Raw genomic sequence first — 42,127 nt, forward strand, 5'->3', positions numbered from 1 at the left:
CACTTGGTGGAGGTGAGTTCGGGCAACCCCATCGGTCCGCGGGCGTGCAGCTTCTGGGTGGAGATGCCGATCTCGGCGCCGAACCCGAACTGCTCGCCGTCGGTGAACGCGGTGGACGCGTTGACCATGACCGCGGCGGCGTCGACGCGGGCGGTGAACTCGCGGGCGGCGGCGAGGTCGTCGGTGACGATCGCCTCGGTGTGTCCGGTGCCGTACCGGTCGATGTGCTCGACCGCGGCGTCGAGGTCGGCGACGACCTTCATCGCGACGTCGAGGGTGAGGTACTCCTCCGCCCAGTCGGACTCGGTGGCAGGCACCTGTCCCTCGAGGTCGCCGTGGATGACGACGCCTGCGCTCTGCAGCGCCTGGGTCAGCGCGGGCACCGCGGTGTCCGCGACGGCGGCGTCGATCAGGATCGTCTCGGCGGTGTTGCAGACACTCGGCCGGCGGGTCTTGGCGTTGAGCACGATCTTCTCGGCCCGGGCCAGGTCGGCGGACGCGTGCACGTAGACGTGGCAGTTGCCGACGCCGGTCTCGATGGTCGGCACGGTGGCGTCGCGGACGACGGCGGCGATCAGCCCGGCGCCGCCGCGCGGGATGACGACGTCGACGAGGCCGCGGGCCTGGATCAGGTGGGTGACGCTGGAGCGGTCGGCGCTGGGCAGCAGCTGGACCGCGTCCGCAGGCAGCCCCTGCTCGGTGAGCGCGGCGCGGAGCACCGACACCAGCGCGGCGTTCGACTCGGCGGCGGACGACGAGCCGCGCAGCAGGGCGGCGTTCCCGGACTTGAGGGCGAGACCGAACGCGTCGACGGTGACGTTGGGGCGCGCCTCGTAGACCATCCCGACGACGCCGAGCGGCACCCGCACCTGGCGGATCTCGAGTCCGTTCGGGAGGGTGCTGCCGCGAACCACCTCACCGACCGGGTCGGCGAGCCCGGCCACCTGACGCAGCCCGGAGGCGATGCCGTCGATCCGGTCGGCCGTCAGCCGGAGCCGGTCGATCAGCGATTCCTCGGTGCCTGCGGCGCGGGCGTTCTCGACGTCGACGGCGTTCGCGGCGAGCACCGTCTCGGTGGCCGCGAGGACCGCGTCGGCCGCGGCATGCAGTGCGGCGTCCTTGCGGGCGGTCGTCAGCAGTGCCAGCGCCCGCGATGCGACGCGCGCCCGACGCGCGGCCGCGTGCACATCCTCCCGGACGGAGTCGGTCGCCTGTGCTTGTTCGTTCACCGCGGTCATGGTTACAGCGTAACGATCGCTAAGCACCGAGGCAGTCGGCGGCGTGCCCTAACCTCTGGGTCGTGCCCGCTCACGTGACCGTCCTCGGCAGCGTCAACATGGACCTGATCGCGAGGACGGCGACCCGCCCGGCCGCCGGCGAGACGGTGCTCGGCACCGCGTTCGTCACCGGCCCGGGAGGGAAGGGATCGAACCAGGCGATCGCGGCGGCCCGGGCCGGTGCGGACGTGAGCTTCCTCGGCGCGGTCGGCGACGACGGATTCGCCGAGGTGCTGCGTCGAGCGCTCCACGACGCCGGCGTCGACACCACGCTGCTCCGCACCGCGGCGGGTCCGAGCGGTGTCGCGGTGATCGTCGTCGACGATACCGGCGAGAACTCGATCGTCGTCGTCCCCGGCGCGAATGCGACCGTCGAGGCGCTGACGGCCGCCGAACTCGACCGGATCGCCGGGGCGGACACCGTGCTGTGCCAGCTCGAGCTGCCGATCGCCACGGTCGCCGCCTGCGCCGTCCACGCCCGCGGGTCGGGCACGACGGTGTTCCTGAATCCTTCTCCGGCGCAATCGCTTCCGGACGACCTGGTCGCGGCGGTCGACGTGCTGCTGGTCAACGAGACCGAGGCGCGTCAACTCGGCGCCGCCACGCTGGACCGGGTACCGCACGTGGTCACCACGCTCGGCGGGCGCGGGGCGCGGTGGCGCGGCCCGAACGGTGCCGAGGTCCACGCGAGCGCGCCGAGGGTCGACGTCGTCGACACCACCGGCGCCGGTGACGCGTTCGCCGGAACCCTGGCGGCGAGTTGGCATCTCGGACCCGAGGTCGCGTTGCGACGGGCGGTGGCGGCCGGGGCGCTGGCGACCACCCGAGCCGGCGCGGCCGCCTCCTGCCCGACCGCCGGAGAGGTCGACGACCTGCTCGCGCGACACTCCGGTCCGAAAACACATCCGTAACGCCGCCGACGCCACCCTCTTCCAGGGGGGGTCCGGGCCCTGTTCGGCGGCAACCTCGACCTCGCGGTGACGGGCGCGGCCCCGATCTCCAAGGAGATCCTCGAGTTCTTCTACGGATGCGGCGTCCCGCTGATGGAGGCTTCGGGATGACCGAGACCTCCACGGGCGCCACGATCAACACCACCCGGCACCACAGGTTCGGTACCGTCGGCCGCCCGCTGCCCGGCGTGCAGGCGCGGGTCGCCGAGGACTGCGAGCTGCTGATCAAGGGCGACAACATCTTCCAGGGCTACTACAAGATGGAGGACGCCTCCTTCGGCGCCGTCTCGGACGGCTGGCTGCACACCGGCGACCTCGCGACGATCGACGAGGACGGATACGTCTCGATCATCGGCCGCAAGAAGGACGTCATCGTCACCTCCGGCGGCAAGAACCTGACCCCCGCCAACCTGGAGAACGACCTCGAGAAGTCGCCGTGGATCAGCCAGGCCGTGATGCACGGCGACCGCCGCCCCTACCCCGTCGTGCTGGTCACGCTCGACCCCGAGACGGTGCTGCCGTGGGCGCAGGCCCAGGGGCTGCCGGAGTCGATCGCCGAACTGTCGAAGCACCCGTCGACCTCGTCCAGCAGGCCGTCGACGCCGCGAACGCGAAACTGGCTCGGCCCGAACGGGTCAAGAAGTTCACCATCGCCGAGCGGGACCTGTCGCAGGAGACGGGCGAACTGACACCGACCCTCAAGATCACGCGGAAGGTGGTCGGCGAGAACTTCGCCGACGTGTTCGACGCGATGTACGCGGAGCCCGCGCGTCCGTCAGTCCAGCCACTCCAGCGCGGCCGTCACCAGCGCCGCGACCCCGGTGTCGAGGGTCGGACGGATGACCGGTGCGAACTGCGGGGAGTGGTTGGTCGGCAGGGGGTTTCCGTCACCGACCTCGAATCCGCCGAGGAACCAGTAGGCCAGCGGGACACCGATCTCGGTGGCGAGGTCACCGACGTCCTCGCTGCCGGACACCGGCCCGATCTCGAAGACCTTGTCCGCGCCGAGCAGCCCGCGCAGGACACCGAGCGTCCGCCGGGTGGCGTCGGGGTCGTTGACGGTGAGCGGGAAGCTGTTCAGGTCGGTGATCTCGGGCTGCTTCGGTGCGCCGGACGCCTCGGCCTCGGCGTTCGCGATCCGGGTGATCCCCTCGGCCAGCCGGTCGGCGACGTGGGTCTCGAACGCCCGCGTGTTGATCTTGAGCACCGCCTCGTCCGGGATGACGTTCTCCTTGGTCCCGGCCTGGAACGACCCCACGGTGACGACGGCGGGGTTCGTCGGCGACACCTCGCGGGAGACGAGGGTCTGCAGGCGCATCACGGTCGCCGCGCCCATCACGACCGGGTCGATGCTCTGGTCCGGCATCGACCCGTGGCCGCCGCGGCCGAACATCCGGACCTGGATGCTGCGCGCCGCGGCCATCGCGGTGCCGGGGCTCGCGTACACCGACCCGACCGGGCCCGGCATCACGTGCTGGCCGAGCACCACGGACGGCGCCGGGATCCGGTCGTAGAGGCCGTCGTCGATCATGCGGCGGGCGCCGTCGCCGACCTCCTCCGCCGGCTGGAACAGCGCGATCACCGTGCCGGACCAGTGCTCACGGCCGCGGGCGAGCAGGTCGGCGGTGCCGAGAAGACAGGTGACGTGCATGTCGTGGCCGCACGCGTGCATCACGGGCACCGTCTCCCCCGCCGCGGTCACCGCCGTCGCCGTCGACGCGTAGTCGAGTCCGGTGTCCTCGCGCACCGGCAGCGCGTCCATGTCGGCGCGCAGCAGGACGACCGGACCGTCCCCGTTGCCCAGGACGCCGACCACCCCGGTGCCACCGATGCCCGCGGTCACCTCGAAACCGCTGTCGGAGAGCCGCGCGGCGACGATGCCCGCGGTGCGGAATTCGGCGTGCGACAGCTCGGGGTGCGCGTGCAGGTCCCGGTACAGGTCGACCAGGCTCGCGGCGAGCGCATCGAATCCGGACAGAACGGGGTGCGCGGTGAGGTCCATCGTTCACGCCTACCACGCCTGCAGCACTGCAACCGCCACATCCGCCGCTGCGTCCCGTCGGGTTGTCGTTCCTGTCGGGGCCGTCGGGCACCATGGACGCCATGACCTCAGCGACCACGGATCTACGCGCCGACGCCGAGTCCCTGCTGCGTGAGCTCGCCGGCCCGGACGCCCGGCTGCGGGAGGACCAGTGGACGGCGATCGCGGCGCTCGTCGTGGACCGCCGGCGAGCCCTGGTCGTCCAGCGCACCGGCTGGGGCAAGTCCGCCGTCTACTTCATCTCGGCGAAGCTGCTGCGCGCCCGCGGTCACGGCCCGACCGTGATCGTCTCCCCGCTGCTGGCCCTGATGCGCAACCAGGTCGAGTCGGCCGCCCGCGCGGGAGTGCGTGCGGCCACCATCAACTCCGGCAACGTCACCGAATGGGACGAGATCCACCGGCAGATCGCCGACGGCGTGATCGACGTCCTGCTGGTCAGCCCGGAACGGCTGAACAACCCCGACTTCCGCGACCAGGTGCTGCCGTCGCTCGCCGCCGACGCCGGCCTGGTCGTCGTCGACGAGGCGCACTGCGTCTCGGACTGGGGGCACGACTTCCGGCCGGACTACCGCCGCATCCGCACGCTGGTCGCCGATCTCGGTGACGGCATTCCGGTCCTCGCGACCACCGCGACCGCGAACGATCGCGTCGTCGCGGACGTCTCGGCCCAGCTCGGGGTCGGCGGCGCCGAGACGCTGGTGCTCCGCGGCGGCCTCGAACGGGAGTCTCTGAGCCTGTCGGTGGTCCGCATCGACGAGGCGACGACGCGAGCCGCGTGGCTCGGTCAGCGGCTCGCCTCGCTGCCCGGTTCGGGGATCGTCTACACCCTCACCGTGTCCGCGGCCCGCGACCTCGCGGCGCTGCTGTCGGAGCAGGGCCATGTGGTCGCCGCGTACACCGGGCAGACCGATCCCGCGGAACGTGAACAGCTCGAGGCGGATCTGCTGGCGAACCGGGTCAAGGCGCTGGTCGCGACATCGGCGCTCGGGATGGGCTTCGACAAGCCGGACCTCGGCTTCGTGGTGCATCTGGGCGCACCGTCGTCCCCGATCTCCTACTACCAGCAGGTCGGTCGCGCTGGCCGCTCCACGGACCGCGCGGAGGTGGTGCTGCTGCCGGGCCACGAGGACCGGCAGATCTGGAGTTACTTCGCGTCCGTGGCGTTCCCGCGCGAGCACGTGGTGCGCCGAGTCCTCGAGGTCCTCGATCCGGAACGTCCACAGTCCACGCCCGCCCTGGAGCCGCTGGTCGATCTGAACCGGTCTCGGCTCGAGATGGTGCTCAAGGTCCTCGACGTCGACGGTGCCGTGCGGCGGGTGCGCGGCGGGTGGATCGGCACCGGGCAGCCGTGGGAGTACGACGCGCCGCGGTACGAGCGGCTCGAGCAGGCCCGGGCGGCGGAGCAGCAGGCGATGGTCGACTACGTCTCGACCACGATGTGCCGGATGGAATTCCTCCGCCGCCAGCTCGACGACCCGCTGCTCGGCGACGGCCCGACGCCGTGCGGACGCTGCGACAACTGCACCGGAACCACCGCGGACACCAGTGTCGACCAGGAGTCGATCGCGCGGACGCGGGCCCGCCTCGACCGTCCCGGCGTCGACCTCGCGCCGCGCAAGCAGTGGCCGACCGGACTTGCCAAGCTCGGAGTGTCGTTGTCCGGCAAGCTCACCGACGGTCCGCGCACCGGCCGGGCGATCGGCCGGTTGTCGGACCTCGGGTGGGGTGGGCGGCTGCGACCGCTGTTCGACGGTCCGGACGCGCCGGTGCCGGATGCGATCGTCGACGCCGCCATCCGGGTGCTCGCGGCGTGGGACTGGGAGACGCGCCCGACGGCGGTGATGGGCCTCGAGTCGTCGTCCCGGCCGCGGCTGGTGTCCAGTCTCGCCGCGCGGCTGGCCGAGGTCGGCCGGCTGACCGACCTCGGCACGCTCGGGCGCACGCCCGGTCATCCCCCGGTGTCCGCGGTCAATTCCGCCTATCGGGTCGCCGGGCTGGCGGGCGCGTTCACGGCTCCCGACCTGCGCGGCGTCGACGGGCCGGTTCTGCTCGTAGACGACCTCTGGGACACCGGCTGGACGATGACGATGGCGGCCCGGACGCTCGTCACCGCGGGCGCGCCGGCGGTGCTGCCGTTCGCACTCGCGATTCCGAACTGACCAGGGCGTGTCTTCCAATCCCTCCGGGATGCACCGAAACGGGGATTGGGAGATACGCCCTACCGCTGCGGGTTCTCGAGCCCTCCCGGCTCGATGGTCTCCGAGACCGGCGCGGCCCGGGCGGACACCGGGTCCCACGCCTGGTCGAGTTCTCGGCGGCTCTCCTCCTCCGCCGTCGCGTCCACCCGGGCCATCGTCGCGCGCAGCAACGGCGGCGCGATCACCGAGGTCACCACCGCCACCAGAACGACGACGGTGTAGGACTCGGTGGTCAGGACGCCGAGGCTCAGACCGATCATCGCGATGACGATCTCGACAGCGCCGCGGGCGTTGAGCCCCGCGCCCAGCGCCAGCGCCTCCCACCGCTCGAGGCGCACGAGCCGGGCGCCGACGTACGCGCCGACGAACTTGCCGACGATGGCGAGCACGAGGATCGCCATCGCCGCCCAGAACACGTCGGCCCGGCCGAGGACGGTCAGGTCCACGCGCAGCCCTGCCGTCGCGAGGAAGAGGGGTGCGAGCACGCTGAACACCACTGTGCGCAGCGGGGCGAGGAGCCGGGCGTGCGTGCCGCCCAGCGCGAGTCCCGCCGCGAACGCACCGAGGACCGCCTCGAGATGCATCGCCTGGGTCGCCGCGGCCCCGCCGATGATCAGGATCACCGCGGCCGGGATCACTCCGGCCGCATGCTCACCGTGTGCCAGTCGGTCGAGAACCTTGCCGGCGAGGGGCCGGACGACGAACCACGCCACGGGCACGAGTGCCACGGCCGCCGCGATGGTCACCGCGAGGGTGCCCGCACGAATGCCGGCGGTTGCGGCCGCGGAGAGTCCGGAGAGCACGAGCCATCCGAGTGCGTCGTCGAGCGCTCCGGATGCGAGCGTGAGCTGGCCGACGTTGCGGTGCAGGAGCCCGAGCTCCGACAGCGTCTTCGCGATGACGGGGATCGCGCTCACCGACAGCGCGACACCGAGGAACGCGGCGAACACGCCGGGCGACGCCTCGGGGCCGTGGAACGACTCCGGGACGAGGAGACCGATGCCCACGCCGAGGGCGAGCGGCAGAACGAAGGCCCCGGTCGCGACCCCACCGACGACCTTCGCCTTACGTCGGAGGAAGCCGGTGTCGAGTTGTGCTGCGGAGAGTCCGACGAGCAGCAGGATGCCGATCTGTCCGATGGCGTCGAGCATGTGCTGCTGCGACGCGTCGGGCGGGAAGATGTACTCCTGGACGGCGGGCGCCACCTGCCCGAGCAGGCTGGGGCCGAGGATCACGCCTGCGGTCAGTTCGCCGACGATCGCGGGCAGACCGAACCGCTGCGCGACGCGCCCGAGGACGAGCGCTGCGGCGACGACCACCGCGACCTGCAGGAGCAGCGTCAACAGGGTGTTCCCGCTGAGCAGCGGTACCTGTGTCACGCCGACTATCCCGCGACGGGGACGGCGTCGGGCTCCGCCCATGCCAGGCCGTCGGCGGACGGAACCAGGCCACCCTCGAGCAGCGGCGGCTCGACCTGTGCGGATCCGGCGACTCCGCGGGCCTGGAAGGCGTTCATCTCCTCCATGACCTCGCGCACGACCGGCGTCTTGAACAGGTGGTTCATCCGCTGTCCGGCATCGGTGTCCATACCGCCGGTGCGGGCGGCGGCCTCGGTCAGGGCCTTGGTGGACGCGGTGAACCGCTCGACGACGGCATCCGCGTCGGTGAGTGCTGCTTCCTTCGAGAATCCGCCCGCGACGAGCGAGACGAAGGCCTCGAGGTCCTTGGTCGGCGCGCCGGTCACCTTGCGCGCGCGCCAGAAGTAGGAGTCCTCGCTCTGTTCCATGTCGTAGAAGGAGGACAGGAACTCGTAGAACACGGCGTACTCACGGCGGTAGCGGCCCTCGAACTCGCCGAACGCGCGCTCCTCGTCCATCGCGCCGGACAGGACGCTGTTGATCGAGCGGGCGGCGAGGACACCCGAGTAGGTGGCCAGGTGCACACCGGTGGAGAACACCGGGTCGATGAAGCACGCGGCGTCACCGACGAGGACCATGCCGTTGCCCCAGAACTTCGTGTTGGCGTACGAGTAGTCCTTGCGGGTGCGGATCTCACCGTAGGTGCCCTCGGTGACGCGGGTGGCGTCGGACAGCATGCCCTTGACGATCTCGCACCGGTCGGCGAAGCGCATCAGCGCGGCCTCGGGGTCGCCCTGCACCTTCGCGGCGTGTTCCTTGGCGATGACGGCGCCGACACTGGTCAGCTCGTCGGTCAGCGGGATGTACCACATCCAGCCCTCGTCGAACGCCGCGCACAGGATGTTGCCGGAGCTGGGCTCGGGCAGCCGCTTGCCTCCGGTGAAGTAGCCGAACAGGGCGACGTTCTGGAAGAAGTCGGAGTACACGCGTTCGGAGCCGGCGTGCTTGGTCAGTCGGGTCTTGTTGCCGGATGCGTCGACGACATAGGTCGCGAGGACGCGGTGCGCGGCGCCGGCGGAGTCGGTGTAGTCGACGCCGACGACCCGGCCGCCGTCGTCGGTGACGACGCCGGTGACGGTGGCCTCCTCGCGCACGTCGACGCCGGTCTTCGCGGCGTGGCGGAGCAGGATCTCGTCGAACTTCATGCGCTCGACCTGGTAGGCGTGCGAGGTCGGTCCGGCGAACTCCGGGGAGATCGCGAAGTTGAAGTTCCACGGCACGGGGCTGGTGCCCCACCGGAAGCTGCCGCCCCGCTTCCTCATGAACCCGGCGGACTCGATCTCGTCCTCGACGCCGAGCAGGCGACACACACCGTGGATGGTCGACGGCAGCAGGGACTCACCGATCTGGTACCGCGGGAAGCTCTCCCGCTCCAGCTGGATGACGCGGTGCCCGCTCTTGGCGAGCAGGGTGGCGACGGTGGACCCGCCCGGTCCGCCACCGACGACGACGACGTCGACCTGTTCACTTGCGCTCATGCTGTACCGCTCCTCGCGGTGAATGGAGACGGCTTCGCCTCCGCCCGATAGTGCATGGTTAGGCTAACCTCATAGCCTTACCCTGTCTTCATTCAGGTCCATATTCCGAGACCGATCGGGCGGCACGACGGGCGCGCCAATCGCTCGACGGCGCCCCGACGCTACACAACTGTGTCCCAACTCACACACACGGTCCCACCTGCACCGAACCCGCCATGTAGCAGCGGATTTCGCAGCCGGAGGGTGAAATGGCGGGATCACGGTTGTTACGTTCGGATTGCTTATGAGGCCACTCACGGAGAGAAACACCCCAACCCGAGCAAGCCGACGCGAGTCCGACGCAGCCGAGACAGTGTTCCGCCGACCCGAGGTGTCCGACGGTGTCGAGATGTGGCGGATCGCCCGCGATTCCCGAGTTCTCGATCTCAATTCCGGATACACCTACGCACTGTGGTGCCGCGATTTCGCCGAGACGTCGATCGTCGCGGCCGGCCCCGACAACGCGCTCGTCGGGTTCGTCACCGGGTACCGGCGTCCCGACGACCCCGACACCCTGTTCGTCTGGCAGGTCGCCGTCGACGCGGACCGGCGCGGCCGCGGCATCGCGACCGGGATGCTCGACGGACTGATCAACCGCGTCCACCCGGTCGGCGTGCGACGACTCGAAACCACCGTCAGCCCCGACAACGACGCATCGATCGCCATGTTCACCGCCCTGGCCGCTCGACGCGGCAAACGACTGACCCGCACGCCGCTGTTCGCGCCCAACGATTTTCCCGAATCCCACCTCGCCGAAGACCTCTACACCATCGGCTGGTGACCCGTCGGCGGCCCGCGCGCCGCCGACACCATCGCAAGGAGGACGAGACGAATGACCATCCTGGAACAGTCCGAAATCCCCACCGACGACGCAGTTTTCCGCGACCTCGAATCCGAGGTGCGCAGCTACAGCCGGAACTGGCCCACCGTGTTCGACTCCGCGTCGGGCTCGTGGCTCCGGGACGAATCCGGACGCGACTACCTGGACTTCTTCGCCGGCGCAGGCGCGCTGAACTACGGGCACAACAATCCGGTCCTCAAGACGGCCCTGCTCGAGTACCTCTCCCGGGACGGCATCACCCACGGCCTGGACATGTCGACCGTCGCGAAGCGTCGCTTCCTGGAGACCTTCCAGCAGGTCGTCCTGGCTCCCCGCGGGCTCGACTACAAGGTGCAGTTCCCCGGTCCGACCGGGACGAATGCCGTCGAGGCGGCCCTGAAGCTGGCACGCAAGGTCACCGGACGCGAGTCGATCATCAACTTCACCAACGCTTTTCACGGAATGACCCTGGGATCCCTGTCGGTGACCGGGAACTCGATGAAGCGAGCCGGCGCCGGGGTTCCCCTGGTGCACTCGACGCCGATGCCGTTCGACAACTACTTCGACGGCGAGATGCCCGACTTCCACTGGTTCGAACGGGTTCTCGACGACCAGGGCAGCGGGCTGAACCGTCCCGCCGCGGTGATTGTGGAGACCGTCCAGGGCGAGGGCGGCGTCAACGTCGCGCGCGCCGAGTGGCTGCGTGCCCTCGCGGACCTGTGCAGCAGCCGCGACATCCTGCTCATCGTCGACGACGTCCAGATGGGGTGCGGTCGCACCGGCCCGTTCTTCTCCTTCGAGATCGCGGGCATCACCCCCGACATCGTCACGCTGTCGAAGTCCATCGGCGGCTACGGGATGCCGATGGCCCTGACCCTGTTCAAGCCCGAACTCGACGTCTGGTCGCCCGGCGAGCACAACGGCACCTTCCGCGGCAACAACCCGGCCTTCGTCACCGCGACCGCCGCGCTCGAACACTTCTGGACCGACGACACGCTGCAGCGGTCCACGCTGCGCAAGGGCAAACGGATCCAGGAGATCTTCGCCAATCTCGCCGATTCCTTCGACGGCGTGAGCACCCGCGGTCGCGGCATGGTCCAGGGTCTCGTCTTCGACGAGCCGGGGCACGCCGTCAAGGTGTGCGGCCTCGCGTACGACGAGGGACTGCTCGCCGAGACGTCGGGTCCGTCGGACGAGGTCGTGAAACTGCTTCCGCCGCTGACGATCACCGACGCCGAACTCGACCACGGTCTGAGCATCCTCGCCGAGGCCACCGCCAAGACCTGCGCGTAGGAGGACCGAACACCCATGATCGTGCGTACCACCGACGAGATCACCGGCACCGACCGCGACGTGACGAGCGAAGACGGCAACTGGCGCAGCAAGCGCATCGTCCTCGCCGGCGACGGCGTCGGGTTCTCCTTCCACGAGACCACCATCGCGGCCGGATCGGTCAACGAGTTCCACTACGCCCACCACGTGGAGGCCGTGTGGCTCGTCGAGGGCGACGGCATCCTCACCGACCTCGAGACGGGCGAGGTCCACGAACTGAGGGCGGGCACCATGTACCTGCTCGACGGCCACGAACGGCATCGCGTCGAGCCGGTCACGCAGATGCGGATGCTGTGCGTCTTCAACCCCCCTGTCACGGGCCGCGAGGTCCATGACGAGAATGGCGTCTATCCGCTGATCGAGTCACCCGCCTGACCGCGAGGAGTTCGCCATGACGCCAGTGCCCGTCGCCCTCGGCCCACACGCCGATCCAGCGTTGGAGGACGCCATCGTCCGGGGCGGCGGGCACTGTGCGCCGATCGAGGAGGCCCGGGCTCTGATCTGGAACGCGGGCCCGGATCGGTTCCCCGCGACGCTGCCGGAGTCGGTCCGCTGGGTGCAGCTGTTCTCGGCCGGTGTCGAGGAGTGGTTCTCCGCGGGCATCATCGCCCGCCACCCGGAGGTCGAGTGGACGTCGGCGGCGGGTGCCTTCGCCGCGACCGTCGCCGAGCACTCACTGGCCCTGCTGCTCGCCGGCGTCCGCTCGCTGCCCGACCAGATCACCGCGACCACGTGGCGTCAGCAGGAGTTCTTCGGCCGGGTGGGCACGCTGCGCGGCGCCCGCGTCGGCATCCTCGGCGCCGGGGGCATCGGCCGCGCCCTGGTGCCGATGCTGACCGCGGTCGGCGCGTCCGTGGTCGCGGTGAACCGTTCCGGCACACCGGTTCCCGGGGCCGAGGTCACCCTGCCCGCGGACCGCACCGGCGAGATGTGGGACCGGATCGACCACGTCGTGATCGCCGCGCCCGCCACCGAGGACACCCGGCACCTCGTCGGCGCCACGGAGCTGGACAAGCTCGGTCCGCGGTCGTGGGTGATCAACGTGGCCCGCGGTTCCCTCGTCGACACCGACGCGCTCGTCACGGCGCTGCGCGACGGCACGATCGGCGGGGCGGGTCTCGACGTCACCGACCCGGAGCCGCTCCCCGAGGGGCATCCGCTGTGGTCGCTGCCGAACGCGATCATCACCCCGCACTGCTCGAACCCGCCCGCCGTGCGGCCGCAGGCGTACGCCGACCACGTCGCCACCAACGTCACCCGGTTCGTGGCCGGAGAACCGCTGGTGGCGCGCATCGACGCCGGCGCCGGCTACTGACGGCGGCTCGGGGCCGGACGCTCGGACGGCGGGTTACCCTGGATTGCATGACCGCCGTGCTCCCGTCCTCCGACGTGGCCGATCTGGCGGCTCTGATCCACGGGCACACCGTCGTCGCGCTGACCGGCGCGGGCATGTCCACCGATTCCGGGATCCCCGACTACCGCGGGCCCGATTCGCCGCCGCGCAATCCCATGACGTATCAGCAGTTCATGGGTGATGCCGCGTTCCGGCGGCACTACTGGGCCCGCAACCATCTCGGTTGGCGGCACATGGACTCCACCCGCCCCAATGCGGGACATCGGGCGCTGGCGGCGCTCGAGCGGGCCGGGACGGTGCGCGGCGTGCTCACCCAGAACGTCGACCTGCTGCACACGAAGGCCGGCAGCCGGTCGGTGATCGACCTGCACGGCAGTTACCTCCAGGTGCGCTGCATGGGCTGCGAACGCCGCATCTCCCGGATCGCGCTGGCCGAACGCCTGGACGCCGCGAACCCCGGCTTCGCCGAATCCGTCTCCCCCGCAACCGGTGTCGAGATCGCCCCGGACGCCGACGCGGTCATCGAGAACACCGCGCACTTCCGGATGGTCGACTGCGAGAGCTGCGGTGGCATCCTGAAACCCGACATCGTCTACTTCGGCGAGTCCGTGCCCCGCGACCGCGTCGACGCCGCCTTCGCGATGGTCGAGTCGGCCGACGTCCTGCTGGTGCTCGGCTCGTCGCTGACGGTGATGTCGGGACTGCGTTTCGTCCGCCGCGCAGCCAAACTCGGCATGCCCGTCGCGATCGTCAACCGCGGCGTCACCCGAGGCGACGACCACGCCGCCGTGAAGCTGCACGCCGGCTGTTCGGAAACCCTCACCGCCCTCGTCGCCTGACCCCCCGCCGGCTGAAGGCCACCTTCATACGATCCGACGGGATGAAGGTGCCCTTCACACCCGCGGGACCCCGGCCGGGTGAAGGGGGCCTTCGTGCGGATCAACCGCACGAAGGTGGCCTTCAGCCGGGAAGTTCGGGGCGGTTACAGCCGGACGAGGTCGTCCGCGTGCACGACGGGACGCTGCATGTCCGAGGGCAGTTCCATGGTGCTGCGGCCCAGCATCTCGTCGAGTTCGGCGGCGTCGTAGGCCACGACGCCGCGCGCCACCGCCGCACCGTCGGGACCGACCAGGGACACCACGTCTCCGCCGAGGAACCGACCGCTGGTGGCGGTGATGCCGGCGGGCAGCAGGGAGCGGCGCTTGTCGACGACGGCGTGCACGGCGCCGGTGTCGAGGTGCAGGGCTCCCTGGGTGTCGGCGGCGTGCCGGACCCAGAACTTCCGCGCCGACAACCGGGTCGGCCGCGCGGCGAACGCGGTCCCGACACCGGCATGCGACAGCGCGGCCCCCGCGTCCGAGGCGGCCGCGAGCAGGACGGGCACTCCGGAGTCCGCGGCGAGCCGGGCGGCGGACAGCTTCGACGCCATCCCCCCGGTGCCGAGCGCACCGCCCGATCCGGCCACCACGCCGTCGAGGTCCTCGGGGCTGGTCACCTCGGGGATCAACGTCGCTCCGCCCTTGCGCGGGTCCCCGTCGTAGAGGCCGTCGACGTCGGAGAGCAGGATCAGCGCGTCGGCGCTGACGAGGTGCGCGACCATCGCCGCGAGCCGGTCGTTGTCGCCGAAGCGCAGTTCCGCCGTGGCGACGGTGTCGTTCTCGTTCACGACCGCGACGGCGTGCAGAGCGCGCAGCCGGTCGAGGGTGCGTTGCGCGTTGCGGTACTGGGTGCGGCGGGCGATGTCGTCGGCGGTCAGCAGTACCTGACCGACGGTGCGACCGTACCGGTGGAACGAAGTGCCCCACGCGTGTGCGAGCGCGAGCTGGCCGACGCTGGCCGCGGCCTGCTTGGTGGCGAGGTCCCGCGGCCGCTTCGACAGGCCCAGTGGCGCGATACCCGCCCCGACCGCGCCGGAGGAGACGACCACGACATCGGTGCCCGCCCGCATCCGCGCCTCGATCGCGTCGGCGAGTGCGTCGAGTTTGCCTCGGTCCAAACCGAATTCGAGGCTCGTCAACGCCGAGGACCCGATCTTGACGACGATGCTGCGGGCGGTGGCGATCTCGGTGCGGGTGCCGGATCCGGCGCCGGCACTGCCCTCGACGGCCGTCACTTGTCGTCGGGGTCCGCGGCCTCGAGGCCACGCCGGACCCGGTACGCGTGCTTGCGTTCGGCCGCGCCGATCCGCTCGACCTGGTCGAGTCGCGCGTCGGTGCCGCGTCCGGTCCGGGTGAGGTCGACACCGGCGGGCGTCTGCGGCTCCCACTCGAAGCTGACGTCGCCGATGGTCACCGAGCAGCCCGGCTCGGCACCCATCTTGACGAGCTGATCCTCGACACCGAGCCGCGCGAGGCGGTCGGCGAGGTAGCCGACGGCCTCGTCGTTGTCGAACGCCGTCTGCCGGATCCACCGTTCGGGTCGGGTGCCGCGGACGATGAAGCCGCCGGGGGTGTCGGGGTCGGCGATGATGCTGAAGCCGGTCTCGTCGACGGCGATCGGTCGGATCACCTGACGCTTCGGCGCCGCGGGCGGGTGCGCCACACGGTAGTCCTCGACCATCTTCGCGAGCGCGAAGGTCAAGGGGCGCAGGCCCTCCCGGCTCACCGCCGAGATGGTGAAGACCGGCCAGCCGCGCGCCTCGAATTCGGGTGCCACCATCTCCGCCAGCTCGGCGGCGTCGGGCACGTCGGCCTTGTTGAGGATCACGATGCGGGGACGGTCGGCCAGGTCGCCGAGGCTCGCATCGCCGGACAGCGCGGGCTTGTACGCGGCGAGTTCGGCTTCGAGGGCGTCGACGTCGGAGACCGGGTCCCGACCGGGTTCGAGGGTGGCGCAGTCGACGACGTGCGCGAGGACGGCGCACCGTTCGAGGTGGCGCAGGAAGTCGAGACCGAGGCCGCGGCCGTCACTGGCACCGGGGATCAGGCCGGGCACGTCGGCGACGGTGAAGGTGGTGTCGCCGCTGGAGACGACGCCGAGGTTGGGCTGCAGCGTGGTGAAGGGGTAGTCGGCGATCTTCGGCTTGGCCGCGGACAGCACCGAGACGAGCGACGACTTGCCCGCCGACGGGAATCCGACGAGTCCGACGTCGGCGACGGACTTCAGTTCGAGCACCAGGTCGCGCTCGACGCCTTCCTCGCCGAGGAGCGCGAAGCCTGGGGCCTTGCGCGCCTTCGAGGCGAGCGCTGCGTTGCCGAGGCCACCGCGTCCGCCCTGCGCGGCGACGAAGCGGGTGCCGGTGCCGATGAGGTCGGCGAGGATCCGACCGTCCTTGTCGAGCACGACGGTGCCGTCCGGCACCTTGAGGATCAGGTCGGAACCGTTGGCTCCTTCCCGGTTTCCGCCCTCGCCCTGCCTGCCGTTGGTGGCCTTGGCACGGGGGTGGAAGTGGAAGTCCAGCAGGGTGTGCACGTTGGAGTCGACGACGAGAACCACGTCACCGCCGCGTCCGCCGTTGCCTCCGTCCGGTCCGCCGAGCGGCTTGAACTTCTCGCGGTGCACGGAGGCACAGCCGTTGCCGCCCTTGCCTGCGCTGACGTGCAGCACTACGCGATCGATGAACCGGGACATGACTGCCGGATTCCTTCCTGTCAGTCGGTGAAAAGCAAGAGGGGCGAGCCTGGGTGTGTGACCCTGGCCCGCCCCTCCCGGAAGCGCGCTGCGCAGCAGCAGATCAGGCCTGCGCCGCCGCCGGAACGATGTTCACGGTCTTGCGTCCACGCTTGGTGCCGAACTCGACCGCACCCGCGGCGAGGGCGAACAGCGTGTCGTCGCCGCCACGGCCGACGTTGACGCCGGGGTGGAAGTGCGTGCCGCGCTGACGGACCAGGATCTCGCCGGCGCTGACGGACTGGCCGCCGAAACGCTTCACGCCGAGTCGCTGGGCATTCGAATCGCGACCGTTACGGGAGCTGGATGCACCCTTCTTGTGTGCCATGACAGACCCTCCTCAGGGTTGAAAAGCTCGGTTCTACGAAGCCTCGACGGCTCGATTACTTGATGCCGGTGACCTTGAGGACCGTCAGCTTCTGCCGGTGACCCTGCCGCTTGTGGTAGCCGGTCTTGTTCTTGAACTTGTGGATGCGGATCTTCGGGCCCTTGGTGTGCTCGACGACCTCGCCCGTGACCGTGACCTTGGCCAGCTTGTCGGCGTCGGTGGTCAGCTCGGATCCGTCGACGACGAGGACCGGGGTCAGCGAGACAGCAGCGCCGGGCTCACCCTCGATCTTCTCGACCTTGACGAGGTCACCAACAGCGACCTTGTACTGCTTTCCGCCGGTCTTGACGATCGCGTACGTTGCCATCGGACGGCTACCCCTTGCTAATTCGAACGTGCTCGCGCGGTCCAACCACGCGACTGGTCTGGTGTACTTGCTTCCGGCGGACACCCCGGCTCCCCATCGGGCGCAACAGAGCGGTGTCACCGAGTAGCGACCGGTCAAGATTACGGGATGCTGCCTTGCAGGGTCAAACCGCCCCCTGCGACGTCACACCCCGTGTCCCGACCGGCCGGCCGGTCGGTCAGCCCTCGACCGGCGGTCCCGCCGGGCGCGCGGCCGCCCGCCGACGAGGCCGCCGCTTGGGAGCGGCGGGTTCGGCGGCGGTGCCACCGTCGCCCGGCACGACCGCGGCAGGCGGTTGTGCGAGGACGGGCGGCACGACGACCGGTTCCGTCGGCGCGGTGGCCACCGGTTCGACGGGAAGCACGACGACGGTGTCGCTGCTGCCTTCCGGCGCGGCGGCGGCCCGCGACGCGCGACGTGCCCGTCGACGGCCACGCGGTGCGGCGACCTCGGTGGCCACGGCACCGTCGACAGCGGGCTCGGCGGTCTCGACCGCAGCGGCGACAGCCGGCTCGGCCGCAGCCGCGGACACGGCCTCCTCGATCACCGCATCCGTCACGACCGCCTCGGCCGCGACTTCGGCGACAGCAGGCGTCGCGTCCACCCAGGCTACCTCGTCGGCGGGTGCCGCCTCGACGATCGACACCTCGACGGGTGCGGCCTCGTCATGCGTGGCCTCGACAGGAGCGGTCTCGGCGGTCGGCACCTCTTCGTGCGCTTCCTCGGCAGGCGCCGTCGCAGCAGCGGCGGGCTCGGCGTCGGTCTCCGGGTGCTCCTCGTGCTGGTGCGCCGCCATCGCGAGCGCCACCGGGTGCGCGCGCTTGGCGGGCGCGCCCGACTCGGGCGCCTGACCGTTCTTCTCCGCGGGCTGTTCGGCCGGTGCGGACGACTTGTCGCGGCCGCGCTTGCGCCTGCCACCGGACTCGCCCCGGCCCTGGGCCCGGGCCGCACCGTCGTCGCCGGAGCGCACCTCGACGGGTTCGGCGTGCACGATGATGCCGCGGCCGTGGCAGTGCTCGCAGGTGCTGGAGAAGGCCTCGACGAGGCCGGTTCCCAGCTTCTTGCGGGTCATCTGCACGAGGCCGAGCGAGGTCACCTCGGACACCTGGTGGCGGGTGCGGTCGCGGCCGAGCGACTCGGTGAGCCGCCGCAGCACGAGGTCGCGGTTCGACTCGAGCACCATGTCGATGAAGTCGACGACGATCATGCCGCCGATGTCACGCAGCCGCATCTGGCGGACGATCTCCTCCGCCGCTTCCAGGTTGTTGCGGGTGACGGTCTCCTCGAGGTTGCCGCCCGCCCCGGTGAACTTGCCGGTGTTGACGTCGACGACCGTCATCGCCTCGGTGCGGTCGATGACGAGGGTGCCGCCCGAGGGGAGCCACACCTTGCGGTCGAGCGCCTTCGCGAGCTGTTCGTCGATCCGCTTGACCGCGAACACGTCCGGGCCGCCCTGTTCGGCCTCGTACCGCTCCACGCGCGGCAGCAGGTCGGCCGCGACCGTCCGGATGTAGTTCTCGACCGTCGACCACGACTTCTCGCCCTCGATGACGATCTTGGAGAAGTCCTCGTTGAACAGGTCACGGACGACCTTGACCAGCATGTCGGGCTCTTCGTAGAGCGCCTTGGGCGTACCCGACTTGCCCTTGTCCGCGGCCTGCTGTTCGATCTCCGCCCACTGCGACTGCAGGCGCTGCACGTCGCGCGCGAGCTCCTCCTCGCTGACGCCCTCGGCGGCGGTGCGGATGATGACACCGGCCTCCGGAGGGACGACCTCGCGCAGGATCTCCTTGAGACGCTTGCGCTCGGTGTCGGGAAGCTTGCGGCTGATGCCCGTCGAGGTGCCGCCGGGGACGTACACCAGGAACCGACCGGCCAGCGAGATCTGGGTGGTCAGCCGGGCACCCTTGTGGCCGACGGGGTCCTTGGAGACCTGCACGAGCACCTGGTCGCCGGGCTTGAGCGCCTGCTCGATCTTGCGGCTGTTGCCGCCGAGGCCCGCGGCCTCCCAGTTGACCTCACCGGCGTAGAGGACGCCGTTGCGTCCGCGTCCGATGTCGATGAACGCGGCCTCCATGGAGGGCAGGACGTTCTGCACGCGTCCGAGGTACACGTTGCCGACCATCGACGCGGACGCCGAGCTGGTGACGAAGTGTTCGACGAGAACGTCGTCCTCGAGGACCGCCACCTGGGTCAGTCCCTCGGGGTGCGCGCCGTCGCTCTTCTCGCGGACCACCATCACCCGGTCGACGGCCTCGCGACGTGCGAGGAACTCCGACTCGGTGAGGATCGGGGGCCGGCGCCGCCCGGCGTCGCGGCCGTCGCGGCGGCGCTGACGCTTGGCCTCGAGGCGCGTCGACCCGGAGATGCCCTGGACCTCGTCCTTCGCGCGGGCCTTGGTCCGAGGCTCGCGTTCGTGCACGACGGTCGTGACGCCGTCGTCCTCGGTGGCGTCGACCGCCTCGGAACTGCCCTTGCGGCGACGACGGCGACGACGGCGACGGCTGGATCCGTCGCCCGCCTCCTCGGCGTCCTCACCCTCGGCGCCCGCGGCCTCGTCGACCTCCGCGGACTCCTCGCCCGCCTCGGCGTCCCGACCCCGCGCACCCTCCGGCTCGCCCGCCTCCACGGCGCTCTCGCCGTCGACGGCCTCGGATTCGCGCGCGGCCTCGGATTCGCTCGCGGTCTCGGTCTCGGTCTCGGCGCCCTGTTCGCCGCGTCCGCGGCCACGTCCCCGGCGGCCACGCCGCCGACGCCGGCCCTGGCCCTCACCGGACTCGTCCTCGCCCTCGGCGTGGGTCTCCGGCTGCTCCTCGACCGTGGCGGGCTCGGCGGTGCCGGCCGCGGGCTGGTCCTGCTCCGGCTGGGGCTCGGCGGGAGTGACGGTGGTGACCTCGATCGGCGCCGCCTCGTCGGGGGCGGCCGCTTCGCGGCGAGCCCGGCGCCGTCGCGGTGCGGGCTCGGCCGGCGCTTCCGGCTGAAGGAACAGCGGCGCCTGGAACAGCGGCGTCTCCGCCGACTCGGCCGGCTGCGCCTGCTGCGTGTCGACGTCGGTGAACAGGCCCGGCTGCGCGGATTCGGGGATCCCGGCCGCGGCGATGTCCTCCGGCGTCGCCTGGACGACGGCGACCGGCTCGGAAACGGTGGGCGCCTCGGCAGCGGGTTCCTCGGTGACGGGCTCCTCCCCCGCGGGTGCCGAGGCCTCGGCGTCCGGCGCACGGAACACGCTGTACACGCGCTCGGCGAGCTCACGGTCGACGCTGGACTGAGCACTGCGCAGTTCGGTACCGAATTCGGCGACCTGCGCAAGAACCTGCTTGCTGGTCAGGCCGAGAAGTTTCGCGAGTGCATGGACTCGGATCTTGGCCGGAAATTCGGGGGTGGTCTGTGAAGTTTCGGGCGGCGCTTGATCGGCCACGTAAGTCTCCTCGGGCCCCCGGGCGCGTCCACCTGTCGGTGTGCGCGGCCACTCGAGGGCGCTGTCTGTGTTCTCACACGGGGGGTGTGATCTTCTGGTCTCGCCCCGCGCGGTTTGTCGGTGATCAGGTGGTCACGTCCAACTCGTACGGCGCCTGGCAGGCTGAACTCCGCGGTCGGTGCACCTGATCATCCAGCGTGCCACCGGCGAGGGATTTCCTGCGCGCGGCGGCAGCGATGCGGGCATCGAGCCGTGGTGTCATCCGGTCGGACCACACCCGAACTCCGGCGGAGTGACACGAGCGTGGGTCAACCGCCACCAGTATCCCACACGTGGGAGGCGGCCCGCGCCAACGGCGCCCTCTCCGGCTGCGAGGTGTCGAGTCGGCCTCCCGCTCGACACCCCTCAGGTCAGAGGGTCAGGAGCGAGCGAGGTGCGGGAACCAGAGTGCGATCTCGCGCTCGGCCGACTCGACCGAGTCGGAGCCGTGCACGAGATTGCGCTGTCCGTCGAGCGCGAGGTCGCCGCGGATGGTGCCGGGGACGGCCTTCTCGACGGGGTCGGTGCCGCCGGCGATCTGCCGGAACGCCGCGATCGCACGGGGTCCCTCGACAACGGCCGCGACGAGCGGACCGGAGGTGATGAACTCGAGCAGTCCCGGGTAGAAGGGGCGCTCGGCGTGCTCCGCGTAGTGCGTGCCCGCGACCGCGGTGTCGGCGGTGCGCATCTCCAGTGCAGTGACGGCAAGGCCCTTGCGTTCGATCCGCGCGAGGATGTCCCCGACGAGTCGGCGGGCGACGCCGTCGGGCTTGATCAGTACCAGGGTCCGCTCAGTCACGAGCAGTCACCCTAGTAGGTCAGTCCCGTTGCCCGGGAAGCAGTCCCCGCTCGATCCGGGCGACTATGTCCTTGCGCAGGTAGAGCATGTACACCCACACGGCGGCGAACAACAGGCCGAGGGCGCCGATCGCGGGGTGGATGAACCAGGCCGCGATCATCGCGACCTGCAGACCGAGGTTCAAGCCCATCGCCCAGGGCCGGGACTGCACACCACAGGCGAGGATCATCAGCAGCCCGAGCACCACCAGGTAGACGGTCGCGCCGGCTCCGATTCCGTCGCCGAGCTTCGCGACCGCGGGAATCCCGAGGAACACCACGATGGCCTCGAGGATCAGGGTGCCGGAGCAGACACCCCGGAAACCCTTCCACGGGTCGGTGGTCGGCGGCTTGAATCCGGCCGGTTGATCGGGAGTGCTCACGCGGGGTCCTTTCCGAACAGGGTGCGGGCGGCGCCTGCGGTGACGACGGACCCGGTGACGACGACACCGGCCCCCGATACGGCTTCGCCCGGCTCGGCGACCTCTTCGGCCAGACCGATCGCGGTTTCGATGGCGTCGGGCAGGGTCGGGGCGACGACCACCCGTTCGTCGCCGAACCGGGCAACCGCCAGGTCGGCGAGCTGCTCGACGTCCATCCCGCGGGGCGACCCGTTGTGGGTGACGACGAGTTCGTCGAAGACCGGCTCGAGCGCGGTGAGGATGCCGTCGACGTCCTTGTCCCCCATCACGGCGACGACTCCGACGAGCTTGCGGAAGTCGAACTCGGCGGACAGGGCCGCCGCGAGCGCGCGGGCACCGTCGGGATTGTGGGCGGCGTCGAGGAACACCGTGGGGGCGCTGCGAACCCGTTCGAGCCGGCCCGGATTCGTCAGGGACGCAAAGCCTTCCCGGACCGCGTCCACGTCCAGCTGCCGGTCCGGTCCGGCCCCGAAGAAGGCCTCGACCGCGGCGAGTGCGAGGGACGCGTTGCGGGCCTGGTGCTCACCGTGCAGCGGCAGGAAAATGTCGGTGTACACACCGCCGAGGCCCTGCAGTTCGAGCTGCTGACCACCGACGGCGATCTGCCGGGCCAGCACGGTGAACTCGGAGCCCTCGCGCGCGACGGCGGCGTCGGCCTCCACCGCCCGCCGCAGCAGCACGTCCATCACCTCCGGCTCCTGCTGCGCGAGGATGGCGACGGTGTCGTGGGGCACGACGGACTCGGGTGCCTTCTTGATGATCCCGGCCTTCTCCGCGGCGATGCCGGCCAGGTCCGTGCCGAGGTATTCGGCGTGGTCGAGACTGATCGGGGTGATCACCGCGACCTGACCGTCGATGACGTTCGTTGCGTCCCAACGCCCGCCGAGCCCGACCTCGATCACACCGACGTCGACGGGCGCCTCCGCGAACGCGGCGAACGCCATCGCGGTGAGCACCTCGAACTTGCTCATCGCCGGGCCGCCCGCGGCCTGGGACTGCTCGTCGATCATCTGGATGTACGGCGCCAGCTCGGTGTAGGTGTCGACGTAGGTCCGCGGCGAGACCGGGGCGCCGTCGATACTGATCCGCTCGGTGGCCAGCTGCAGGTGCGGGCTGGTGGTCCGGCCGACCCGGCGGTGCAGCCGGGTCATCAGGGCGTCGATCATCCGGGTGACCGACGTCTTGCCGTTGGTGCCCGCGACGTGGATCGCCGGGTACGCCTGCTGCGGCGACCCGAGCAGGTCCATCAGCGCGGAGATCCGGGTCAGGGACGGTTCGATCTTCGTCTCCGGCCACCGCTTGTCGAGCTCGGCCTCGACGAGGGCGAGCTCGGCGAGATCGACCGGGGTCGGCGCCCCGGACTGCTCGGGTCGCTCGTCGCTCACGCCTGACCCAGCTCCTCGAGGCGAGCGGAGATGCGGGTGATCTCCTCCTGCGCGACCTGCTGACGGCCACGGATCTTGTCGACCACGGCGTCGGGCGCCTTGGCGAGGAACGCCTCGTTGCCGAGCTTGGCGGTGGTGCCCGCGAGTTCCTTCTCGGCGACCGCGAGATCCTTCTCCAGGCGCTTGCGCTCGGCCGCGACGTCCACCGATCCCGAGGTGTCGAGTTCGACGGTGACGGTGGCGCGGCTGAGCCGCACCTCGATCGAGGCGGTGGCGGAGAAGCCGTCGGCCGGCTCGGTGAGTTTCGCCAGCGACGCCACCGCGCCGACCTGCGCGGTGAGGTCGGCGGCGTCGATCGCGCCGAGCCGGGCAGCCACCTTCTGGGACGGCTTGAGGCCCTGGTCGCTGCGGAATCGCCGGATCTCGGTGACCAGTTTCTGCAGGTCCGCGACGCGACGGGTCGCGTCGGCGTCGGTGGGCACCCCGGTGGCGGCGGGCCACGGGGCGATCACCACGGACTCACCGCCGGTGAGCACCTTCCAGAGGGTCTCGGTGACGAACGGGATCACGGGGTGCAGCAACCGCAGCAGCGCGTCCAGGACGGTGCCGAGCACCGCCTTGGTGCCGTCGGCGTGGACGCTGCCCTCGGCGAGCTGCGGCTTGGCCAGTTCGAGGTACCAGTCGCAGACCTCGTCCCACGCGAAGTGGTACAGCGCCTCGCACGCCTTGGAGAACTCGTAGCGCTCGAAGGCGTCGTCGACCTCGGCCCGGACCTGCTCGAGCCGGTCCAGGATCCACCGGTCGGCGTCGGTGAGCAGCGTCCGGTCCGGAAGGTCGGCGACGACGGCGCCGTTCATCAGCGCGAACTTCGTCGCGTTGAACAGCTTGTTCGCGAAGTTCCGGGACGACTGGGCGTGGTCCTCGCCGACGGCGAGGTCGCTGCCCGGGTTGGCGCCGCGGGCGAGGGTGAAGCGCAGCGCGTCGGCGCCGAAACGGTCCACCCAGTCCAGCGGGTCGATGCCGTTGCCCCGGGACTTCGACATCTTCTTGCCGTACTGGTCGCGGACCAGACCGTGCAGGAACAGGTCGGTGAACGGAACCTTGCCGCCACCGATGGACTCGTCGTCGACGACATGGGTGCCGAACATCATCATCCGGGCCACCCAGAAGAACAGGATGTCGTAGCCGGTGACGAGAACGCTTGTCGGGTAGAACTTCTCGAGTTCGGGAGTCTTCTCGGGCCATCCCATCGTCGAGAACGGCCACAGGCCGGACGAGAACCACGTGTCGAGGACGTCGGGGTCCTGCTCCCAGCCCTCGGGCGCGGACTCGTCGGGCCCGAAGCACTCGACCTCCCCGTTCGGGCCGTACCAGATCGGGATCCGGTGGCCCCACCACAGCTGCCGCGAGATGCACCAGTCGTGCATGTGGTCGACCCAGGCGAACCAGCGCGGTTCCTGGCTGGCGGGGTGAATCGTGGTCTGTCCGCCGCGGACGGCGTCGCCGGCGGCCTTCGCGAGGTCGTCGACCTTGACCCACCACTGCATCGACAGGCGCGGCTCGATGGTCTCACCGGACCGTTCGGAGTGCCCGACACTGTGCACGTACGGACGCTTCTCGGCGACGACGCGACCCTGCTCGGCGAGCGCTTCGCGCACCTTGACGCGGGCCTCGAACCGGTCCATGCCGTCGAACTGCGTTCCGGTGTCGGCGATCCTGCCGGTCTTGTCCATGATGGTGGGCATCGGCAGGTTGTGCCGCAGACCCATCTCGAAGTCGTTGGGGTCGTGCGCGGGGGTGATCTTCACCGCGCCGGTGCCGAACTCGGGGTCGACGTAGTCGTCGGCAATGATCGGGATCCGGCGTCCGGTGAACGGGTGCTCGAGCGTGGTGCCGACGAGGTGCTGGTAGCGCACGTCGTCGGGGTGGACGGCGACGGCGGTGTCGCCGAGCATCGTCTCCACGCGGGTGGTCGCGACGATGACGTGCGGCTCGGCGTCGTCGAGGGAGCCGTAGCGCAGCGACACCAGCTCGCCCTCGACCTCCTCGAACTTCACCTCGATGTCGGAGATCGCGGTCTGCAGCACCGGCGACCAGTTCACCAGCCGTTCGGCGCGGTAGATCAGGCCCTCGTCGTAGAGCCGCTTGAACATGGTCTGCACGGCCCGGGACAGGCCCTCGTCCATGGTGAACCGGTCGCGGGACCAGTCGACGCCGTCACCGATGCGCCGCATCTGGCCCTGGATGGTGCCGCCGGATTCGCGCTTCCACTCCCAGACCTTCTCGATGAAGGCGTCGCGGCCCAGGTCTTCCTTGCCGGTGCCGGCGGCGGCGAGCTGCTTCTCGACGAGCGTCTGGGTGGCGATGCCCGCGTGGTCCATGCCGGGCAGCCACAGCACCTCGTAGCCCTGCATCCGCTTGCGGCGGGTGAGGGCGTCCATCAGGGTGTGGTCGAGGGCGTGGCCCATGTGCAGGCTGCCGGTGACGTTCGGCGGCGGCAGCACGATGGAGTAGCCGGGCTTGTCGCTGGACGCGTCGGCCTCGAAGTACCCGGCCGCTACCCAGCCCTCGTACAACTGCTCCTCGACGGCACTGGGGTCCCAGCTCTTGGGAAGGGTGTCGGCGGGGTTCTCGGGGTTCTGCGGCGAGGCACTGGTCACCTGCGCAATTCTAGAGAACGACGCCTACCGTGGTTCGCGCCACATGGCTCAGGGCGTCGAGCCGCCGAAATTCGATGGCCCGTCCGTTCCGGACGGGGTGTGATGGCCCTGTGCATCTCCCCGAGTACGCGGGCCTCGACGCGGTCGGCCTCGCCGAGCTGATCCGGTCGAAACAGGTGACGGCCGGCGAGGTCGAGGAGGCCGCCCGCCGCGCAGTCGACGCGGTGAACACCGACCTGAACGCGCTGACGGGCCCCCTGTTCGATCCGGCTCCAGCGGCGGATCCTGCCGGGCCGCTGGCCGGCGTGCCGTTCGTCGTCAAGGACAGTGGCCCCGTCGCGCGGGGCGTCCCGTTCACCCTGGGCAGCCGTGCGCTGCGCGGGGCCGTGGCTGCCACCGATCACGCGATCATGGCGCGGTTTCGTGCGGCGGGGCTGGTCGCGCTCGCCCAGAGCACCACACCGGAACTGGGCCTGAACTTCGCGACCGAATCCCGGCGGTACGGCGCGACGCGGAATCCGTGGCACCTCGGCCGCGGCGTCGGTGGGTCCAGCGGCGGATCGGCGGCCCTGGTCGCGGCGGGGGCGGTACCGCTCGCGCACGGCAACGACGGTGCCGGATCACTGCGGGTACCGGCCGCGTGCTGCGGGGTGGTCGGGCTGAAGCCGAGCCGGGGCCGCGTTCCGGGTGGTGAGATCGGCTTCGGCCAGGTGTACGAGTTCGGGTTGACGCGGACCGTCCGGGACTGCGCGGCCCTGCTCGACGCGGTGTCCGGGCCGATCGTCGGCGAGAGGTACCCGATCGCTCCCCCGGCCCGGCCGTACGCGACCGCGGTCGACACCGACCCCGGCCGTCTGCGGATCGCGGTCAGCACGGCCGCCGCCGTACCCGTGGACCGTCAGGTCGCGGACACGGCGGTCGCTGTCGGCCAGGTCCTCGACTGGATCGGCCACGACGTCCGCGAGGCCGCACCCGCGGTCGAGCCCGACGACGTGGTCGAGGCGTGTGTCCTCACCGCGCTGTCGACGGGCGCGGCGATACTGCGCGCACCCGTCCGGCCGAATCCCGATCTGCTCGAATCGGTGTCCCGCACCGTACTCCAGGAAGCAGGGGCCGCCACGCTGCTCGACACCGTCGCCGGCCTGGACGCCCAACACCGTGTGATCGGTGCGGTCGCCTCGTTCTTCACGACCACCGATCTGCTGGTGACACCCACACTCGCACAACTGCCGCCACGGCACGGCACCCTCGACTACGACACGGAGGGCCACACCGTGCGGTCGTGGCTGCACCGGATCTTCGAGTTCGGGCCGTTCACCGCCGCCTACAACGTGTCGGGAAATCCGGCGATCGGTCTGCCGCTCGGGCACAGTCGTGAGGGGCTGCCGATCGGGGTGCAGCTCGTCGCCGCGCACGGTCGCGAGGACCTGCTGCTGTCCGTGGCGTCACAGCTCGAGCAGGCGGTGCCGTGGCGGGATCGCATCCCGCCGGTGTTCGCGGGATGACTCGCCACCGCAGGTGCGGGCACTCCCCCGACGGCTCAGCGGAGCCCGTGCTTGCGGGAGACGATCTTCTCGACGAGTCCGCGGGGCGCGATCCGGCGTAACGCGAACACGAGGGGCGCGTTGCTGCCGACGGCGTACAGCGGTTTCGGTCGTTTCGCGTCGATCGCCTTCAGCACGGTCTGCGCGACCGTGTCGGCGGTGATGCCCGACCGTTCGTTGGCGTCGAGGTGTTCGATCATGGTGCGGTAGTCGGCCGTGTACGGCGATCCCTCGGCGAGGTAGTGGGTGCGGCGCTCGCCGATGCCGGTGCTGATCGACCCGGGTTCGACGGTGGTGATCGCGACCCCGAACGGCGACACCTCCCGGCGCGCGGCAGTGGCGAATCCCTTGATCGCCGCCTTCGTCGCCACGTACGAGGAGCGGTGGGCGAGAGGGAAACTGGCGAGCATCGACCCGACCATGACGACGCGGCCGTACCGGCGGGCACGCATCCCCGGCAGCACCAGCTGGGTCAGCCGGACCGCGCCGAAGACGTTGGTGCGGAACAGTCGCTCGATGGCGTCCGTCGGCAGTTCCTCGAGGGGCCCGCTCTGGCTCTCCCCCGCGTTGTTGACCAGCACGTCGACGGCACCGGCCGCGGCGGCACAGGCCTCGATGCTCGCCTCGTCGGTGAGGTCGAGCGCCAGGTACTCGACGCCGGGGATCGGGTGCGCGATCCTGGCCGGATTCCGGCTGGTGCCGTACACCGTCCAGCCGCGGCCGGCGAGCGCCCGCGCGACGGCCGCACCGATTCCCGACGACGCCCCTGTCACCAGAGCTGTCCGCGGAGTTGCCACGTGTCGGATCCTTTCCTTCTGCGTCCCGCGCGCCCACGGGCGTGCGACACGTGCGGGCGTTACGGGGCCAGCAGCGGGGCGATGCGGGGCGGAATGTTCTCCAGCGCGTAGGGCAGGGACAGGACCGTGCTCCACGTCATCGCCTCGGCGGCTTCGTCCTCGAGAATGATGACGCGCCCCTCCTTGACGGCGGGCAGCTCCGCGTAGACCGGGGTGGCGGCGAGTTCGGCGCGCAGCTTGTCGCCGAATCCCCCACCGGCGTACCAGACCAGGAGGTCGGCGTCGGCGAGGGTGAGCTGTTCGGTGCTGATCGGCGCGAAGTTCGTGTTCGTGATCTGCTGGGTGACAGGCGGATTGACGAATCCGAGTTCGGTGAAGAACCGCACCTTCGGATCCTCGGGGCCGTAGACGCCGAACTGGCCGGGGCCCTTGAGGGCGCCGACGATGACGGTCTTGCCCTGGAACGACGGGTTGGCGGCGGCGACGTCGGTGAACTGCTGCTGCACCGAGGTGACCAGTTCCTCGGCCTTGTCCGTCCGGCCCAGAGCCTGACCGATGATCCGGGTCTGGTCCTGCCACGGCACACCGAAGTCGGCGAACTCCTTCGGCTGCGCGACGGTCGGTGCGAGCGCCGAGAGCTTGTCGTGTTCGCCCTGCGTGATTCCGGAGTAGGTGCCGACGATCAGGTCCGGCGTGGTCGACGCGACCTTCTCGACGTCGATGCCGGTCCCGGCGGCGCCGATGATCGTCGGATTCGCGCCGCCGAGGAGGTCGTGCGCCCACGGCCACGTCGCGTCGGGTTGGTTGCCGTACCAGTCGAACACGCCGACGGGGACGACGCCGAGCGCGAGGATGGCGTCCTGGTCGTTGTAGCCGACGCTCGTGACGCGTTGCGGGTCGGCCGGAACGACGGTCTCGCCGTACTTGTCGGAGACGGTGGCGCCCGCCGAGCCGCCGGAGTCGCCGTCGTCGCGGCCGCACGCGGCCGCGGCCGCGGCCAGTACCAGTCCCGACGTTCCGATCAGGAATCCACGTCGCGTGACTCGCCCGGCCATCGGTCCTCCTTGGTTTTCGACCCGAAACCAGGCAAGGCTAGCCGAAACCCGCCCGGGACGGGACCACCCGGGTTTCGCCGAATCTCCGGACACGCCAGTATGGACGCATGACGCGCACTGCCCCCTCCCAGGACATCGACGAATCCGACCTCGTCGTCACGCATCCCAAGGATCACGCCGCAGGTGTGAAGGCAGTCGCGGTGTCGATGCAGCGGGCGGTCGAGCAGATGGGCACGGTGCGCACCGCGCAGACGCTGCCTCGCCTGAACCAGCGACACGGATTCGACTGCCCCGGTTGCGCGTGGCCCGAGACGCCCGGGCACCGCAAGCCTGCGGAGTTCTGCGAGAACGGGGCGAAGGCCGTCGCGGAGGAGGCGACGCTGCGGACCGTCACGCCGGAGTTCTTCGCCGCACATTCCGTCGCGGAGTTGGCCGGGAAGACGGACTTCTGGCTCGGCCGGCAGGGCCGACTGACCCACCCGATGGTGCTGCGGCCCGGGGCGTCCCACTACACACCGATCGGCTGGGACGAGGCGTACCGGGTGATCGCCGACGAGCTGCGCGCGCTGCCGACCCCGGACCAGGCGGTCTTCTACACGTCCGGCCGCACCAGCAACGAGGCCGCGTTCCTGTACCAGTTGATGATCCGCAGCTTCGGCACGAACAACATGCCGGACTGTTCGAACATGTGTCACGAGTCGTCGGGCAGCGCGCTGTCGGAGTCGATCGGCATCGGCAAGGGTTCGGTAACGGTCCCCGACCTCGAGTTCGCCGACCTGATCCTGATCGCCGGCCAGAACCCCGGCACCAATCATCCACGCATGCTCTCGACGCTCGAGGCGGCGAAAGGCAACGGCGCCAAGATCATCGCGATCAACCCGCTCCCCGAGGCAGGCCTGTTGCGATTCAAGGATCCGCAGAAGATCGGCGGTGTGGTCGGGCGGGGCGTCGACATCGCCGACGAGTTCCTCCAAATCCGGCTCGGCGGCGACATGGCGCTGTTCCGCGGCCTGGGCCGGCTGCTGCTCGAGGCCGACGACGCCGCGCCGGGCACCGTCGTGGACCGGGCCTTCGTCGACGCGCACTGCGCGGGCTTCGACGAGTACGAAAGGGCCGCTCGGGCGGTCGACTTCGACACCGTGCTCGACGCGACCGGCCTGACCATGACGCAGCTGAGGGAGACGGCGGAGGCCCTGATCCGCTCCGAGCGCACGATCGCCTGCTGGGCAATGGGTTTGACGCAGCAGACGCACGGCGTCGCGACCATCCAGGAACTGACGAACCTGCTGCTGATGCGCGGCATGATCGGCAAGCCGGGCGCCGGGCTGTGCCCGGTCCGCGGGCACTCGAACGTGCAGGGCGACCGCACGATGGGCATCTGGGAGAAGATGCCGGACGCGTTCCTCGACTCCCTCGACCGCGAGTTCGGCATCACCAGTCCCCGCAAGCACGGACTCGACACCGTCGACGCGATCCGCGCCATGCGAGACGGTGAGGCGACCGTGTTCGTGGCGATGGGCGGCAACTTCCTGCGGGCCACCCCCGACACCGCAGCGACGGAGGACGCGCTGCGCCGCTGCCGCCTCACCGTTCAGGTGTCGACCAAGTTGAACCGTTCGCATGTGGTCACCGGCGAGACCGCGTTGATCCTGCCGACCCTCGGCCGCACCGACAAGGACATCCAGGCGGGCGGCAAACAGGTTGTCTCCGTCGAGGATTCGATGTCGATGGTGCACCTGTCGCGCGGCAACCTGACCCCGGTCAGCGAGCACCTGCGCAGCGAGGTCGCCATCGTCTGCGATCTCGCACGGGAACTGTTCGGAGCCGGCCACAGTGTCCCGTGGGCGGCGCTGTCCGCGGACTACGACCGGATCCGCGACGCGATCTCCCGGGTGGTGCCGGGGTGCGAGAACTACAACGAGCGCGTCCGCCGCCCCGACGGGTTCCAGTTGCCGCACCCGCCGCGGGACCGTCGGGAGTTCCCCACCCACACCGGCAAGGCCAACTTCGCGGCCGGCGAGTTGCGGTGGGTGCCCGCACCGCCCGGGCGGCTGATCCTGCAGACGATGCGCAGCCACGACCAGTACAACACCACCATCTACGGCCTCGACGACCGCTACCGCGGCGTCAAGGGCGGCCGCCGGGTGATCTTCGTGTCCGCCGCCGACCTCGTCGAGCTCGGTCTGATCGACGGCGCGCGGGTCGACGTCGTGTCCGAGTGGACCGCCGCGGACGGCACGGTCGAGGAGCGGCGGGTGCACGACTTCCGCGTCGTCGAGTACTCCACCCCCAAGGGGAATGCGGCCGCCTACTATCCCGAGACCAATCCGCTGATCCCGCTCGACCACGTTGCCGCGAAATCGAACACGCCGGTGTCGAAGGCTGTCGTGGTGCGGCTGGAGCCGGTCGGGAGCAACTGATGGGACGCGTCACCGCCCGGCGACCGGTGCTGCGGATCGGCCCGCACGGCGCCGTCCGCCGCCCGGACAGTCTGGCCGTCGAGGAGCCGCTCGAGATTCGCATGAGCGGACGGTCCCTGAGCGTGACGATGCGCACCCCCGGCCACGACATCGACCTGGTGCACGGATTCCTGCTCGGCGAGGGCATCATCCGTTCCGCCGCGGACGTCGCGGTCATCCGGTACTGCGACGGCGTCGACGAGGACGGGGCGAACACCTACAACGTGCTCGACGTCGCACTCGCGTCGGGAGTCCCGGAACCGGTTGTCGCGCAACGGAACTTCCTGAGCACGTCCGCGTGCGGGGTGTGCGGCAAGGCGTCCCTCGACGCGGTGCGCGTCCGGGCACCGTACGACCTGGAGGCCTCTCCGCTGACGGTGCCCGCGGCCGTGCTGGCGTCGCTGCCCGAGACGATGCGCACCCGTCAACGGGTGTTCGACTCCACCGGCGGACTCCACGCGGCGGGCCTGTTCACGGCGGACGGAGCGCTGCTCGCGCTGCGGGAGGACGTCGGCAGGCACAATGCCGTCGACAAGGTCCTCGGTTGGGCCCTGACCGACGGCCGGGTGCCGCTGTCGGAGGCGATCCTCGCGGTCAGTGGACGCGTGTCGTTCGAACTCGTCCAGAAGGCGGTCGTCGCCGGCGTGCCGATGCTGACGGCGGTGTCGGCGCCCTCGTCCCTCGCGGTCGACCTCGCCGCGGAGTCGTCGCTGACACTGGTCGGCTTCCTCCGCGGCGAGACCATGAACGTCTACACCGGCGAGCAGCGGATCAAGCTGCCCTGACGCGCGACAACCCCCGGCCGCGAAACCCCTGTGCACACGGGTTCTCCCGCGCGCACAGGGGTTCCGGACGCCGAAACGGGGTGTGCACGGTCGAACACCCCTGTGCACACCCCGCCCGCGTCTCAGCTGCCCCGCCTGATCCACTCCTCGAGGTGCGGCGACTCGGTGCCGATCGTGGTGCCGTCGCCGTGACCGGTGTGGACCTTCGTCTCCGGCGGGAGCGCGAACAGCTTGTCGCGGATCGAGCCGATGATCGTCGGGAAGTCCGAGTAGGAGCGTCCCGTCGCTCCCGGGCCGCCGGAGAACAGGGTGTCGCCGGTGAACAGCTCCCCCGCCTCGGGCAGGTACAGGCACGTCGATCCCGGCGAGTGACCGGGCGTGGCGATGGCCTGGATGTCGGTGCCCGCCACCGAGATCCGCTGACCGTCCTCCAGCAACCCGTGATTCACGCCGGGGTGCGTCATCTCCCACAGCACGTCGTCGGCGGGGTTCAGCAGGATCGGCGCGTCGAGCCGCTGCGCGAGCTCCGGCGCGACGGTGACGTGGTCGTTGTGCCCGTGCGTGCACACGATCGCGACGACCCTCCGGCCACCGACCGCGTCGACGATCGGCTGCGCGGTGTGCGCGGCGTCGACGATCACGACCTCGTCGTCGTCACCGATCAGCCAGATGTTGTTGTCGACGTCCCAGGTGCCGCCGTCGAGGCTGAACGTGCCCGACGTGACGACCCGGTCGACGCGCAGTGCACCGCTCACAGCACGACCACCGAGCGCAGCACCTCGCCGCGGTGCATCGACTCGAAGGCCTCCTCGACCTGGTCGAGGGCGATCCGCTCGGAGACGAACTTCTCCAGCGGAAGCCGGCCCTGCTGGTAGAGGTCGACGAGCATCGGGAAGTCGCGCTCGGGCAGGCAGTCGCCGTACCACGACGACTTGAGCGACCCGCCGCGCGAGAAGAAGTCGACGAGCGGCATCTCGAGGGTCATGTCCGGGGTCGGGACGCCGACGAGGACGACGGTACCGGCGAGGTCGCGGGCGTAGAAGGCCTGCTTCCAGGTCTCGGGGCGGCCGACGGCGTCGACGACGACGTCGGCGCCGAAGCCGCCGGTGAGTTCCTGCACGGCCTCGATCACGTCGTCGACCTCGGCGGCGTTGATCGTGTGCGTGGCGCCCAGGTCGGTGGCCCACTCCAGCTTCTTCGGGTCGCGGTCGATCGCGATGATCGTGCCCGCCCCGGCGAGGCGGGATCCCATGATCGCGGCGTCACCGACACCGCCGCAGCCGATGACGGCGACCGAGTCGCCGCGGCCGACGTTGCCGGTGTTCACGGCGGCACCGAGGCCGGCCATCACGCCGCAGCCGAGGAGTCCGACGACGGCGGGGTCGGCGGACGGGTCGACCTTGGTGCACTGGCCGGCGTGGACGAGGGTCTTGTCCGCGAACGCGCCGATGCCCAGCGCGGGGGTCAGCTCGGTGCCGTCCTCGAGGGTCATCTTCCGGGTGGCGTTGAAGGTGTCGAAGCAGTACTGCGGGCGGCCGCGCTTGCAGGCGCGACACTGGCCGCACACGGCGCGCCAGTTCAGCACGACGAAGTCGCCGACGGCGACGGATTCGACTCCCTCGCCGACACTTTCAACGACACCGGACGCCTCGTGGCCGAGCAGGAAGGGGTACTCGTCGTTGATGCCACCCTCACGGTAGGTCAGGTCGGTGTGGCAGACGCCGCACGCGGCGATCGCGACGACGACCTCGCCCGGGCCGGGGTCGGGAATCGTGATCGGGACGATCTCCACCGGGGCGCCCTTCGAGCGCGCGATCACACCTCGAACCTGCTGCGGCATGGTTTGGTCTCCTCCTGTGTCGACGTCGCGGGTGCAGGCATTGCGTCCCGCATGTCGACGGTAGCCCGATGCACCGGGCGCGCGACCTGACCGAAAGGATGGTTCCACCTGACCGAAATACCAGTGCCCCGGCGTCAGTGCGCGGCGCGGACCCCGGCCTCGGCCGCCAGCGCCGCGGCCTCGCCGCGGGTTCCGACCCCGAGTTTCCGTAGCACGGCGGCCACGTGGAACTTCACGGTGCTCTCGCTCACCTGGAGCCGCTCGGCGATCACCCGGTTGCGTCGACCGGCGACGAGGTGTTCGAGCACCTCGATCTCGCGCGGACCGAGGACCGACAGGGCGTGACTGCCCTCCCCCGATTCGGCGTGGTCGAGCGGCAGCGTCGCCGACAGCCGCGACCCCCACCCGGCAGTCGACTCGGATGCGTACGTGCCGCCCAGCGTTTCGATACGGGGTCGCAGCTGACGGGCCAGCTCGGCCAGGTCGACGGCGCCGCGGCCGTCGTCGCGGACGTCGATCAGCAGGTTGGCACCGTCGCAGTCCCAGGCCACGCGCACCCGGCTCAGATCGGGCTGGACCACCAGCCCCAGCACCGCGCCCCGCACCACGGCCCGCGCGGCGTGCGCGACCTCGCCGGGCAGACCGCGCCCACCCACGGGTGGGTCGACGAACTCGACGGCGATCCCCTCCGGGACCAGCCCGCGCAGTTCGCCCCGCAGCCGGGCGAACGCGGTGGTGACGGCTTCCTCCGCCATCTCGCGGTGCTGGTCGACGGCGGTGCGCAGCCCGATCAGCGCCGAGGTCGCCGATTCGCGGGCGGTCGCGCGGGCCCGCGTGTCGTCGAGGTCCGGCGACCGCAGGGTCGCGAGGATCGTCTCGAGCGTCGCGGCGTGGGCGGCGGTGAGTTCGGCGACGGTCCGGGCGCGTTCGGCGGACGCGGCCCGGGATTCGGCGAGGTAGGCGGGGCTGGCGTGTCGTACCTGCAGTTGGATGCCGAGCGCGACGACCGCGAACTGGGCCGCCAGCAGCCCGGCGTCGATGTCGGGCTTGCCGCGTGGCACGACGACGAGCAGCGTGTCGGTGCGGTCGAGGATCGCGTGGACGGGATGCTCCCGACCGCCGAGTGTCGCGGTGCCGCGGTGCACGATCGACGAATCCGCCCGCGCCGGGCCGATGTCGGTCCGCAGCCGGTCGAGTTCGGCGACCGTCACCTTCTCCACGACGCGGGGGTCGCCCGCGACCTTGCGGGGACGACCGGTGCACTCGCGGGTGAAGATCACCAGCGCGGTGTGCGGAACCTGGGCCGCGATCTGCGCGGAGAACCGCCGACCGATGTCGGGCAGGGGGCCGACGAGTACCCCGCGCAGGCCGTCGAGCCGTTCCCGTTCCCGTTCCGCGCTGCCGCTCATGGGCACCATGATGCGCTACGCGCAGTGGTGCACTTTCGGACGGTCGGGCGTCCGTAAGTGCACCACTGACCGGTCAGTTCGCCGGGACCTCGACGAGCAGCGGCGCGTCCGTCCTGGCGACGACCTCGTCGACGCTGACGCCCGGCGCGGTCTCCACCAGACGGAAACCGTCCTCGGTCACGTCGAGGACCGCGAGGTCGGTGATGACGCGGTTCACGCAGCGCTCACCGGTCAGCGGCAGGGAGCACTCGGCGACGATCTTCGATTCGCCGGACTTGCTGCAGTGGTCGGTGAGGACGATGACGCGCTTGGCCCCGTGGACGAGGTCCATCGCGCCGCCCATTCCCTTGACCATGGCGCCGGGGATCATCCAGTTCGCCAGGTCGCCGCTCTGGCTGACCTGCATCGCGCCCAGGACCGCGACGTCCACCTGACCGCCGCGGATCATCCCGAACGACTGCGCCGAGTCGAAGTACGACGCCCCGGACAGAACCGTGATGGTCTCCTTGCCCGCGTTGATCAGGTCGGGATCGACCTCGTCCTCGTACGGGTACGGCCCGACTCCGAGGACACCGTTCTCGGAGTGCAGGATCACCTCGACGCCGTCCGGGATGTGGTTCGGGATCAGCGTCGGCATACCGATGCCGAGGTTGACGTACTGGCCGTCCTCGAGTTCGCGCGCGGCGCGGGCCGCCATCTCGTCCCTGGTCCAGCTCATTTCCGCACCGTCCTGATCTCGATCGGCTTCTCCTGGGTCACCGGCACGTGCACGACCCGCTGGACGTGGATGCCGGGGGTGTGCACCTCGTCCGGATCGATCTCGCCGGGCTCGACGAGGTGCTCGACCTCGGCGATGGTGATCCGCCCCGCGGCGGCCGCGGGCGGATTGAAGTTGCGTCCGCTCTTGCGGTACACGAGGTTGCCGTGCCGGTCACCCTTCCAGGCGTGGACGAGCGCGTAGTCGGTGACGATCGCGCGCTCCATCACGTAGGTGACGCCGTCGAATTCGCGGGTCTCCTTCGGCGGGCTCGCAACCGCGACCTCGCCGTTCGCGTCGTAGCGCCGCGGCAGGCCCCCGGTTGCGACCTGCGTTCCGACGCCGGCGGGGGTGAAGAACGCGGGGATGCCCGCGCCACCCGCGCGCATCCGTTCGGCAAGCGAGCCCTGCGGCGTCAGCTCGACCTCGAGCTCACCGGCCAGGTACTGCCGCGCGAACTCCTTGTTCTGCCCGACGTACGAGCTGATCGTTCGCCGGATCCGGCGGGCGGCGAGCAGTGTGCCCAGGCCGAACCCGTCGAGACCGAGGTTGTTGGTGACGGTCTCGAGTTCGGCCGCACCCTGCTCGAGCAGCGCCGCGATGAGCGCCTCCGGCACACCGACCAGACCGAAACCGCCGACCGCGAGGGAGGCGCCGTCGGGAATGTCGGCGACCGCCTCGGCTGCTGTGGGAATGACTTTGTCCATCACGTCGACCACGATAGCGCATCGTCCGCATTGTGAACACCCATCCGCTATGCGAACATTCTCGGGGGTTGCCGGCGTCTCCGGCCCCCGGCCGGGCCTATGCTTGTTCGCAGAGCGGCTCGATGTGCACCACGCGAACATCTCCCGCAGCAAGGAACCCGACGGAAAGGCCCGAGTCATGCATCCCGTGAGCCGCGGCGAACTGTTCGACCCGGTGTTCGGTGCACAGCAGCTGAGCCCGCTGCTGTCGGACCAGGCCTGGGTCACCGCGATGCTCGACGTCGAGGGCGCGCTCGCGCACGCGGCCGCGGACGCCGGCGTCATCCCGGGTGAGCACGCCGTCGCCATCGCGGCGGCCGCCCGCACCCTCGCGGACACCCTGGACCCCGCGCTGCTCGGCGTCGAGGGCGCGGCAGGCGGGAACCCGGTCATCCCCCTGGTCAAGCACCTGCGCGCCGAGTGTGCCCCGGTGGGGGTTCCGGGCGCCTCCGTCCACACCGGCGCGACCAGCCAGGACGTCATCGACACCGCGCTGATGCTCCTCGCGCAGCGCGCGGGCTCCGTCGTGGCCGCCCAGGTCACCGCCGCCGCCGACGCGGCCGCGTCGCTGGCGTCCCGGTTCCGCGACACTCCGATGGCGGCCCGCACCCTCGGCCAGCAGGCGCTGCCGACCACGTTCGGGGCGCTCGCCGCGTCCTGGTGTTCGGCACTGGACCGCGCACACCACGAGCTGGCCCGCGTTCTGACCACGCTTCCCGTCCAGTTCGGCGGCGCTGCAGGCACTCTCGCGGCCCTTCATCCGCACGGGCTGGACGTCGCGGACGGGCTCGCGGACGAACTCGGCCTGGCCCGGCAGACCGTGCCCTGGCACACCGACCGGACCCGGATCGGTGCGCTGGCGTCGGCTCTCGGGGTCGCGGCCGGCGCGGTCGCCAAGATCGCCACCGACGTGGTGCTGATGGCCGCGACCGAGCTCGGCGAGGTGGCCGAGGACTCCCCCGGTGGATCGTCCGCGATGCCACACAAGCGCAATCCCGTGGCCGCCGTCGCCGCGCGCGCCGCCGCCCTGCGCGTCCCCGGCCTCGTCGCCACCGCGCTCACCGCGATGCCGCACGAATTCCAGCGTGCCGCGGGCGCCTGGCACGCCGAGTGGGAGACGACGACCGACCTGCTCCGGCTCACCGGCGGCGCCGCGCACCGGATCGCCGTCTGCCTGAGCGGACTGCACGTCGACGGCGATGCCATGCGCCGCAACCTCGACGCCACCGGCGGCGCACTGCTCGCCGAACGTGTCACCGGAGCCCTCGCCGCGCACACGGACAGAGCACGCGACCTGGTCACGGCCGCCTGCCTCGCCGGCCGCCCGTTGGACGCCGACCCCGCGATCACCGAACACCTCGCACCGGATCGGGTCCGTGAACTACTCGATCCCGCACGTTATCTCGGCCACGCCGGCGACATCGTCGACCGCGTGCTCGCCTCCCGGTCGACCACCCCGAAGGAGAAGTCCCTGTGACAGTCGCGCTCGCCCACCAGCTCACCGGCCCGGGCCCGGGGGCCCCCACCGTCGTCCTGCTCGGCTCCCTCGGGTCCGACCGGTCGATGTGGGACCCGCAGGTACGGTCCCTGTCCGACCAGTTCAACGTCCTCGCCGTCGACCTGCGCGGCCACGGCGAATCCCCGGTCCCGGACGGGCCGTACACGGTCGCCGATCTCGGCGGCGACGTCCTCGCACTGCTCGACACCCTGGCACTGCCTGCCGTGCACCTGGTCGGGCTCTCGCTGGGCGGCGCCGTGTCCCAGTGGATCGCAGTGCACGCCCCCTCCCGCGTGCACACCCTGACACTGCTGTGCACGTCCGCGAAGTTCGGCGAGCCGCAGGGCTGGCTGGACCGCGCCGCCGCGGTCCGCGCCGAGGGCACCGGCTCGATCGCCGACGTGGTCGTCGGACGCTGGTACACAAGCGAACTCGCGGCCCGCGACCCCGAACTCGTCGCCCGCTCGCGGGCGATGGTGGACGCCACCCCGGACGAGGGCTACGCCGCGTGCTGCGAGGCGCTGGCCGGTTGGGACAGCCGCGCCGACCTCGCGCGGATCGCGGCGCCGACCCTGGTGATCGCCGGCCGTCAGGACCCGGCCACCACACCGGACGACCTGAAACTGATCGCGGACGGTGTCGCGAACTCCACCCTCCACGTCCTCGACCCGGGGGCGCATCTCGCCAGTGTCGAACAAGCCGGCCGCGTCACCGCCCTGATCGCGGCACACGTCGCCGGCCCGACGCAGCGCAACGCGGCCTACGAGGTGGGGACACTGAACCGGCGCGCCGTCCTCGGTGACGCCCACGTCGACAACTCCATCAAGGGTGCCACCGAATTCACCTCCCCGTTCCAGGATTTCGTCACCCGCACCGCCTGGGGCGACGTCTGGAACCGCCCCGGTCTCGACCACCACACCCGGCGCCTGCTCACCCTCGCCATCCTCACCGCCGTCGGCAACGAACACGAACTGGACATGCACATCCGGGCCGCCCTGCGAGACGACGTCACCGCGGACGAACTGGCCGAGGTTTTCCTGCACGCCGCCGTGTACACGGGGGTGCCGAACACCAACCGCGCCTTCGCACTCGGCAAGGCAGCGATCGCGGAACTGGCCGGGCAATGACCGAACCGTCACCCGACTACGTGCAGTCCCTGGCCCGGGGACTGGCCGTCATCCGCGCGTTCGACGCCACCCGGCCACGACAGACCCTCAGCGAGGTCGCCAAGACCACCGACCTGACCAGGGCCACCGCCCGACGGTTCCTGCTGACCCTGGTCGAACTCGGCTACGTCCGCACCGACGGCTCGGTGTTCTGGCTGACCCCGCGCGTCCTCGAACTCGGCTACAGCTACCTGTCGAGCCTGACCCTGCCGGAGATCGCGGGGCCACACCTCGAGACGCTGACCAAGGCCGTGCACGAGTCCGCGTCGGTGTCGATCCTCGACGGCGGCGACGTCGTCTACGTCGCTCGCGTGCCGGTCAGCCGGATCATGACGGTGAGCATCACCATCGGCACCCGCTTCCCCGCGTTCGCGACGTCGATGGGGCGGGTGTTGCTGTCCGGGCTGTCGGACGCCGAGTTGGACGAGTACCTCGACTCGGTGACGCTGACGCCGCTGACGGGACGCACCATCGCCGACCCGGACGCACTGCGCGAGGAGATCCGGCGAGTGCGCGCCGACGGGTTCTGCATCGTCGACCAGGAACTCGAGGAGGGGCTGCGCTCGCTCGCCGCACCCATCCGCGACGCGTCCGGCACCATCGTCGCCGCCGCGAACATCTCCACCCAGGCCGCCCGCTACTCCGCGGCCGCGGTCCGCAGGGACCTGCTTCCCGAACTCCTCCGCACCGTCGAGGCGATCAGCGCCGACCTCGTGCGGATGCAATCCCAACCCTGAACGAACTGTGAGGACTCCCATGCTCGACGCCGTCATCTGTGAACCCCTGCGCACCCCCGTCGGCCGATTCGGCGGCGTGTTCAAGGACATCGCACCGGAAACCCTTGCCGCGACGGTGATCACCGAACTCGTCACCCGCACGGGCATCGACGGATCGCAGGTCGACGACGTCATCCTCGGCCAGGCCTCCCCCGGCGGTGACGCCCCCGCGATCGGCCGGGTCGCGGCGCTCGACGCCGGCCTCGGCATCGACGTGCCGGGCGTTCAGGTCGACCGGCGCTGCGGGTCCGGACTGCAGGCCGTGCTGCAGGCCTGCATGCAGGTCGCGACCGGCGCGTCCGACCTGATCCTGGCCGGCGGTGTCGAGTCGATGAGCCAGGCCGAGTTCTACGCGACCGGAATGCGCTGGGGCGTCAAGGGCGAAGCGGTCGCGCTGAGCGACCGACTGGCCCGCGCCCGGGTCACCGCGGGCGGCAGGAACTTCCCCGTCCCCGGCGGCATGATCGAGACCGCCGAGAACCTGCGCGCCGAGTTCTCCATCAGCCGCGCCGATCAGGATGCGCTCGCCGTTCAGTCGCACCAGCGGGCGGCCGCCGCCCAGCAGGCCGGTCGGTTCGCCGACGAGATCGTCGGAGTACCCGTCCCGCAACGGAAGTCGGACCCGGTTGTCGTCGACACCGACGAACATCCCCGCGCGGACACCTCGGTCGAGTCGCTCGCGAAGTTGCGCGCGATCCGAGCGGGCATCGACCCGGAGTCCACCGTGACCGCAGGCAACGCGAGCGGCCAGAACGACGGCGCCGCCGTCTGCATCGTCACCACCGCCGAGAAGGCGGCCGCACTGGGACTTCGCCCCCTCGCCCGCCTCGCGGGCTGGGCAGTGGCCGGGGTGCCGCCGCGCACGATGGGCATCGGACCGGTCCCCGCCACCGAGAAGGTGCTCGGCAAGCTGGGACTCACGCTCGCCGACCTCGACGTCATCGAACTGAACGAGGCGTTCGCGGCGCAGGCCCTCGCGGTCCTGCGGACCTGGGATCTCGACCCCACCGACACCCGGCTCAACCCGAACGGCTCCGGCATCTCCCTCGGCCACCCCGTCGGCGCCACCGGCGCCCGCATCCTCGCGACCATGCTGCGCGAACTCGAGCGCCGCGAGGGCCGGTACGGCCTGGAGACGATGTGCATCGGCGGCGGCCAGGGGCTCGCGGCCGTCTTCGAAACCCTGCGCTGACACGCAGTGGTGGGGGGTGGGGGGGGGGGGGGGCGGGCCCGGGGGGGGGGCCCCCCCCGCCGGGGCGACGCGGGGGGGGAGGCGGGGCGGGG

At 70.8% G+C, this 42,127-nt stretch carries 35 protein-coding genes (1 of these 35 only partly in view); 15 read left to right on the forward strand and 20 right to left on the reverse strand.

From position 1 onward, the window contains the following. Positions 1 to 1,238, reverse strand: partial view of a glutamate-5-semialdehyde dehydrogenase gene (locus ACFYVR_RS04505; RefSeq protein WP_387469997.1) — the 5' portion only. The gene continues 37 nt to the left of window position 1, outside the view; only the first 1,238 of its 1,275 coding nucleotides appear in the window; the start codon lies at positions 1,236 to 1,238; its stop codon lies beyond the left edge, outside the window. A gap of 98 nt (positions 1,239 to 1,336) precedes the next feature. On the opposite strand from ACFYVR_RS04505, the gene ACFYVR_RS04510 reads away from it, so the two are divergent. Together ACFYVR_RS04510 and ACFYVR_RS04515 are read left to right on the forward strand one after the other, a co-directional pair. Further along, entirely contained in the window at positions 1,337 to 2,188 is an 852-nt protein-coding gene (locus ACFYVR_RS04510) for a ribokinase (protein WP_387470362.1), read from the forward strand. A gap of 146 nt (positions 2,189 to 2,334) precedes the next feature. After that, entirely contained in the window at positions 2,335 to 2,916 is a 582-nt protein-coding gene (locus ACFYVR_RS04515) for a hypothetical protein (RefSeq protein WP_387469999.1), read from the forward strand. Positions 2,917 to 3,002: 86 nt separating this feature from the next. Here ACFYVR_RS04515 and ACFYVR_RS04520 read toward each other — a convergent pair whose 3' ends face one another. Continuing rightward, the gene (locus ACFYVR_RS04520; RefSeq protein WP_387470001.1) at positions 3,003 to 4,229 is read right to left on the reverse strand and encodes an amidohydrolase; all 1,227 of its coding nucleotides are present in this window, start codon (positions 4,227 to 4,229) and stop codon (positions 3,003 to 3,005) included. Between the two features lie 101 nt (positions 4,230 to 4,330). Between ACFYVR_RS04520 and ACFYVR_RS04525 the strand changes: the two genes are divergently transcribed. Then, the gene (locus ACFYVR_RS04525) at positions 4,331 to 6,427 is read left to right on the forward strand and encodes a DEAD/DEAH box helicase (protein WP_387470003.1); all 2,097 of its coding nucleotides are present in this window, start codon (positions 4,331 to 4,333) and stop codon (positions 6,425 to 6,427) included. Between the two features lie 59 nt (positions 6,428 to 6,486). Here ACFYVR_RS04525 and ACFYVR_RS04530 read toward each other — a convergent pair whose 3' ends face one another. Both ACFYVR_RS04530 and ACFYVR_RS04535 read right to left on the reverse strand, forming a co-directional pair. After that, the gene (locus ACFYVR_RS04530) at positions 6,487 to 7,845 is read right to left on the reverse strand and encodes a cation:proton antiporter (protein ID WP_387470005.1); all 1,359 of its coding nucleotides are present in this window, start codon (positions 7,843 to 7,845) and stop codon (positions 6,487 to 6,489) included. A gap of 5 nt (positions 7,846 to 7,850) precedes the next feature. Further along, positions 7,851 to 9,362: a tryptophan 7-halogenase gene (locus ACFYVR_RS04535; protein WP_387470007.1), complete on the reverse strand. Its 1,512-nt coding sequence runs from the start codon at positions 9,360 to 9,362 to the stop codon at positions 7,851 to 7,853. Positions 9,363 to 9,645: 283 nt separating this feature from the next. On the opposite strand from ACFYVR_RS04535, the gene ectA reads away from it, so the two are divergent. From ectA to ACFYVR_RS04560, 5 genes are read left to right on the forward strand one after another with little or no spacing between them, the layout of a single operon-like run. Next, positions 9,646 to 10,182, forward strand: a complete 537-nt coding sequence (gene ectA, locus ACFYVR_RS04540; protein ID WP_387470009.1) for a diaminobutyrate acetyltransferase — start codon at positions 9,646 to 9,648, stop codon at positions 10,180 to 10,182. Positions 10,183 to 10,233: 51 nt separating this feature from the next. Beyond that, complete coding sequence (gene ectB, locus ACFYVR_RS04545; protein ID WP_387470011.1) at positions 10,234 to 11,514, forward strand: diaminobutyrate--2-oxoglutarate transaminase; 1,281 nt, start codon at positions 10,234 to 10,236, stop codon at positions 11,512 to 11,514. A 15-nt stretch (positions 11,515 to 11,529) separates the two neighbouring features. Beyond that, positions 11,530 to 11,928, forward strand: a complete 399-nt coding sequence (locus ACFYVR_RS04550; RefSeq protein WP_387470013.1) for an ectoine synthase — start codon at positions 11,530 to 11,532, stop codon at positions 11,926 to 11,928. Between the two features lie 16 nt (positions 11,929 to 11,944). Continuing rightward, positions 11,945 to 12,868, forward strand: a complete 924-nt coding sequence (locus tag ACFYVR_RS04555; RefSeq protein WP_387470015.1) for a D-isomer specific 2-hydroxyacid dehydrogenase family protein — start codon at positions 11,945 to 11,947, stop codon at positions 12,866 to 12,868. A gap of 47 nt (positions 12,869 to 12,915) precedes the next feature. Next, positions 12,916 to 13,746 (forward strand): NAD-dependent protein deacetylase, encoded by an 831-nt coding sequence (locus ACFYVR_RS04560; protein WP_387470017.1) that lies wholly within the window; start codon positions 12,916 to 12,918, stop codon positions 13,744 to 13,746. 143 nt (positions 13,747 to 13,889) lie between these two features. Here the strand turns inward: ACFYVR_RS04560 and proB are convergent, their stop codons facing one another. The 9 genes from proB to ACFYVR_RS04605 all read right to left on the reverse strand — a co-directional run bounded on the left by proB (position 13,890) and on the right by ACFYVR_RS04605 (position 26,011). Then, positions 13,890 to 15,020: a glutamate 5-kinase gene (gene proB / locus ACFYVR_RS04565; RefSeq protein ID WP_387470019.1), complete on the reverse strand. Its 1,131-nt coding sequence runs from the start codon at positions 15,018 to 15,020 to the stop codon at positions 13,890 to 13,892. Beyond that, a complete protein-coding gene (gene obgE / locus ACFYVR_RS04570) occupies positions 15,017 to 16,477 on the reverse strand; it encodes a GTPase ObgE (protein ID WP_387470021.1) in 1,461 nt (486 codons plus the stop codon). Before obgE ends, proB begins: the two co-directional genes overlap by 4 nt. A gap of 103 nt (positions 16,478 to 16,580) precedes the next feature. Beyond that, complete coding sequence (gene rpmA / locus ACFYVR_RS04575; RefSeq protein ID WP_378424095.1) at positions 16,581 to 16,844, reverse strand: 50S ribosomal protein L27; 264 nt, start codon at positions 16,842 to 16,844, stop codon at positions 16,581 to 16,583. Positions 16,845 to 16,899: 55 nt separating this feature from the next. Beyond that, positions 16,900 to 17,211, reverse strand: a complete 312-nt coding sequence (rplU, locus tag ACFYVR_RS04580; RefSeq protein ID WP_387470023.1) for a 50S ribosomal protein L21 — start codon at positions 17,209 to 17,211, stop codon at positions 16,900 to 16,902. Positions 17,212 to 17,428: 217 nt separating this feature from the next. Then, a complete protein-coding gene (locus tag ACFYVR_RS04585) occupies positions 17,429 to 20,668 on the reverse strand; it encodes a translation initiation factor IF-2 N-terminal domain-containing protein (protein ID WP_387470025.1) in 3,240 nt (1,079 codons plus the stop codon). A gap of 418 nt (positions 20,669 to 21,086) precedes the next feature. Then, complete coding sequence (gene ndk / locus ACFYVR_RS04590; RefSeq protein ID WP_387470027.1) at positions 21,087 to 21,506, reverse strand: nucleoside-diphosphate kinase; 420 nt, start codon at positions 21,504 to 21,506, stop codon at positions 21,087 to 21,089. 19 nt (positions 21,507 to 21,525) lie between these two features. Continuing rightward, complete coding sequence (locus tag ACFYVR_RS04595) at positions 21,526 to 21,927, reverse strand: DUF4233 domain-containing protein (RefSeq protein ID WP_387470029.1); 402 nt, start codon at positions 21,925 to 21,927, stop codon at positions 21,526 to 21,528. Then, the gene (locus ACFYVR_RS04600) at positions 21,924 to 23,351 is read right to left on the reverse strand and encodes a bifunctional folylpolyglutamate synthase/dihydrofolate synthase (protein ID WP_387470031.1); all 1,428 of its coding nucleotides are present in this window, start codon (positions 23,349 to 23,351) and stop codon (positions 21,924 to 21,926) included. Before ACFYVR_RS04600 ends, ACFYVR_RS04595 begins: the two co-directional genes overlap by 4 nt. Then, positions 23,348 to 26,011, reverse strand: coding sequence for a valine--tRNA ligase (locus tag ACFYVR_RS04605; protein WP_387470033.1), 2,664 nt, complete (start codon positions 26,009 to 26,011; stop codon positions 23,348 to 23,350). Before ACFYVR_RS04605 ends, ACFYVR_RS04600 begins: the two co-directional genes overlap by 4 nt. A gap of 110 nt (positions 26,012 to 26,121) precedes the next feature. On the opposite strand from ACFYVR_RS04605, the gene ACFYVR_RS04610 reads away from it, so the two are divergent. Further along, positions 26,122 to 27,516, forward strand: coding sequence for an amidase (locus ACFYVR_RS04610; protein ID WP_387470035.1), 1,395 nt, complete (start codon positions 26,122 to 26,124; stop codon positions 27,514 to 27,516). Positions 27,517 to 27,551: 35 nt separating this feature from the next. On the opposite strand, the gene ACFYVR_RS04615 is transcribed toward ACFYVR_RS04610, so the two are convergent. Both ACFYVR_RS04615 and ACFYVR_RS04620 read right to left on the reverse strand, forming a co-directional pair. Next, positions 27,552 to 28,352 carry an SDR family oxidoreductase gene (locus tag ACFYVR_RS04615; RefSeq protein WP_387470037.1) on the reverse strand — a complete coding sequence of 267 codons (801 nt, stop codon included), beginning with the start codon at positions 28,350 to 28,352 and terminating at the stop codon, positions 27,552 to 27,554. A 59-nt stretch (positions 28,353 to 28,411) separates the two neighbouring features. Then, positions 28,412 to 29,407, reverse strand: coding sequence for an iron-siderophore ABC transporter substrate-binding protein (locus tag ACFYVR_RS04620; RefSeq protein ID WP_387470039.1), 996 nt, complete (start codon positions 29,405 to 29,407; stop codon positions 28,412 to 28,414). A 107-nt stretch (positions 29,408 to 29,514) separates the two neighbouring features. Between ACFYVR_RS04620 and ACFYVR_RS04625 the strand changes: the two genes are divergently transcribed. Together ACFYVR_RS04625 and fdhD are read left to right on the forward strand one after the other, a co-directional pair. Beyond that, entirely contained in the window at positions 29,515 to 31,827 is a 2,313-nt protein-coding gene (locus tag ACFYVR_RS04625; RefSeq protein ID WP_387470041.1) for an FdhF/YdeP family oxidoreductase, read from the forward strand. Continuing rightward, entirely contained in the window at positions 31,827 to 32,651 is an 825-nt protein-coding gene (gene fdhD / locus ACFYVR_RS04630) for a formate dehydrogenase accessory sulfurtransferase FdhD (RefSeq protein WP_387470043.1), read from the forward strand. The genes ACFYVR_RS04625 and fdhD overlap by 1 nt, the downstream gene beginning before the upstream one ends. 122 nt (positions 32,652 to 32,773) lie before the next feature. Here the strand turns inward: fdhD and ACFYVR_RS04635 are convergent, their stop codons facing one another. The 5 genes from ACFYVR_RS04635 to ACFYVR_RS04655 form a co-directional block, all read right to left on the reverse strand. Then, positions 32,774 to 33,406 (reverse strand): MBL fold metallo-hydrolase, encoded by a 633-nt coding sequence (locus ACFYVR_RS04635; protein ID WP_387470045.1) that lies wholly within the window; start codon positions 33,404 to 33,406, stop codon positions 32,774 to 32,776. Beyond that, a complete protein-coding gene (locus tag ACFYVR_RS04640) occupies positions 33,403 to 34,491 on the reverse strand; it encodes an S-(hydroxymethyl)mycothiol dehydrogenase (protein ID WP_387470048.1) in 1,089 nt (362 codons plus the stop codon). Before ACFYVR_RS04640 ends, ACFYVR_RS04635 begins: the two co-directional genes overlap by 4 nt. 134 nt (positions 34,492 to 34,625) lie before the next feature. Then, the gene (locus ACFYVR_RS04645) at positions 34,626 to 35,900 is read right to left on the reverse strand and encodes a LuxR C-terminal-related transcriptional regulator (RefSeq protein WP_387470050.1); all 1,275 of its coding nucleotides are present in this window, start codon (positions 35,898 to 35,900) and stop codon (positions 34,626 to 34,628) included. Between the two features lie 73 nt (positions 35,901 to 35,973). Next, complete coding sequence (locus ACFYVR_RS04650; RefSeq protein ID WP_387470052.1) at positions 35,974 to 36,618, reverse strand: CoA transferase subunit B; 645 nt, start codon at positions 36,616 to 36,618, stop codon at positions 35,974 to 35,976. Then, entirely contained in the window at positions 36,615 to 37,364 is a 750-nt protein-coding gene (locus tag ACFYVR_RS04655) for a CoA transferase subunit A (protein ID WP_387470364.1), read from the reverse strand. The genes ACFYVR_RS04650 and ACFYVR_RS04655 overlap by 4 nt, the downstream gene beginning before the upstream one ends. A gap of 178 nt (positions 37,365 to 37,542) precedes the next feature. Here ACFYVR_RS04655 and pcaB point away from each other — a divergent pair, with 178 nt between their 5' ends. The 4 genes from pcaB to ACFYVR_RS04675 are packed head-to-tail and all read left to right on the forward strand — an operon-like array spanning position 37,543 to position 42,035. Beyond that, positions 37,543 to 38,880 carry a 3-carboxy-cis,cis-muconate cycloisomerase gene (gene pcaB / locus ACFYVR_RS04660; RefSeq protein WP_387470054.1) on the forward strand — a complete coding sequence of 446 codons (1,338 nt, stop codon included), beginning with the start codon at positions 37,543 to 37,545 and terminating at the stop codon, positions 38,878 to 38,880. Further along, entirely contained in the window at positions 38,877 to 40,028 is a 1,152-nt protein-coding gene (gene pcaD, locus ACFYVR_RS04665) for a 3-oxoadipate enol-lactonase (protein ID WP_387470056.1), read from the forward strand. Before pcaB ends, pcaD begins: the two co-directional genes overlap by 4 nt. Beyond that, positions 40,025 to 40,804 carry an IclR family transcriptional regulator gene (locus ACFYVR_RS04670; protein ID WP_387470058.1) on the forward strand — a complete coding sequence of 260 codons (780 nt, stop codon included), beginning with the start codon at positions 40,025 to 40,027 and terminating at the stop codon, positions 40,802 to 40,804. The genes pcaD and ACFYVR_RS04670 overlap by 4 nt, the downstream gene beginning before the upstream one ends. 19 nt (positions 40,805 to 40,823) lie before the next feature. Next, a complete protein-coding gene (locus ACFYVR_RS04675; protein WP_387470060.1) occupies positions 40,824 to 42,035 on the forward strand; it encodes an acetyl-CoA C-acetyltransferase in 1,212 nt (403 codons plus the stop codon). Positions 42,036 to 42,127: the final 92 nt, after the last annotated feature.

Origin of the sequence: Rhodococcus sp. NPDC003318, assembly GCF_042879035.1 — a bacterium.
Taxonomy (GTDB): domain Bacteria; phylum Actinomycetota; class Actinomycetes; order Mycobacteriales; family Mycobacteriaceae; genus Rhodococcus_G.

Bases quoted from the DNA above. Each gene is read 5' to 3' on its own strand.
- ectB (WP_387470011.1), top strand. From the start codon at position 10,234: ATGACCATCCTGGAACAGTCCGAAATCCCCACCGACGACGCAGTTTTC.
- fdhD (WP_387470043.1), top strand. From the start codon at position 31,827: ATGGGACGCGTCACCGCCCGGCGACCGGTGCTGCGGATCGGCCCGCAC.
- rpmA (WP_378424095.1), bottom strand. From the start codon at position 16,844: ATGGCACACAAGAAGGGTGCATCCAGCTCCCGTAACGGTCGCGATTCG.
- ACFYVR_RS04555 (WP_387470015.1), top strand. From the start codon at position 11,945: ATGACGCCAGTGCCCGTCGCCCTCGGCCCACACGCCGATCCAGCGTTG.
- ACFYVR_RS04535 (WP_387470007.1), bottom strand. From the start codon at position 9,362: ATGAGCGCAAGTGAACAGGTCGACGTCGTCGTCGTCGGTGGCGGACCG.
- ACFYVR_RS04655 (WP_387470364.1), bottom strand. From the start codon at position 37,364: ATGGACAAAGTCATTCCCACAGCAGCCGAGGCGGTCGCCGACATTCCC.
- ACFYVR_RS04510 (WP_387470362.1), top strand. From the start codon at position 1,337: ATGGACCTGATCGCGAGGACGGCGACCCGCCCGGCCGCCGGCGAGACG.
- rplU (WP_387470023.1), bottom strand. From the start codon at position 17,211: ATGGCAACGTACGCGATCGTCAAGACCGGCGGAAAGCAGTACAAGGTC.
- ACFYVR_RS04625 (WP_387470041.1), top strand. From the start codon at position 29,515: ATGACGCGCACTGCCCCCTCCCAGGACATCGACGAATCCGACCTCGTC.
- ACFYVR_RS04550 (WP_387470013.1), top strand. From the start codon at position 11,530: ATGATCGTGCGTACCACCGACGAGATCACCGGCACCGACCGCGACGTG.
- ectA (WP_387470009.1), top strand. From the start codon at position 9,646: ATGAGGCCACTCACGGAGAGAAACACCCCAACCCGAGCAAGCCGACGC.
- pcaB (WP_387470054.1), top strand. From the start codon at position 37,543: ATGCATCCCGTGAGCCGCGGCGAACTGTTCGACCCGGTGTTCGGTGCA.
- ACFYVR_RS04520 (WP_387470001.1), bottom strand. From the start codon at position 4,229: ATGGACCTCACCGCGCACCCCGTTCTGTCCGGATTCGATGCGCTCGCC.
- ACFYVR_RS04640 (WP_387470048.1), bottom strand. From the start codon at position 34,491: ATGCCGCAGCAGGTTCGAGGTGTGATCGCGCGCTCGAAGGGCGCCCCG.
- obgE (WP_387470021.1), bottom strand. From the start codon at position 16,477: ATGTCCCGGTTCATCGATCGCGTAGTGCTGCACGTCAGCGCAGGCAAG.
- ACFYVR_RS04620 (WP_387470039.1), bottom strand. From the start codon at position 29,407: ATGGCCGGGCGAGTCACGCGACGTGGATTCCTGATCGGAACGTCGGGA.
- ACFYVR_RS04645 (WP_387470050.1), bottom strand. From the start codon at position 35,900: ATGAGCGGCAGCGCGGAACGGGAACGGGAACGGCTCGACGGCCTGCGC.
- ACFYVR_RS04560 (WP_387470017.1), top strand. From the start codon at position 12,916: ATGACCGCCGTGCTCCCGTCCTCCGACGTGGCCGATCTGGCGGCTCTG.
- ACFYVR_RS04675 (WP_387470060.1), top strand. From the start codon at position 40,824: ATGCTCGACGCCGTCATCTGTGAACCCCTGCGCACCCCCGTCGGCCGA.
- ACFYVR_RS04515 (WP_387469999.1), top strand. From the start codon at position 2,335: ATGACCGAGACCTCCACGGGCGCCACGATCAACACCACCCGGCACCAC.
- ACFYVR_RS04650 (WP_387470052.1), bottom strand. From the start codon at position 36,618: ATGAGCTGGACCAGGGACGAGATGGCGGCCCGCGCCGCGCGCGAACTC.
- ACFYVR_RS04525 (WP_387470003.1), top strand. From the start codon at position 4,331: ATGACCTCAGCGACCACGGATCTACGCGCCGACGCCGAGTCCCTGCTG.
- ACFYVR_RS04670 (WP_387470058.1), top strand. From the start codon at position 40,025: ATGACCGAACCGTCACCCGACTACGTGCAGTCCCTGGCCCGGGGACTG.